This window comes from Bradyrhizobium neotropicale (assembly GCF_001641695.1).
Classification (GTDB): Bacteria; Pseudomonadota; Alphaproteobacteria; order Rhizobiales; family Xanthobacteraceae; genus Bradyrhizobium; species Bradyrhizobium neotropicale.
Window position 1 is genome coordinate 1 of the sequence record NZ_LSEF01000023.1, and the last position, 50,341, is coordinate 50,341.

Annotated in this window: 37 protein-coding genes and 2 riboswitches; of the genes, 16 read left to right on the forward strand and 21 right to left on the reverse strand. The window is 58.4% G+C overall.

Features of this window, described 5'->3' with window-relative positions; translation table 11 throughout:
- Window positions 1-126: 126 nt before the first annotated feature.
- Window positions 127-1,779 (forward strand): IS66 family transposase, encoded by a 1,653-nt coding sequence (gene tnpC / locus AXW67_RS03045; protein WP_063676418.1) that lies wholly within the window; start codon window positions 127-129, stop codon window positions 1,777-1,779.
- Window positions 1,780-2,213: 434 nt separating this feature from the next.
- Here the strand turns inward: tnpC and AXW67_RS41555 are convergent, their stop codons facing one another.
- The 4 genes from AXW67_RS41555 to AXW67_RS03065 all read right to left on the reverse strand — a co-directional run bounded on the left by AXW67_RS41555 (window position 2,214) and on the right by AXW67_RS03065 (window position 6,352).
- A complete protein-coding gene (locus AXW67_RS41555; protein WP_145927383.1) occupies window positions 2,214-2,411 on the reverse strand; it encodes a hypothetical protein in 198 nt (65 codons plus the stop codon).
- Window positions 2,412-2,756: 345 nt separating this feature from the next.
- Window positions 2,757-3,650 carry a S1/P1 nuclease gene (locus tag AXW67_RS03055; RefSeq protein WP_063676534.1) on the reverse strand — a complete coding sequence of 298 codons (894 nt, stop codon included), beginning with the start codon at window positions 3,648-3,650 and terminating at the stop codon, window positions 2,757-2,759.
- 463 nt (window positions 3,651-4,113) lie between these two features.
- The gene (locus AXW67_RS03060) at window positions 4,114-5,997 is read right to left on the reverse strand and encodes a phospholipase D-like domain-containing protein (protein ID WP_063676536.1); all 1,884 of its coding nucleotides are present in this window, start codon (window positions 5,995-5,997) and stop codon (window positions 4,114-4,116) included.
- A gap of 73 nt (window positions 5,998-6,070) precedes the next feature.
- On the reverse strand, window positions 6,071-6,352 hold the full coding sequence (locus tag AXW67_RS03065; protein WP_145927384.1) for a hypothetical protein: 282 nt from the start codon (window positions 6,350-6,352) through the stop codon (window positions 6,071-6,073).
- Between the two features lie 1,072 nt (window positions 6,353-7,424).
- Between AXW67_RS03065 and AXW67_RS03070 the strand changes: the two genes are divergently transcribed.
- Together AXW67_RS03070 and AXW67_RS03075 are read left to right on the forward strand one after the other, a co-directional pair.
- Window positions 7,425-7,856, forward strand: a complete 432-nt coding sequence (locus AXW67_RS03070; protein WP_145927385.1) for a hypothetical protein — start codon at window positions 7,425-7,427, stop codon at window positions 7,854-7,856.
- A 671-nt stretch (window positions 7,857-8,527) separates the two neighbouring features.
- A complete protein-coding gene (locus AXW67_RS03075) occupies window positions 8,528-9,325 on the forward strand; it encodes a hypothetical protein (protein WP_145927386.1) in 798 nt (265 codons plus the stop codon).
- A gap of 69 nt (window positions 9,326-9,394) precedes the next feature.
- Here the strand turns inward: AXW67_RS03075 and AXW67_RS03080 are convergent, their stop codons facing one another.
- Window positions 9,395-10,309, reverse strand: coding sequence for a M48 family metalloprotease (locus tag AXW67_RS03080; protein WP_063676543.1), 915 nt, complete (start codon window positions 10,307-10,309; stop codon window positions 9,395-9,397).
- A 2-nt stretch (window positions 10,310-10,311) separates the two neighbouring features.
- Window positions 10,312-11,667, reverse strand: a complete 1,356-nt coding sequence (locus AXW67_RS03085) for a clostripain-related cysteine peptidase (protein WP_145927387.1) — start codon at window positions 11,665-11,667, stop codon at window positions 10,312-10,314.
- Window positions 11,668-12,413: 746 nt separating this feature from the next.
- Between AXW67_RS03085 and AXW67_RS42605 the strand changes: the two genes are divergently transcribed.
- Window positions 12,414-12,587, forward strand: coding sequence for a hypothetical protein (locus AXW67_RS42605; protein ID WP_161491218.1), 174 nt, complete (start codon window positions 12,414-12,416; stop codon window positions 12,585-12,587).
- An 88-nt stretch (window positions 12,588-12,675) separates the two neighbouring features.
- On the opposite strand, the gene AXW67_RS40120 is transcribed toward AXW67_RS42605, so the two are convergent.
- The 5 genes from AXW67_RS40120 to metE all read right to left on the reverse strand — a co-directional run bounded on the left by AXW67_RS40120 (window position 12,676) and on the right by metE (window position 20,049).
- Entirely contained in the window at window positions 12,676-13,191 is a 516-nt protein-coding gene (locus tag AXW67_RS40120) for a type IV toxin-antitoxin system AbiEi family antitoxin domain-containing protein (RefSeq protein WP_245315393.1), read from the reverse strand.
- 658 nt (window positions 13,192-13,849) lie between these two features.
- On the reverse strand, window positions 13,850-15,073 hold the full coding sequence (locus AXW67_RS03100) for a type II toxin-antitoxin system HipA family toxin (protein ID WP_063676547.1): 1,224 nt from the start codon (window positions 15,071-15,073) through the stop codon (window positions 13,850-13,852).
- A complete protein-coding gene (locus AXW67_RS03105; RefSeq protein WP_430648697.1) occupies window positions 15,066-15,581 on the reverse strand; it encodes a helix-turn-helix domain-containing protein in 516 nt (171 codons plus the stop codon). The genes AXW67_RS03100 and AXW67_RS03105 overlap by 8 nt, the downstream gene beginning before the upstream one ends.
- Before the next feature lie 1,687 nt (window positions 15,582-17,268).
- Window positions 17,269-17,604, reverse strand: coding sequence for a hypothetical protein (locus tag AXW67_RS03110; RefSeq protein ID WP_063676551.1), 336 nt, complete (start codon window positions 17,602-17,604; stop codon window positions 17,269-17,271).
- 117 nt (window positions 17,605-17,721) lie between these two features.
- Entirely contained in the window at window positions 17,722-20,049 is a 2,328-nt protein-coding gene (metE, locus tag AXW67_RS03115) for a 5-methyltetrahydropteroyltriglutamate--homocysteine S-methyltransferase (protein ID WP_063676557.1), read from the reverse strand.
- Between the two features lie 103 nt (window positions 20,050-20,152).
- Window positions 20,153-20,355, reverse strand: a riboswitch (cobalamin riboswitch).
- 235 nt (window positions 20,356-20,590) lie between these two features.
- Here metE and AXW67_RS03120 point away from each other — a divergent pair.
- From AXW67_RS03120 to AXW67_RS03130, 3 genes are all read left to right on the forward strand, one after another.
- Entirely contained in the window at window positions 20,591-21,124 is a 534-nt protein-coding gene (locus tag AXW67_RS03120) for a MerR family transcriptional regulator (protein ID WP_063676558.1), read from the forward strand.
- 18 nt (window positions 21,125-21,142) lie between these two features.
- A riboswitch (cobalamin riboswitch) is annotated at window positions 21,143-21,361 on the forward strand.
- 117 nt (window positions 21,362-21,478) lie between these two features.
- The gene (locus AXW67_RS03125) at window positions 21,479-24,385 is read left to right on the forward strand and encodes a ribonucleoside-diphosphate reductase subunit alpha (RefSeq protein WP_063676560.1); all 2,907 of its coding nucleotides are present in this window, start codon (window positions 21,479-21,481) and stop codon (window positions 24,383-24,385) included.
- 10 nt (window positions 24,386-24,395) lie between these two features.
- Window positions 24,396-25,553 carry a ribonucleotide-diphosphate reductase subunit beta gene (locus AXW67_RS03130; RefSeq protein WP_082907738.1) on the forward strand — a complete coding sequence of 386 codons (1,158 nt, stop codon included), beginning with the start codon at window positions 24,396-24,398 and terminating at the stop codon, window positions 25,551-25,553.
- Between the two features lie 403 nt (window positions 25,554-25,956).
- Here the strand turns inward: AXW67_RS03130 and AXW67_RS03135 are convergent, their stop codons facing one another.
- Window positions 25,957-26,181 carry a hypothetical protein gene (locus AXW67_RS03135; RefSeq protein ID WP_063676562.1) on the reverse strand — a complete coding sequence of 75 codons (225 nt, stop codon included), beginning with the start codon at window positions 26,179-26,181 and terminating at the stop codon, window positions 25,957-25,959.
- Window positions 26,145-26,804, reverse strand: coding sequence for a hypothetical protein (locus AXW67_RS03140; RefSeq protein WP_063676564.1), 660 nt, complete (start codon window positions 26,802-26,804; stop codon window positions 26,145-26,147). The genes AXW67_RS03135 and AXW67_RS03140 overlap by 37 nt, the downstream gene beginning before the upstream one ends.
- Before the next feature lie 544 nt (window positions 26,805-27,348).
- Between AXW67_RS03140 and AXW67_RS03145 the strand changes: the two genes are divergently transcribed.
- On the forward strand, window positions 27,349-27,864 hold the full coding sequence (locus AXW67_RS03145) for a DUF3085 domain-containing protein (protein WP_201723626.1): 516 nt from the start codon (window positions 27,349-27,351) through the stop codon (window positions 27,862-27,864).
- 955 nt (window positions 27,865-28,819) lie between these two features.
- Here AXW67_RS03145 and AXW67_RS03150 read toward each other — a convergent pair.
- On the reverse strand, window positions 28,820-30,442 hold the full coding sequence (locus tag AXW67_RS03150; RefSeq protein ID WP_245315394.1) for an outer membrane beta-barrel protein: 1,623 nt from the start codon (window positions 30,440-30,442) through the stop codon (window positions 28,820-28,822).
- Window positions 30,443-31,280: 838 nt separating this feature from the next.
- On the opposite strand from AXW67_RS03150, the gene AXW67_RS03160 reads away from it, so the two are divergent.
- The 3 genes from AXW67_RS03160 to AXW67_RS40130 all read left to right on the forward strand — a co-directional run bounded on the left by AXW67_RS03160 (window position 31,281) and on the right by AXW67_RS40130 (window position 35,442).
- Entirely contained in the window at window positions 31,281-31,568 is a 288-nt protein-coding gene (locus AXW67_RS03160) for a hypothetical protein (protein WP_063676571.1), read from the forward strand.
- Between the two features lie 1,705 nt (window positions 31,569-33,273).
- Window positions 33,274-34,365, forward strand: coding sequence for a histidinol-phosphate transaminase (hisC, locus tag AXW67_RS03165; RefSeq protein ID WP_063676573.1), 1,092 nt, complete (start codon window positions 33,274-33,276; stop codon window positions 34,363-34,365).
- Between the two features lie 45 nt (window positions 34,366-34,410).
- On the forward strand, window positions 34,411-35,442 hold the full coding sequence (locus tag AXW67_RS40130; protein ID WP_082907739.1) for an LLM class flavin-dependent oxidoreductase: 1,032 nt from the start codon (window positions 34,411-34,413) through the stop codon (window positions 35,440-35,442).
- A 586-nt stretch (window positions 35,443-36,028) separates the two neighbouring features.
- On the opposite strand, the gene cas6e is transcribed toward AXW67_RS40130, so the two are convergent.
- Genes cas6e through casA form a run of 5 tightly spaced genes read right to left on the reverse strand, consistent with a single transcriptional unit; the run spans window position 36,029 to window position 40,895 of the window.
- Entirely contained in the window at window positions 36,029-36,772 is a 744-nt protein-coding gene (gene cas6e / locus AXW67_RS03175) for a type I-E CRISPR-associated protein Cas6/Cse3/CasE (protein ID WP_063676575.1), read from the reverse strand.
- The gene (gene cas5e, locus AXW67_RS03180; protein WP_063676591.1) at window positions 36,769-37,497 is read right to left on the reverse strand and encodes a type I-E CRISPR-associated protein Cas5/CasD; all 729 of its coding nucleotides are present in this window, start codon (window positions 37,495-37,497) and stop codon (window positions 36,769-36,771) included. The genes cas6e and cas5e overlap by 4 nt, the downstream gene beginning before the upstream one ends.
- A 5-nt stretch (window positions 37,498-37,502) precedes the next feature.
- A complete protein-coding gene (gene cas7e, locus AXW67_RS03185; protein ID WP_063676576.1) occupies window positions 37,503-38,639 on the reverse strand; it encodes a type I-E CRISPR-associated protein Cas7/Cse4/CasC in 1,137 nt (378 codons plus the stop codon).
- 32 nt (window positions 38,640-38,671) lie between these two features.
- The gene (locus AXW67_RS03190) at window positions 38,672-39,337 is read right to left on the reverse strand and encodes a type I-E CRISPR-associated protein Cse2/CasB (protein WP_145927388.1); all 666 of its coding nucleotides are present in this window, start codon (window positions 39,335-39,337) and stop codon (window positions 38,672-38,674) included.
- Window positions 39,330-40,895 carry a type I-E CRISPR-associated protein Cse1/CasA gene (casA, locus tag AXW67_RS03195; RefSeq protein ID WP_145927389.1) on the reverse strand — a complete coding sequence of 522 codons (1,566 nt, stop codon included), beginning with the start codon at window positions 40,893-40,895 and terminating at the stop codon, window positions 39,330-39,332. The genes AXW67_RS03190 and casA overlap by 8 nt, the downstream gene beginning before the upstream one ends.
- A 1,684-nt stretch (window positions 40,896-42,579) precedes the next feature.
- Here casA and AXW67_RS03205 point away from each other — a divergent pair.
- Window positions 42,580-44,043, forward strand: coding sequence for an MATE family efflux transporter (locus AXW67_RS03205; RefSeq protein WP_063676582.1), 1,464 nt, complete (start codon window positions 42,580-42,582; stop codon window positions 44,041-44,043).
- A gap of 114 nt (window positions 44,044-44,157) precedes the next feature.
- Here the strand turns inward: AXW67_RS03205 and AXW67_RS03210 are convergent, their stop codons facing one another.
- Window positions 44,158-45,108: a LysR family transcriptional regulator gene (locus AXW67_RS03210; protein ID WP_063676583.1), complete on the reverse strand. Its 951-nt coding sequence runs from the start codon at window positions 45,106-45,108 to the stop codon at window positions 44,158-44,160.
- Window positions 45,109-45,768: 660 nt separating this feature from the next.
- On the opposite strand from AXW67_RS03210, the gene AXW67_RS03215 reads away from it, so the two are divergent.
- The 4 genes from AXW67_RS03215 (at window position 45,769) to AXW67_RS03225 (ending at window position 47,640) form a co-directional block, all read left to right on the forward strand.
- Window positions 45,769-46,134 (forward strand): hypothetical protein, encoded by a 366-nt coding sequence (locus AXW67_RS03215; RefSeq protein ID WP_063676584.1) that lies wholly within the window; start codon window positions 45,769-45,771, stop codon window positions 46,132-46,134.
- Between the two features lie 15 nt (window positions 46,135-46,149).
- Window positions 46,150-46,548: a helix-turn-helix transcriptional regulator gene (locus tag AXW67_RS40140; protein ID WP_082905942.1), complete on the forward strand. Its 399-nt coding sequence runs from the start codon at window positions 46,150-46,152 to the stop codon at window positions 46,546-46,548.
- A 29-nt stretch (window positions 46,549-46,577) separates the two neighbouring features.
- Window positions 46,578-46,880: a hypothetical protein gene (locus AXW67_RS03220; RefSeq protein ID WP_027555258.1), complete on the forward strand. Its 303-nt coding sequence runs from the start codon at window positions 46,578-46,580 to the stop codon at window positions 46,878-46,880.
- Between the two features lie 568 nt (window positions 46,881-47,448).
- Window positions 47,449-47,640, forward strand: coding sequence for a hypothetical protein (locus AXW67_RS03225; protein WP_063676585.1), 192 nt, complete (start codon window positions 47,449-47,451; stop codon window positions 47,638-47,640).
- Window positions 47,641-47,849: 209 nt separating this feature from the next.
- On the opposite strand, the gene AXW67_RS03230 is transcribed toward AXW67_RS03225, so the two are convergent.
- Window positions 47,850-49,712, reverse strand: coding sequence for a reverse transcriptase domain-containing protein (locus AXW67_RS03230; protein WP_063676587.1), 1,863 nt, complete (start codon window positions 49,710-49,712; stop codon window positions 47,850-47,852).
- Between the last annotated feature and the right edge of the window lie 629 nt (window positions 49,713-50,341).

A 50,341-nucleotide genomic window follows, 5' to 3' on the forward strand; every position in this document is an offset into this window, starting at 1 on the left:
CCGGCGCAGTTGAGCTATCTGTTGTCCGGGATCGATTGGCGCAACCCTCAAGAAACCCAGCGTCCGACGCGGGTCGGATAGCGTTTTACAGTTTGAATCTGCTGCTTGATCTGATTCAATGGCTTCATGATATCGAAGCCGGACGATCTTCCATCGGACCTTGTCAGTGCCCTGGCGGCGCTGCAGGCCGAGCGTGAGGCGCGGCTGCAAGCCGAGGCGGTTGCTGCCAGTGCGCGGGCGGAGCTGTCGGACAACGAGGCGCTGATCGCGCATCTGGAGCTGCGGATCGAGAAGCTCAAACGCGAACTGTACGGGCAGCGCTCCGAGCGCACGGCACGGCTGCTCGAGCAGCTGGAGTTGGAGCTCGAAGAACTCGTCACCACGGCGAGCGAGGATGAGCTTGCCGCGCAGGCCGCAGCGGCGAAGACGCAGAACGTCCGCCCCTTCATGCGCAAGCGGCCGGTGCGCAAACCATGGCCGGACGACATCGAACGCGAGCGCGTGGTCATTGAGGCTCCAACGACCTGTGCCTGCTGCGGTGGATCGCGGCTGGCGAAGATCGGTGAGGATGTGACCAAGACGTTGGAGGAGATCCCGCGCCGCTTCAAGCTGATCGAGACGGTACGCGAGAAGTTCACCTGCCGCGATTGCGAGAAGATCAGCCAGCCGCCCGCGCCGTTCCATGCCACGCCGCGCGGCTTCATCGGCCCACAATTGCTGGCGACGATCCTGTTCGACAAGTTCGGCATGCATATCCCGCTCAACCGCCAGAGTGCGCGCTTCAAGTGCGAGGGGATCGACCTGCCGTTGTCGACGCTGGCCGACCAGGTCGGCCACGGGACCTTCGCCGTCATGCCGCTCTTCCACTTGATCGAACGCCATGTGCTCGCTGCCGAGCGCCTTCATGGCGATGACACCACCATCCGTATCCTGGCGAAGGGCAAGTGCACGACCGGGCGGATCTGGACTTATGTGCGAGATGACCGGCCCTTCGCCGGGCCTGCGCCGCCGGCGGCGGTCTATTACGCCTCGAGCGACCGACGAGGCGAGCATCCCCAGAAGCATCTGGCCGCCTTCGCCGGTATCCTGCAAGCCGATTGCTACAGCGGCTTCGAGCCGCTGTTCGACCCGCGGAAGAAGGCGCTGCCGATTACGCCGGCGTTTTGCTTTGCCCATGCGCGGCGGGGCTTCTTCGAGCTGGCTGACATCGAGAAAAATGCTCGAGAAGGTAAGAAGGGCAAACCGGTCTCTCCGATCGCGCTGGAGGCTGTCAGACGACTCGATGCGTTGTTCGAGATCGAGCGCGCCATCAACGGCAGCGGCGCCGACGAGCGGCGCGCCATGCGCCAGGAAAAGAGCAATCCGCTTCTCGAGGACATGCACGCCTGGTTGCTGCGTGAGCGCGAAACCCTCTCGCGCTCCTCCGAGGTCCTGAAGCCGATCAACTACATGCTCCGGCGCTGGGACGACTTCGCCCGCTTCCTCGACGATGGCAGGATCTGCTTGACCAACAATTGTGCCGAGCGCGCATTGAGAGGCATCGCCTTGGGAAGGCGCAACTGGACCTTCGCCGGCAGCCAGCGTGGCGCTGACCGTGCCGCCATCATGCTGACGATGATCACGACCTGTCGCCTCAACGAAGTCGATCCCAAGGCCTGGCTCGCCGACGTCCTCGCCCGTATCGCCGATCTTCCCGCATCGCGTCTGCACGAACTGCTGCCCTGGGAATGGAAGCTCCTGCGCCAAGCCGACAAGCCCGCCGATCAGCAGGCCGCCTGACCTTCACGCAGGGCTATCATAGAGCTCGCCGTGCCCGCGCGCATGCGTCAATCAGGCGGTCTTCGTCGTATGCGTACCCGCCGTCATTGCATGCCGGCGTTGCTATCACTGTCCCGCGTCCCGCCTGCCGGCGGCGCTATGCTGACGCTCCTGCGGCTGCCTCTTTTGATTCTCTCACTCTTGCCGCGTGTTTTCACCTCTGCCGAGAGCTGGCGATCTTTGGTGTCACCAAGGTAGGGAGCATAGGGTATGGCTAGGGACCCGTACGGGTGAACTGATGAGGGCGCGCGAGCCTCTCGGCCCTTAGGCTTCGCATTTGAAGCAGCCAGACCGGCGGCCCCTTTCCCGGAGGGCCAGCGTCATCATCCCCTTGCAGCGCGGACAAATCGGAATTGAGCTCGAACGGAAGATCGACGTACAGATGATCCACCAGACTAGCTGGAGATATCCGAAGGCAGTTCACGCCTGTTTGGCGCACTCGCGTTGCGGGCCAGAGCCGCCGTCTCCTCGGCCAACCGCTCAGCCATTTCGATGACTTTGTTCCGCCCGGCCTGATCACGTATACGCAGAAAGGCGCGGATTAGCCGAAGGCCTTGTGCATTGCGCAGAAGGGATGGGCTGTCGTCGCTCATGCTCGGGGCTCCCTGTCCCCGAATTCTGTATGCATTCTGCTGTCGGTGCAAGGCCGCGCAAGGGTTCCGAGCCTCAAACCAGCCGTACCGCACCCATGGGTGGGCTAATACCTCGAAGGGCTGCTCCCCTGAGGTCATCGCTGCACGGTAACAAAACGGCGCATTGACCAAAATCGCTGTTCGCGGCCAAGACCCTCACAACGCCGAGTTCATTTGCTGGCACCGATACCTAGATCACGCTCGTGCCGTACATCCAGTGTTCGGCATGTCGGAGATAGCGACGAGCGATCGGTCGGACACTGCGCCTATGGGGGCGGGCGCTTGGGGCCCGCCCCCCCCCGCTCTCTATGGCCTTCGTAGCGCCTGATTGAGAATCATCGCGAGCCGCACACCTGCCTTGCTGAGCTGCAACGCGGCATCATTCGTCGCCATTGTGACGTAGTCGTCGCTTAGCCGAAAACTGCCACGCTGGTTGGGCTGAGGAAGCTCGCCATAGGTGTCAGCTTTGGATATCGCAAATGCCTCCTTGGCCCAGTCACCAGGTCCGCCAGACTGCCACTGCGCCTGCTGCGCGCTCGTGATGTGGCCGATCAAATCCGAAGCGATCGTGCGGGCATCCGGTCCGAGCTGGTCGACAAACTCGGTATCCCAAAAATGATGCAAATTGCCCGCGCTGAGGCCCGAAGCCGAGACGCGTTTGTCGTTGCCGCCGCGATCATGATCATCGGAGCTGTGCAACGGTTGGTGTACATCGCCCACGAAGTGAAGCAGGAACTTGAGGGCCACCACACGTTCCTCCGCGTCGGTGGCGGGATCGGTGAGCTCCGCCGCAAATTGCTGGATCTTGTCGACGACACAATCATCCTTTGGTCCCCCAGAGGCCGGCGTTCCGTTCGGCACCACCGGATGATTGAAGCACGCCTGGTCCAGGTTCGGTCCTGTGATCTCGATGTCAACGAAGTGCCACTGCCGCGTTCGCTCGCGCGAGTTGTCGATGTTCGCATCGCGGTATTTGTCGGCCCAGGTCGCCGCGGACGCGATATCGTGAGCAGTCAATGGGTCGGTATCCGCTGCAAGAAATGCATTGACGCGCTTGCGCACATCCGGCTCCAGAAACGACTGGGCTACCAGAGCAACCACTTGATGGCCCTCATCGCCCCACGCGCTCGCGCTGTCGACGTGAGCGCAGTTTAACATCGCGCCGAACGCCAGGACGGCGAGATTGAAAGCTGTTCGCATATATGAGCTCCTTCAGATGAATGATCAAAAAAAGATGGAGTTGAGTTCGCTCGCGCCAAGGAAAGGGCTGGCGCAATGCATTCTGAACTTCGGCAAGCCGTATGAAGATCGGATCGGACCGAAGTGCGCGAACCGCGGAGTGGACCAATTCGACCAGCAGGTTGATAGTCTGCGACAATGCTTTCGGCGCATCAGGCGAAGATGCGATGCTCACAAAATCAAGGCTCCCACATACCCCCGTCTGTCGCAGCTTTGCGAAATCCTCCCTCGTCACGATTGACGGTTCGAAAGCGCGGCGGAGGCAAGTGAACCGCCGCCGACAACAATGATGGCAAGGGGAATGGAAAGAAGCCGTCGCCACATCCTGGTGATCCCAAAAACGACTGATCCTGAAGAGCTTCAGAAAATGAAGCGGCGCCATGCCACCGCTGTGCAGCAAAAGAAGATACGTAACCTTGAACGTCTAACGTCCATTCAGGAAATACTGCGTGACGTCTCCCTTGTTCCCGTTCACGTAGCGGTCAAGCCAGCGATCGTTCAGGTCAATATGCCCCGAGAAGACCGGTTTGCCCTCGAGCTTGTTTTTCGCTTGCCAGGCGCGATAGCGATAGTGGTCGTAAACATCCAGGACATGCACCGCATAGGCTTGCGCCAGCCGCTTATCGCCGCCGATGATCAGCATGTTTTCATCGTTTTCGTAGGAGGCCTTGTAACCGAGATTATGGCTGCCGGTTACAACGGTGCAGTTGTCCGATAGCGGATCGATCACGACGATCTTGTCGTGGACGATGGCCGTGCCCAGCTTGAGAATCTCCGCTTCGAAATCACCAAGCGCCGTTCCGGCTCCGAGGTTGCTTGCCCGCACGATGTGGGTATGGCGCGCATCGTAAACATAGGGTTTGCGGGCTGCGGCCTCTTCGGGTGTTTCGTCGTCCTCCTCCCCATCCTCGGCTTCTTTGGCCTGATAGCCTGGCATCGCGGTGGGATCGCTGATGGCACCGACCACCAGCAGATTGGGCTTGGTCTCACCGGCCTGTCGCGCCGTTTCGATGATGCTGTATAGGCCGCCACGTGCCGGCAGGAAGGCCAGGAAGAATATGGCCTGCTGGGCGTTCTGCATCAGCTTGAAGAGGGCATCGAGATCGGGGGGCGCCTTCTTGATATTCCGCGTCTTGGCCTTGGTGTTCGGCGAAAACCAGAGTTGAGCCGCAGATGAAGTCAGGTTTGCGGGGACAACCTCTTGGTTCTCCTGGCGCAAGTCGGCGCCTTGAACATTCTTGCCGCCCGGCGCCGAGGGAGGGTCGGGATCCTCGATCTCATCGTCGTGCAGGCGCTGCCAATAAGCCCGATAACCTTCGGCAATCCCGGCGTTCTCGATAACGATCGAATTATTGGTCTGTCCGCAGAGCCCAAGCGAGGTCCAATTGGTGCTGCCGGTCATGACAGCCTGGGCGTCTCCATGCCCGTCCAGATAGACCGCAAACTTGTTGTGGCCAATATGCCGGTTGTTGAACAGCCGGTTCTGGACCTCGACCCTGGCAGCCTTGAGCGTGGCGCGTGCCGGCGCGTTGCGCTTGTCCCACTCACCTGTTTCGCGGTCGGCGCTCGAATTGGAGAGGATGATCTTGACGATCGACTTGTTGCGGATGAGCAGATCGATCAATTCAGGATCGTCCAGCTCATAGAGCGCGAGCAGCACTTGGCCGCCCTCGGCAAGCGCGCGATCGATCATGCTCTTGAGAAACAGGATGAGATCACCTGACAGATACTCCCGTATCGCACTATGCTGATCCTGCACTTCGGCGATCAGGACATCCTCGTTGAAAGCCTTGTTCTGCTCCTCGATCGCATGGCGCAGCCACTGGCCGGCGATGATTCCATTATTGAAAGCCGCCTTCACATCCCCATAGTCGGACGTAACGACGATCTCATTGGTCTCGACCGCAGGTCCGAGGTAGCCGAGCGGTATCACTGGGCCATCATAGGTCTTCTTTTGCCGCACCGGCACGGGCTCCAGGCCGCTCTCCATGCGTCCGACCGGCCGGATCTCGTATTTGACCCGCACATTGTCGGGCCGTCGCTCGGCCCGGTCCCTTCGTTTCCGCAAAGTCAGGTCGCGCCAGTTGGTCTTCTGGACGGGCCACACACCCGTATCCTGCTCTTTCCAGCCGTGATTGTGCTGGCCTTCGAACGGCACCCAGGCGGACAGAGCACGGTGCTCACCTGTCTCGGGATAGATCCGGACGATATCGAAACCCAGACAGCCCGGGATCATTTCGTCGACGTCCCAAGCGATAAACGCGACCTCGTTGTTGCAATAGGCGACCGCACGCGTGATCCCACCCATCAGCCCCTCCTGGCAATTCGCGAAGTGATTGTCTCTCTGAAAGATGACAATCGCAAGATGTGAGGATAAAAAATCATCTCGCGGGCGCGAAAGCCGCGACGCCGCCGGCGCTCCCGGAGAAGTTTGGACTTGCCAACACGTCGCCGTAGCCAACAAACGACATCGGCGCCCGCTGGCTTGCACGGATGGCGTTGAGCAGCATCTGCCTATTGCTGGAATCCCAGATCGCTTGATCGTAGGCGTCAGCCTTGTCGACAAGCTCGGCTCGCGTACAGGCGCTGCAGGTCACCAGCACCAGAAACAACAGGCTTAAAATGGGAATGTATGAAGATGCGCGGCAATAAAGCGCTCCCATGAGTGTCCCCTATACATTAAAAAATAGAACGCGCTGAAATTGCAGCCTGAACTATTTCATTTGGCAATTGATCGGTCTAGTCCAGAAAATCGTATTGCCCGCTTTAAGAACGCGTACCGGGCGCGTTGGACGCAGGAATTCGGCCTAGATCACACAGATGCGAGAGTTGGGGCAGTCAAACAGTTCGTTGAGCGAGGCAATGCTCATGGTCTCCCCGTCGTTCGATAATCGGGTGATAGCGCTATCGCCGCGCATGACATTCAGTCTCAAGCGGGCTTTTTGGACGCGGATGCCTCTGAAGCGGCTTTGAAGGGCGTTCAAAAGTCGTTTGAAGATCTATTGGCCCGAGATGTCCGGCGCCACGATCAGATCCATCACATGTCGCTTAAGTGGTTCGCCTGTTCTGCCAGAGCAGCCGTCACTTATCGCAAAAGCGTCTGGGCGCGTCCGCTTCCGCGGAGCAGGCTTTCGTGAACCGGGCCGCGAACGCGTCCCGGCCGGGTCGGCTTCAATCCTTCGCGCAAGGTCCGTGGCAAGCGACGAACCGCTTTCATCCTTTGAGTTGCTAAGGGGGCGCTGCCTCTGGCGCCTGCAAGGGATCGCGCAAGAGTGCGCGGCCCCATAGTTTCCCCGGTCGTCCGCGCTTACGCTTGTGCAGGCGGAGAGATACCGCCTGAGAGGGCGGCATGCGCCTTGGGCGGGTGGTTGTGTCGCCGACGACCATGCGGAGCGGCAGGAGGTCTGGCAGGGTCTAAGTCACTCTGTCGGTTTTGTTGCCGGTTATAGTCGATATATATCAATTGCTTACCTTGAGATAAGGCCATGAAATTGCCGGTTGTTTTGCCGGTTGGCGATGGAAAATTCTAGGCCGGACGCTCCAATCGGTAGCAGACGGTTACACCGGTTGGTTCGTTCATCCAGATATTGGTCCCCGACAACGCCCTTGCGATCCACAACTGTCTCACTTTGCTGCCGATTGGCGCCACCCCCTTTAGTCGAATCAACTATATTCACCGCCTCTCCACAGGTTGTGCACTGCCCGTTGCGTCGCGTCTCCCAGCAAGAGGTGGCGATGAAGCATCTTCCGAAGGAACAGCGCGGCGCTGAGGCGCTTCGCTTGACTATCAAGACATTGCTGGCGGCGTCGTACAGTTGGCGCGGCTATGAAGCCCAGCGCCAATGGCTCGAGAAGTTGTTGCAGCGAGATGCAACGGCCGGCTTTACGCCCGCGGAGCGCGATGGTGTTGCCCGGATCGCTTACATGCGCACCCCCTTTGAAGGATGGGCGGGCTACAGAGTCCAAGAGCTGATCAAAGGTGCGCTTCCGTATGCGTCCGACTTCGACTATGACGAAGAGCTGTTCCTCAAAGAGGTCGACACGGAGAGCCCGACCGCGCTGGTCAGGGATCAAATGAGAATGCTCGTCGGGTTGTGCAGAGCTGCTGGGATGGATCTGCCAAGGTTCGACGCGAGATATGAGGCATATGACGACGAGGCGGCCTGACCTCGTGTGACGTATCAGCGCGACGAAACTAGAGGCCGAACCTCGGCTTTTCACGTTTATCGGGCGTGTCCGCCGATGGCGGATCGGACTTAACTCGCTGCATTCGCCGAGCCATGCGTCTCGGCCTTCGGGTATCAATCCTCGCACAAGACATATTGAGCTCCTCGCCGGCGGTACTTGAGAAAGGGTCCCGCCGTCACGACGCCTATCCTCCGCTCACGATGAATATCGAGGTTGGCCAGGCAACTACGGTGGCCGTTCTACGGCATGGTGGACGAAGACGTGGAGAGTCTTTTCTCGCGCTTGGCGACAAGCTCGGATGACACCGAGCGCGTTCCAGCTCCGTGCCATCGAGCAAGCCTGGTATCAGAGCAAGCAGCTCGAGAATCATCTGGAATCGTCATATTGGCAGCCAGCTCTGCCCTGATTTGCTCAGCTCAGGCAATCGTCACTTCCTCGACGAACGATGTCGGAACACTGTGGGGTGTCGTGATGATTGCATTGGGCCTGTGGCGGCTCGTGACTTCCTTTGAATTCGCCGGTTGATGCGGCCATTCGGGCGTTCGCCAATTCGAGTAATGGTTGCTGGTGAATTGTGAGGCTGCGGGGCGTCCGACTGTTTACCTGCAATAGTTGTAGATGAAATGCATGCTTTTGCTTGGGGACTCGACATGAAGTATTCTGGATTGGGCGTGGCATTTTTACTGTTGTCCGGATGCACGTTACTTCCGCTCGATCAACGGGCTGGCGGAGCAACAATCGAGTTTTTCAAAGATAGCATCGAGTGCGAGATTGCCGCGATAGCCGCCGACCCAAAATATCGAGAGTTCAAGTTGGCATCTTGGGTGGTGAAAACGGGCCTCGATATGACGTTAGTCGACACCGTGAACGCGGATGGCAAGGGGACGGTTCCGCTCACCAATCCGACCTTGCCCACCATTTTCCCGGGCGCTTCGATCAATGGCAAGTTCACCCACAATGGTCACGTAGACTTCGCGACGTCTATCCCGAAGGCGATCGTAAAATGGAGCAAGCTCTGTCAGGGGCCGGATCCATCTGAGTCTCACCTCGGATTGGCGGGTTGGATCGCCGCGACTTTAGACAAGATCGAACCTCAAAATCACGGCGGTTTAAGCTATACCGTCGACGTTGACGTTACTGCCAGTGCAGGCGCCCGGTTCGGTTTTGTCTTCAGCATCATCAATACGGCGGATTCCGGCTTTAACTATTCGCGAGAGGGCGTGCACCACCTCGTGGTGACGATGTCCGAACCTACGCCGCCCCCTCCATCCGTGATCGATGTCCGCGTGGTCGGGCCGGTCAAGATCTCGGAAGAGAAGGACGAGGACCGCAGCCGCTCCAAGGGAGGTCCGAGGGTAACATCCCAACCGGCACCCGCGGGTGGCGGACGGGTTTATCCGTTCCGGAACCCGGCACTCGAAGATCCTAATCTAAATAGGTTGCTGTAGCAGCAAGCTCCAGTGCGGTTGCTTCCTGGTCAAGTAATAAGGTGACAAGAAGTTGCTTGAGCAGTCTCGTCATCGGGCGAAGACCCGACTGAGAGACTGCCACTCGTTCTCGCGCGCTTCGACCTGGAGAAGGTCGATTGCTTGTTTCGCTTCATGAGCTAGCCCGGATCCCTGTGACGTGTCTTTCGCTGCAAGGTAAAGGATGCGCAGGAAACGCGCGACAAACTCTGGGTGGGCGCCTGAAAGACGTATGCGGATCGGTTGAGCATTGCTCTGATAGTCGTAAATAAGTCCCACGCCACGCGGCATTTCGTTGCAAACCTTCGGGTATGTTCGTGGACAGACCGACTTTCTGACGAGCGAGTTCGCGATGTCCAGCACCGCGGAATAAGCGCCGCTTGGACCTCTATCCATATTTCCAACGATCTCGATTGAACGCTCGTCGGCACTCAGTTCCTTAACTTGCGTAGCCGCGTCAAAGACATTCATGCCTCGGATGTCTTCCTTGAAGTCGCTTCGCCCGTGCCCAAGTTCTAGATGGCCCAGCTCGTGGGAGAGCACCCAGAGCAAGAGGTTTCGCCGGTACGACTCGCGAACTGCTTGGCGATTCGTTTTCGTCGCGAAGATTGGAATGAGATAGAAATCATCGATCAAATCGTCGATCATCTTCAGGTCACAATCGATGACCTTCTCCCAGCCCGCTGAGACGCAATTGTTCTTGTAAATGGCATTGCCGACATGCTTGGAGTTGTAGATTTCGAACAGCGCTATCTCTGCTGTGTCGGGAGTCCGTCTGTAGCTAACAGCGATCGGGCGCTTGCTGGTCCAGTAAGGTAGAACAGCCTCAACAACGTCTGAGACCGTGCCGACGACATCGATTGGAGGCTTTTCGATCGATCGTACATCTCTTGCGGTTGCTAGTTGAAAAGAGAAAGGCAGCAAGATCGTGAAGGCCAGGACCAGAGGAACCGGTTGCTTTCTCATCGCTACTGCCAGTAAGAGTGTAGAAAGTCGGCCCAACGCTCCTTGGCGACGAACTCGACCTGATGATCTGTGTTCGTTTTGACGTACCCATCCTTGTAAGGGTCACTGTCGAAGTCGGATCGTTCGGCGGGGAAGTAGATTGCCAGGCCTTTCGAGCCGGTTGCAGTTGTGCTCTTGGTCGATGCGTAATTTGTCAGGACCGTCTGGTTGACCGCGTCCAAGGTCTTTTTCGCCAGCGTTTTCATTCGCTCGTCAGACGTGCTCGCCACGTAGAACTCAAGAAACGACGGCAGGTCAATCGATGTCCGCAGTCCGTCGCCTGCTCCATAAGTTTGAAGCTTCAAGCGCGCACTCTTGATGGAACTGCGCTCGGTCGCCAGCGCGCTCTCCAGTGCTTTGGCAAAATCTGAAACCGAGGTCGATGCGTTTGCCACCTTCGTCAGGTCCACAACCGACAGGGTGGTCAAATGGCGGTTGCCGTAACGCGCCTTGTAAGCATCCACCACGGCGTCCGCGAGCTCGGTCGGTGTCATGGTCGGTTTTGTGGTGATCGACTTCATAACCGCTGCGTAATCCCAACCTGCGCCAGGCTCGAGTTCCTCGCTGGCTACCATCGCATTAGCAGAAGTGCGGAAGCCGTACGCTGTCTCAATCATCGACATCAGGCAGGCGTCATAACCGATCAAATCCAACTTGCGGTTTAGCCGTGTCGCCAGTTGCGCCACACTTTTCTGGACATCGCTGTTGTAGAGGAATCGACCCGTGTCATCATCGAAGGAGACTGCGCGAAATCCTCCTACCTGCGGCGACTCGCTGGGGTTACTCGCGATCTCGCTCATCGCCTGAACCGTAGATGCAGGTAGACGAGCCGCTCCCGTTACGCGCAATGAAGCGTCGCGCGCCATTTGGAAACGCCATCCTTGACCGTGGTTCCAAACGACGAGCATATATCTTTTGGCCGGATATGTTTTCACGGACCAGTCGATGAAGTCGTTCAGCGCAGCCGGAGATCCCATATCGGAGAGATCGGGCTTCTTCCGTAAATCCATTACGGCTGCTGATGGCACCGGTTGTTGGCCCTTCTTCACATAGAAGCGAAGTACGCCGGACCATCCTTCCGCCTCCTCAGTGACGTGAGTTTTGGGGCGGCCAAATTCTACGACGACGTTGACTTTATCCGTGCTTCCGACTGAAGCGATTTCTCTGAAATTCTGGATGGCGTCTGGCTCCAGGTTGTTCTTACCATTCATGAAGACCATCAGGGTCCATTCAGCCGGATTGGTCGCGGCCTTCACGGGGATGGAGTTCAAGAATGTGGCGAGAAAGCAAATCAGAAGAGCGGTGTTGTAACGTTTCACGTAAAGTCTCCGCAATGAATATACGCAATTGGTTCGAAAGCCTGATTAGGAGATCTCGCGCGAGGAGCCCGCGCAGGTGGCCTTCGATGTCACGAAGGCTTGTCCGCAAATATTCCAGCGTATTAAAACTGGTGTAGTGTAGCGCAAGCGCTATTTAAAGTCGAGAGATCATTCCTTTCCGGAGGTGAGGGGGCAAGTCGGACAACTTTTGCTGCAAGTGCACAGGACTTGCATGAGCAACGAGCTCGGACGACCAGCGAACCACCAAATCCGGGCCGTGCGCGATGCAGGGGTACGAGCAAGCTGGATCGCGATGCCTGCGTGCTCCGACAACAGAGTAGTGCCGAGCTTGCTCAAGTCCTGATGGCTATTCGCGGACGATAAGATGATAGATTTTTTGCAGGGGGAATAGTCGACGAAGACCTGCCGCTTCACCGCCCAATGGGCGTCGATCGTGCTTGCCCGTGCGTCGTTGACTGGAGTAACGAAAGCGCTGTCGGTTACGAAGGAAATGTCGTCGAGGATGCAGCGCGCGGCTGCCGAATCCGCGAGGGCGCAGCGCAGAGCGCATAGTATCGATCTCCAAGTTAGCAGCTTATCGAACGGAAACCCACGGCGAGCATTTTGCAGTTTCCGGAATAGATCCGATTGCGGGACAAGACGGCGATGGAGTTCATCGCCACTCGATCGCGCAGGCACGCATGCGCCGAGAGCCGAAAACGACATCCGTCGCCTTCGAAGAGGTCATGGACGCTCTCGACCGCCTCGAAGCGCTTCTGAGCAAGGTCGGCCCGTTCGTCGAACGATTTGGCGAGGATGAGACGAGCGAGCTGCTGCGCTACGAGATTGCCAACGCAAAAGTCGGGCTGCATACGGCTCGCCGCAATGCGATGCTGCTCGAGGGCATCCTGCCAGTCTGATGCTCGCTTTGCTGAAATCAGCGACCCGGTCCCGCTGAAAGCAGCGAGCGCTTGCCAATAGGGCCCCAATCGGCTTTTTGCGTCGTCGTCATACGAAACCCGGCAAATGTCCTGGACAATGCGCTCCGTCTCCTCTGCCGGGCTCGTTCGCATGGCGGGCGATCTCGGCGGGCGATGCCTTGCGTTTGCCCAGTGCTTCGCGCACGCCCGTCAATGACGAGGTTGAGGCCGGGACTCTTCTGAAAACGCTTTCCGGCGCTTCGTCGATAACGGCGACGAGAGTTTTAGCGGGATCGTAGATGTGCGCGCGCACGCTTCGATCATGTGCCTCCTTGATGCCGGAAGTAAGCACCTGCTCGCCGGACCGTACGAATTGGAGAGGAGGAGTTTCGATGCGAGATCGCCGATCATTTGGGCCCATGGCCATCCAGACGCGCGGCGGGATGGTGTCGGTTAGTCCATGGAAGGGAAAAGCCGAGGTCAGGCAGACAACGCCCTTCGGAACGAGCTTGCCAGCTTCGGCCAGGGTGTGGTGCGTCTCGAATGACACCCCGATAGCTGGTACAGCCCCAGCTGAGCTGAAGGACAAGGCCTTTCTCTTCATGCGCGAGATGGTGGTTGCCGTGATACCCGCTTCCTAAAATCCGGAAGGGCGGACCATGCCCCGGCTTCTTAAAAAGAGCAACAGCACGCTGTTGTTGGGATTCTTTTGCTGCTGGCACTGAGGGAGTGGTACGAAATGTCGGATATGCGGCATTATACCCGACGTTTGGTATCAAGCGCTTATTCTTGAATTTGGTGTACCAGGCCTCTGGCGACTTTCTCGCTTTCAGAAGACTATCCCCTGAGCAAAGGAGATATTCATGCATATCCAACACCTCAACTCTGAGGCTCACAGCGTATCAAAAGAGGGATGGTATATTTTCAAGGATGGCCGGCGAATTGGCCCGTCCTCCAGTGAGGAGGAAGCGCGAAAGCACCCGGCAGCAGCCGATGAGGACGAAATCCTGAATGAGCACGAGGAGTGCTCGCCCCCGGGGTTTGGCGATCCATAGGGGACTGCCCCGACGATTGCTGACCAGCCGCCCGCAACCATCGTAAAAACCTGCCTGAAAAGGAACAGGTCCTCCCGGCGCTCGTAAACCCACTTCCGTCAGCTTCAGAAAACGAGGCCTAAAAACGCGCTCCAATTTCCGCGACCCACGAGGTTGCGGACCAGCTCTTAATCGGCGTGCGAAAGGTTCCCGAACCGATAACCCATGCTACAGCCCGCTGTAGATTGGGATGGTTGCGGCATGAGCGTCGACGATATCGACAACCTTTCTAGCCAGCGGAAGAGTTGACTTCTCCTTCGACCATATCTCTTTGAAGTTCGCGACCGTTTCTGATGCGGTGTCCAGGACGAGTTTCTCGGTAAGCCTGGCTTTTGCGGCGAGGTGCTTGAGCTCGTCCGTAGAAAACTCAATCATCTTCTTTGTGCGCGAATAGTTCAGCGCCATTTTATCGTCCGCGATATATGGGATAGTCGAAAGCAAATCGTAGGCGGGGGACAAGATCGGCGTCCGCCGGTCCGGGTAGATGAGAGACCAGTTTTTGAGGTGCATGTCGGTATTGCCAATCAAGGTGCTGAAAACGAGCCTCCGGATGAATTCGGCAACGCCGGCATCGCCCGTTTCGATGCCGAGCACGCGGGCGATATTTCTATAGCTTGCGTGGTCGTACTTCTCGTCGGGCGCCACTGCGAACACTTGCGCGAAATCTTCCATCTGGATCGGACCATCGTCTGTCCGGTCAAACCTTCTCACCGCAAGAGCCTGTCCTTTGAGCTCGCCAATACCGTCAGGCAGGCCTTTGATCGCGTCGACATTGATCAATTGGAGTTCGGGCACGTCCATGCCCATGGCTTTAGCGATCGTCATCATCGAATATTCGTTCTCAGGCACGCCCGGATACTGATGAGAGGGCAGCTTGACGACCCACGAGCCGCCGACGCCTTCGACTGGGATCGTCAGTCCACCGTTCTTTTGATCATCCTTCAGGGCTGAGAATTTCAGCTGCACACCAGCTAGCGAAAAGCGCAGCATGTTGTGCCGTTCGTCGGCAGTGAGATCTTCTTCGACTTGGGGAGGTAATCCCTCCGCTTGGGCCGGATGGACAGAAAGCGCGCCGGGGAGGTCCCGGCCGAGCATCCAGAGCAGGAAGAATTCGTGCGTTTGCTTTACGCCCGCACGCTCTGCCAGATATCGGCGCAATGGTCCTTCTGGCAACAGATTGGAAAAGAAGGGCGGAAGGACAGTTTGATAGGGCCTAAAGGCGGTAAGGAGTTTTCCGAACTGATCCTTGAAAGAAAGGCTTAACGTGGGGCGGTTGTCGTCGTCGACGTAGCTCTGGTTGAAAGCAAGCAGCGTCCGGTCCCCTTGCACGAGCGTCAGGGTCGCGATCGGGCTGCCATACAGGTGAACGTCCAAGACCGATACGTCAGGCATCGTGATCCTCGTCCAATGCGTAGGCTGGACGCGGTGCTTCTGTGGGGTGAGCAATCCGGTTGCGGACCACTTGCAGCAAGCCGGCGATGTTATCGAGCTCGGCTCTTAGTTGGGGATCAGCTCGAATGTGACGCAGAATTTTTATCGAGTCCTCGACGAGAGCGACGTCGTCCTTTGAGAGGCGGACCTGTTTGAGAAAACGGAAGTATTCGGCGATACGGTCGAGCGCGGCTGAACCGCCCTGCAGCTTCTTCAATTTCGCGAGCAGGCGTTCGCCCTTGGCAAAAAGAGCGGACTGCCCTTCTTCTGCAAGGAATTCGGGAGTGGTCGAACGAAGCATGCCCTCTACAGCGGGGAGAAGCTTCTTTGGTACAAGTACGACCTCAAGGTCGAGCGCTCGCGCCATCTGGATGAAGCTCGATAGGCCGGGTTCGAGACGTCCGGTTTCGATTTGGGAGATGTGCGCCTGGGTAAGCCCGGAGCGGACCGCCAGAGCCCGCTGGCTCATTGCGGCCCTGATCCGCTGACCTTGAACCTCTCGAATGAGTTCCTCACTCTGGTAGGACACGATATAATATCCTAATCGCGACGGGAATTTGATAATGAAAATATATCAGCAAAAGGCTCAAAAGTCAAAGTTGATAATTATAGTTATCAAACTTGGCGCCTAGATAAGAATTTTATATCGATCGGGAGGTGGGGATTAGCCGCCGATTTTACCGGCTGGGAGCGCGTAGATCAGGTCGACCTCAGACACAAGCTTCGTTTCGGAATAAAAGCAATCATGGCTGTCGGTCCGGTGGAAATGTTTTCGTCCTGGCCAGGGATACTCCCGGGTGATGCGCACGCTTTATCCGTTCTGTTCTGAGCGCGTTACGCGGCACGCGGATCGCGCGGTAAAAAGGGCGCGCTCGGCTGTGCCGGTCAGGCTCTACGCCGCCCGCTTACGCGGACGTTCCCGAGCCCAAGGTCTCGGCCCTTCGGGTGACGATCCTTCGCGCAAAGAGATAAGGTGCTCCTCGCCGGGGGCACTCGGGAAAGGGGCCCGCCTTCGGCGTCGACTATCACTGCCCCTGTCCCGGGTGCCACAATTGACCGGTCACGTCGCTGCACTCGGTCCCGCGTGCCGGCTGCGCCGTCGCTATGCTCACGCTCCTGCGGGTGCGATTTTGAGTGGCGCGATGCGTCTCTGGCGCACGCCTGCAAGCACTGCATGGAGAGCGAGTCATGCATGTCCGACCGCTCGTCGATCTTCGCCAGATGGCATCGGCCACGCTGCGGTCTACCCCGCGATAGCTCGCGGCCTGATAGCCTCGCTATTGAGAAGCTTCTACGCCATGACGCGATCCTGATGATTGGTATCTGTAGCCAAGAATCGAGAGTTAAAACTGCGCGACCGCGAAGGCGATGTCGATCTTCCGGACGCGCTCGCGATAGAGCTCAAGGGCTGACTTGTCGAACGTCGTTGGCCGGCTAAGCGCAAGAACCCTGAAGTCTGCAAGATCTTGAGCGACCGGGTGGCCGCCGTTCGAGGGCTTTCAGTGGCGCGAGCGCCACGGCCGGCCTGAGCGTGTCTTTCGCATGGTAGAAGCCAGCAGTCGCGAGGCCCGAGACCACCGGCCCGGCAATACGCCAGTCAGGGAAATCCATCATTTCCGGGGCCCAATGCAGACGCAAGATCGGCTGCGGTTGAAGTCACCTTCTGGAACGGGCATTGGGTAAGCTGGATGCTGGCGGACACAGCGCGCGTCCGTCAGCCCTTCGATCGAGTCACCATTCGCTATGATGAGACCGTTTCGCGGGCAGGTCCGGCGAGCTTGCAAAATCACTGAGAGTAGGAAAGCTGATCTTCCGTAACTACTCGCTCAATATTCCCTGTTTTGCTCCTGATGCGATATCTAAGACGACCGTCGGCCTCAATGGGCATACATTGAACGATGGTATAAATCATTGGTTGATTAGTTTCGGCTCGACCTTGTGGCCCTTGGGGCAGGTGCTGAACGTCCTCATTCAGCTTATAGGCATATGACATGTGTCTACCTTTGAAATTTGCGGTCATTCTAGCATAGACCGTGCTGCGATGCATTGCACCCCCTCCCAGTAAAGGCAAGAAGGCGAAACGGGCGCGCTGCTCGTTTGGTGCATGAGTGCCTCAAAACGCAGCAAGTCCGCTCGTCCATAAAGGCCGTGGCTTTTCATGGCCGTAGACGCAGCCAAATTTCGGCACTGGAATAAGTGTGATGCTCGGTCAACATGACGATGTCGACCACCCGCATTGATCGGGGCGGGTCGTAGATGAATTTGAGGTGCGACGGACGGGCGGCGAAGTCCGGCGCAACATCGAAGTCGCCAGACTCCAGCGCCGCAATCATCAGCCTTATTGAATCACGGTTGCTCAAGGGCAGACGCACCAGCGCGTCGATCAGCGCCTCAAGGGTCATCCCGTCTTGCAGCATTAGCCGCGCCGCGGCATCGCCATGCGCCTGTCGCAGCGCATCAACTATCGAGCCAACAGCGTGCGGGTCGTGCATCGTTCCGGTTCGGCGGGGCCTGAGCCTCTGCGGGGAGAATACACCTGGAAGGGCAAGTCCCCGAAGCGATTGTGATGGAGGGGACTGGTCCCGATGATGCCTCGGCACTCCCCGTGTTCAAGGCACAGCACGCAGCTCGCGTGCGGCTGCGACCATGTTAACGAGAGCGGGACGCACCTCCTCCCAGCGTCGCGTCTTCAGGCCACAATCAGGATTGATCCAGAGCTGGGAGTCTGAAATCCGTTCCCTTGCCAGGGTGAGCAGATTTTTCATCTCCAATACGTCCGGCACACGCGGCGAATGGATATCGTAGACACCCGGTCCGATTTCGTTAGGATATTTGTAGATCCTGAACGCATCGAGCAATTCCATTTTCGAGCGGGATGTCTCGATGGAAATGACGTCAGCATCCATGGCGCCGATCGCATCGATGATGTCGTTGAACTCGGAGTAGCACATGTGGGTGTGGATCTGCGTCTCGTCGCGAACGCCCGACGAGCAGATGCGGAAGCTGTCCACGGCCCAATCGAGATAGATCTTCCATTCTGACTTGCGAAGAGGCAGTCCCTCGCGAAGCGCCGCCTCGTCGATCTGGATCATGCCTGCTCCCGCAGCTTCGAGATCGTGAACCTCGTCTCGGATGGCGAGCGCGATTTGGCGGCATGCCTCGCTTCGAGGAATATCGTCGCGGACGAAGGACCAGTTCAGGATGGTCACCGGCCCGGTCAGCATCGCCTTCATGGGCTTTCCCGTGAGCGATTGCGCGTATTGCCACCACTCGACCGTCATTGGCTTGGGTCGCGAGACATCGCCAAACAGGATTGGCGGCCGCACGTAGCGCGAACCATAGGACTGCACCCAGCCGTGGCTGGTGAAGGCGAAACCGGAAAACTGCTCGCCGAAATACTGCACCATGTCGTTGCGCTCGAACTCACCATGCACCAGCACGTCGAGGCCGATGTTCTCCTGCCAGCGGATCGCGCGAGCGGTCTCGTTCTGGAGGAACGTCTTGTAGGCGGCGTTGCTGAGCGTTCCACGGGTGTGTGCCGCGCGCGCATTCCGGACCGCCGTCGTCTGCGGGAACGAGCCAATGGTTGTCGTAGGAAACGCCGGCAAATTGAAACGCTGGTGTTGTGCCTCTGCACGCTTCGCGAACGGGCTGTTGCGGCGACGCTGGGTCGCATCGATTGCGGCGATGCGCTGCGCCACCTTGGCATCACGAATGCGGGATGAACCCATACGTGCGGCGGCGGCAACGTCAGATTCCTTCAGAGCCGCACCGCACGACTGCCGGCCGCCTGAGAGCGCTGCTCCCAGTGTTGCCAATTCCTCGATTTTTTGGACGGCGAAGGCGAGCCAGCTCTTGATCTCGGGATCGAGCTTTTCTTCCAGGCCAAGATCGATCGGCACATGCAGGAGGGAGCAGGATGGCGCGATCTGCACGCGATCCCGCCCTAGCGCGGCGATCACGGGTTCGAGCCGATCGAGAACGCGATTAAGATCCGCACGCCAGATGTTACGCCCGTCGATCACGCCGAGCGAGATCACGTGATTGCGGGGCAGGGCGGCGAGATCTGAAAATTGCTCTGGCGCGCGGACGAGATCGAAGTGCAGGCCCGCGACAGGAAGCCCGAAGGCAGTATCGCGGTTGCTGCCGAGCGCGCCGAAATAGCTCGCTAGCATGATCTTGATCTGCGGCACCGATTTTGCGATCTCGGCGTAGGCGGAGCGGAGCGCGGCCTGAGCAGCAGCGTCGAGATCGAGCACAAGGTAGGGTTCGTCGATCTGGACCCAGTCCGCGCCCCGCTTGGCAAGTTCGCGAAGGACATCGACATAGACCGGGAGCAACCGCTCCAGCAGCGAGAGCGGTTCGAAGTCCGGTTCCTTGCTCTTGGCGAGCTTGAGGAATGTGACGGGTCCGATCAATACCGGCCGCGTCTGATAGCCGAGCGACTTTGCCTCTTCGTATTCCTCAATCGGTTTGCGTGAGGCGAGGCTGAATTGCTGATCGCGGCCCAGCTCCGGGACCATGTAGTGGTAGTTGGTGTCAAACCATTTCGTCATCTCCTGCGCCGCTACGCCATGCCCGTGGTGCGCATGCCCGCATGACGCTTCAGTTGTGTCACCGTCCGCGCCGCGCGCCATGGCAAAATAGGTTGCAAGCGGCACCGGGCCGTTTTTCCAGCCATAGACGTCGGGAATGGCCCCGACCATAACTGACGTGTCGAGCATCTGGTCGTAGAACGAAAAGTCGTTTGAAGGAATCACGGTGACGCCGAGCCTTTTCTGCCGCGCCCAATTCGCAGCGCGCAGCGCCATGCCGGCCTCGATCAGCGAGGGTTCGTCCGATACGCCAGACCAAAAGTCCTCGAGCGCGAATTTCAGCTCGCGTCGTGGACCGATACGCGGTGTGCCGAGAGTTGCAACAGGAAGAGACAGAGACATAGCTTCAACCCCGTAGTAGGGGGCAGAGGCCGTGGCGGACGCATGCAGGGAAAGTCGCGCGAGCGACGGCTGCCTCGCGTACCACCGGGACACCCCGCCCGTGGACGAATATTCCGTCGGGGCAGGTCTCCTGGCTCGCGGGTCAATGTCGCCGTCCGGCCTTCCCGAAGCTGTATGGGCTTCAGTGACTTGAGTTGGACAGCGGCTCGCCGCTTACAGTTGCGGGGGCAGCGCCGGCATCGCACCGGCTTCCCTCTTAGCTCCGGATCAAGCGGGATCCGGAGAACCTCGACGCTTTCGATTATCTGCAAGACGGCCGCGCCGTCAACCTCTCACATGTGCGCGTCTGAACGGCGATCTGGACAGTGGAGACGTCCGACAGTTTGGTGGCGGCGTAACGCTACTCGTCCTCAACTGTGCGATTTCGAAACTCAATCGGCCCAAATTGGTAGGTGTGCAAACGTCCGAACCGTCAGTAACACGATGTTCTCTGTTGGCTATCCTTCGCCGCTGCCGCTTTCCTTTGCGCCATAGGTCGAGTATGAACACGATCACGTCTCAGCATCTTGACTTGTCCTGCGTCGTAACGACGCGAGCGGTCAGATTTTCTCCCGCTAAGAATCTGACGTGCGGCAGCAGGCAAAGGGCCGGCATCGCCATTCGGCTGGTCAAGTCGACTTTCCGCCAGAAACTCAAATGCGTGGTGAGCGAGGTTCCGTGTGGCATCTCGATTATCTTTCCGGAGGCGGCCGAAGTCACGGACGTTTGCGCCATCGCCGAGCAGAGACTGCAGCGGCTCCAACAGGAACCGCTCACGACGAAAATGGTCGAGGAGATTCTATCCGTCACTCCGGCAGAGCTTCGTTGCTGGACCAAGCAGGGCAGGATACCACCGGTGGGGCGCGCCTTTTTCAGCCAGGGCAGGAAGCAAGTTGGCGTGTTCGTGTATGCGCCGGAGGTCATCTGCCAACTCGCCAACCAGTCGGACCAGATTTCCGAATGGCGTCGTTCCGCCGGAAGCGGCGGCGATGCCCTCCCACAGAAAATCGTCGCTCGCGCGCCAATCGGCCGTTGACACTTTCGAGCGAATGTCACTAGATATAGAGGTCACGGTTCCACTGCTTCGCAAGATTTAGTGGCTAAGAGGGAAGCCGGTGAACTGCGTTTCGACGCGGAATTCCGGCGCTGCCCCCGCAACTGTCAGCAGCGAGCTGCTTCCGAACATCGTCACTGAGGTCATAAGGGCCTCGGGAAGGCGGGAAGCATGCGACGACCTGCGAGCCAGGAGACCTGCCGCGACGACCTGAACGTCCACGGGCGGGGTGTCCCGGCGGTCGCTTGCATGCACCGTCCGGCACATGTCTGCCGGCGTTTCTGCGGCGCCCTCCTTTGCCCCGTTCGATCGCAACATGCATCACGGGGACCTTTGATGTCTTTGAACCTCCACGACGCGGAAATCGCTTCCGCTCCAATCATCCAGTTACGTCCGGACTCGCTCGTGGCGACCCCAAGCGAGCCCGCCATGCAGATCATCCGTCGCAACGGCAAGGTAACGCCATTCGATTCCACCAAGATCGCGGTTGCGATGACGAAAGCGTTTCTCGCCGTGGAAGGCAACACAGCAGTCGCCTCGCGCCGCGTGCATGAGAGCGTCGAGCAATTGACGGCTGATGTCGTAGCTGCGCTGACGCGCCGAGCCGGGGAGGGGCGCACGTTTCACATCGAGGATGTGCAGGACCAGGTCGAACTCGCGCTGATGCGCCGCGAGAATCACAAGGTCGCGCGCGCCTACGTGCTCTACCGGGAGGAACGGGCCCGCAAGCGCGCCGAAGCCGAGGCTGCGGCTCCGAAGGCCATCTCGAGCCAGCCTTCGCTCCACATGCTCCGCGACGACGGCAGCAACGTGCCGGTCGATATGGCCCGCCTCACCGCTGTGATCGCGGAGGCCTGCAATGGATTAGACGCGACCGATCCTGCGGCTGTGCTCGTCGAGACCACACGCAACATATATGATGGCATCAGCCGCAACGAGCTTGCGCTTGCACCGATCATGGCGGCACGCTCCCTGGTGGAGCAAGAGCCCAACTACGCCTATGTCAGCGCGCGTCTGCTGCTGGACAAGCTGCGCGGTGAAGTTCTCACCTATGTGCATCGGCAGCCGACGGATGCGAGCCAGGCCGATATGGGCAGTCGCTACGCAGACTACTTCCCGGTCTACATCAAGACCGGCATCGCCGCCGAACTGCTCGATCCCGAGCTGACCCGGTTCGACCTCAACAGAATCTCAGCGGCCCTGAAGCCGGAGCGCGATCTGCAATTCCAGTTCCTGGGCCTGCAGACGCTTTACGACCGTTACCTTCTTCACGTCTCCGGCAACCGTATCGAGCTGCCGCAAGCGTTCTTCATGCGGGTAGCTATGGGGCTTGCGCTCCGCGAGGTCGACCGCGAGACCAAGGCGATCGCGTTTTACGATCTCCTGTCATCTTTCGACTTCATGGCGTCGACGCCGACACTGTTCAATTCAGGCACGCCGCGTCCGCAGCTTTCATCTTGCTTCCTGACAACGGTGACCGACGAGCTCGACGGCATCTTCAAGTCGATCAAGGACAACGCGCTGCTCGCAAAATATTCGGGGGGCCTTGGCAACGACTGGACCCCGGTGCGGGGCCTGGGCGCGCACATCAAGGGTACCAACGGCGAAAGCCAGGGCGTGGTGCCGTTCCTCAAGGTCGCCAACGATACGGCGATCGCAGTCAATCAGGGCGGCAAGCGCAAAGGCGCGGTCTGCGCCTATCTTGAGACATGGCACGTGGACATCGAGGAGTTCCTCGACCTGCGCAAGAACACAGGCGATGATCGCCGCCGCACCCACGATATGAATACCGCGAACTGGGTCCCGGACCTGTTCATGCAGCGGGTCGACGCCGACGGCGAATGGACTCTGTTCTCTCCAGACGAGGCGCCCGACCTGCACGATCTGTACGGAGAAGCGTTCAAGACCATCTATGAAGACTATGAGGCCAAGGCCAAGGCCGGCAAGATGCGGATCTTCAAGACCGTCCGCGCAACCGACCTTTGGCGGCGCATGCTGACGATGCTGTTCGAGACCGGTCATCCCTGGATCACCTTCAAGGATCCCTGCAATCTCCGCTCCCCGCAACGACACGCCGGCGTGATCCACTCTTCAAATCTTTGCACCGAAATCACGCTCAACACCGCAGCGGATGAAGTTGCCGTTTGCAATCTCGGTTCGATCAATCTACTTGCTCATGTGGGACGAGAGGGCATCGATCACGCCAAGCTGAAGCGGACGGTCAGGACCGCGATGCGGATGCTCGACAACGTGATCGACCTCAACTTCTATACCATCCCGGAGGCGCGCCGCTCCAACATGCGGCACCGACCGGTCGGTCTCGGCCTGATGGGCTTCCAGGAGGCATTGCATGTCCAGGGCATCGCGATCGCATCGGAAGCGGCGGTGACCTTCGCCGACGTCAGCATGGAAGCCATCTCCTTCCATGCGATTGAGGCCTCATCCGATCTCGCGACGGAGCGAGGCCGCTATGCCAGCTTCGAAGGCTCGTTATGGTCGCAAGGAATTCTGCCGATCGACTCCATCCAGCTCCTCGCTGACGCCCGCGGCGGGCTCGATCTCGACCGCTCCTCCAGGCTTGACTGGAACGGCCTGCGGCAGAAGGTGGTCGCACGCGGCATGCGCAATTCGAACGTTATGGCGATTGCGCCAACGGCAACGATCTCCAATATCTGTGGCGTGTCGCAGTCGATCGAGCCAAGCTACCAGAACCTGTTCGTCAAATCGAACATGTCCGGCGACTTCACGGTCGTGAATGAATTCCTGGTCCGCGATCTCAAGACGCGCGGGCTGTGGGACGAGGTCATGGTATCCGATCTCAAATATTTCGACGGCAGTCTCGACCAGATCGATCGGGTGCCCGACGATCTCAAGGCGCTCTATGCAACCGCTTTCGAGATTGACAGCGCCTGGTTGATCGAGGCGGCGGCCCGCCGGCAGAAATGGATCGACCAGTCGCAGTCGCTCAACCTCTACATCGCCAGTCCCTCGGGCAAGAAGCTCGACGCGCTCTACCGGCTGGCTTGGCGGCGCGGCCTCAAGACGACCTACTATTTGCGTTCGCGCAGCGCCACGCATGTCGAGAAATCGACGCTCAAGGGCACGGACGGCAAGCTCAACGCCGTGTCGGCAGCGGCAGTGGTTGCCCATGCCCCGATCGACATCCCTTCCGCAACGGCTCCCGAGTTCGACGGCACCAAGGCATGCCGGATCGAGGATCCGGAATGCGAAGCCTGCCAGTAAGGAGGACGACATGCTCGATTGGTCTGATACCGAAACGGCGGCCGCTTCGGTTGCCTCGGCACCCGCCCTTGTCACCGCGCCGCGTCCGGCAACCCGGCTCAAGCTAGAACCGGTTGACCCGACCGGGCTCGGCACCATCGACCGCACCGGCGGCCGGGTCTCGGTCGACGAGAAGCGGATGATCAACTGCCGTGCCGACGTCAACCAGCTTCTCCCGCTCAAATACAAATGGGCCTGGGAGAAATACCTCGCTGCCTGCAACAATCACTGGATGCCGACCGAGGTCTCGATGCAGGCCGACATCGCGCTGTGGAAGTCGCGCGACGGCCTCACGGAGGACGAGCGGCGCGCGATCAAGCGCAATCTCGGCTTCTTCGCCGCCTCGGAATCGCTCGTCGCCAACAACATCGTGCTGGCGATTTACCGGCGCCTCACAAACCCGGAGTGCCGGCAGTATCTGTTGCGTCAAGCTTTCGAGGAGGCCGTCCACACGCATACCTTCCAATACATCGTCGAAAGCCTTGGCCTTGATGAGGGCGAGCTGTTCAACATGTATCGTGAGGTGCCCTCAATCACCGACAAGGCGGCGTGGGCGCTCAGGCACACGCAGCATTTGGACGATCCATCTTTCCAAACGGGAATGCCGGAAGGGGGACAGGCTTTCCTGCGAGATCTCGTCGCGTTCTATGTGGTCTTCGAGGGAATGTGGTTCTACACCGGCTTCGCGCAGATCCTGTCGCTCGGCCGGCGCAACAAGATGGTGGGCATCGCCGAGCAATATCAATACATCCTGCGCGACGAAAGCATTCACCTGAACTTCGGCATCGACGTAATCAACCAGATCAAGATCGAGAATCCGCATTTTTGGACGCCAGCGTTCCAGGAGGAGGTTCGCGGCATGATCCGGGAAGCTGCCGAACTCGAGACCGCCTATGGGCGCGATACCATGCCGCGCGGATTTCTCGGGCTCAACGCCGGTCTGTGCGAACAATATATGCACTTCATCGCCAATCGCCGCTGTGCGCAGATCGGATTGGCAGCCGTCTTCGCAGAAACTGAAAACCCCTTTCCCTGGATGTCGGAGGCGATGGACCTCAAGAAGGAGAAGAACTTCTTCGAGACGCGCGTCATCGAGTATCAAAATGGAGGTGCGCTGGGCTGGGAATAGCGCTTAGCGGCAGGCTGCGCAGTCGTAGGGACGCTACTTCCTGGAAAACAGCGCACTTGCCCGCTGGGGCGCACCTCGCCGGGAATGGATACCGTAAGCTGTTATTTGATGCGACGAAGGCCAGCTCGTTCAGCAAATGGACGGTAGAGCCAGGCGTTGCTGGTGAACGGCTTGACCAAGTGATTCCGGTCGAGGTCTAGATCGGCATCTCTGGGGATTGAGCGGCACGCTCAAGAAGCTTGCCCGGCGGCCTCTATGCCTAAAAACCGGGTTCGGCCCGGCTCCCGCATCCGAAAGGATCTCGTGGGCGGGTTCCTGAATGATGATACGTTTCTGCTCCCTTCGGCGAATGCGTACAACAGCCTGGGTGTGGCAACGACGCAGGGGGGCTAGCCGCGCACAATCAGTAGGACCGCAACGGCGGCGACGTGCCGCGCATTTCGTCTTTGATCTTCTCCCACTTAAAGTCAATGACTTCACGCGCCGCGGCTACCAGATCTCCATCTCTGGCTTGACGCTCGTCTTTCCCCTTTAGATTCAGGATCTCGTCGCTGATTGTCCAAAGCTTCTGCTGAAGAGGTTTCTCCTGGTTTAACAGAAGGTCGAGCTGGGTTCCGAGATAGGACAACCTGCGTTCGTCCGACTCCCATTGTCTTTGAGGGCCTTTCGATCCTCCGGGCTCAGCCCGTCATGAGGATCTTCCGCACTCATTAATATGGAGTGATACTCGGATAAGTTATCCCGCAGCGCCTGAAGCCAGATCAGCCGAACCCTGGCCAATTCGCGACTTCCGGCATTTAGAGCCGTGACATTCGCGGCATCGGCTGAAATCGTCGATGCGCGCGCTTGAAGAGCTGATATGTCGGCTTGCCTCGAACCTATCAAATAAGAGGCTAGCGGACCGCCGACGCCACTGACAAACGCGAAAAGTGCAGCAAGGAGGGCCACCGTCGAAGCTGGCGTATCAAGAAGTTTCTGCAGTGTCTCAAGAGAGTAGCTCTGCCCCAGCACGAAGCCGATCAGCAGAAGGACGATCGCTATCGCGACTATGCCTATGGTCTTCATCACTGCAATGCCATGGAATCCAAACAAAAGTCGCCACAAGTTAGGTCGTTCCAAGTGACGCTCGAGCTTCGTCCGATCGACGGTGCGCCCCGTGACATCCGAGAAAAGCTTCGCCGCACAAGCGTCTCGCGACAAGATCGTCGGTATCACCGGCTCTGCGTGGGCGTGCGCCTTGGCGGCTGTCATCGCGGGGCGGGGTGTCGTCATCGAGAAAGAGCGCAAAATAGTGGCCGTCCGAACCAAGCGAACGCGTGAGGCCAAGGTCCACCAGACTCCCAGTCTGTTGCGCTTTGGAGGGAGCGGCCATCGACGAGGTAACAAGCACCAGAGGTGTCCAAATGATTGCAGACTGGATTGGGCGCCTGCTACAGTCGGGCGAAGACAGTTTTTGCAACACTTGGCAATGAACACTTCCAGTAGAACGGACGTCAAAATATCTACTTAAAATAAGTAGAGGCATAAATCTGCGCGTATCTCCAGAGCCTGCGGCACGAGAAACCTCGCAAGATCTGGAGCCTTCATACATCGGCAGTCGAGCTTCCGCGAGGAGCTGTGCACGAGAGAATTCGCTTCCGATCCCGAGAGGAGAGGGGCATAACCGGCTCAGCAGCGGGGGTGTTGATTTTTGCTGGACCGTATTGCAATGAAGGCTGGGCCAACAAGCTGATGGCTTCCTCGGCCGGAGTAAATGCAATGGCCCATTTGACTCGGTCGCGCATCCCGACAATCCGTGCTTATCTCTGCTGCCTTGCTCGAGATAAGCGACGTCAGCATTATCTTGCCATTGCTGCCGTCGATCGCGGGCTTATGCATCGGCGATCTGAGGCCACACAGCATGCGAAGCTTGATCTTTAACGCCGCCGATGTTCGTCGCGTGGTTGATCATTCCCTGGCCGCAGAAACGCAGGCGCTCAAGACCGTCCGCGATCTCAAGACCGGCTTATTGGTGAAACAGCCGGTGAGCGCCCCCGCTGTCCTGCTTGCGTACGATCACGGGGTCTATTTGATGTCGAATGGACAGCCTCGCGATATTCTTATCGGCGAGCGCTCCTTTGTCGCCTACGCGAAGGGCTGCGACCCGTTTCTGGATCCCGACTGGCGTGCCAGGTCGCGCGAGCTGGCAGGAGACGACGATTTCGGCGTCGTCCTGCCGTGGGCTCATGATCTGAAGGCGTTGATCGATGCTGGCGCACAAACGGTCGTATTGAACTTGCAAGATGGCAGCGTAGAGATTGCAGCGGCGTAGCAAGATCTAAAGGCAGAATAGGGATAGCTCATACGGTTGCCCCGCGACATCCGATCAAGAGCAGAGGGGCCGAATGGAACCATCGGACTTCCGTTTAGCAAGGCTTTGTTGGTCCTCGCGCTTTACCAACCTTCGGAAGCAGAGCCATGGTCAGCATGGCATCGGCCAAAATCGCGGACTACCGTCCCGTATTGCGGCCATCTATGCGCGCCGCGTTGAGTGCAGCCAGCAAGATCGATGAAGCGCAAACCGAGATTTCAGAATCTCGTGCGCGGACACGAGGCTGAATGACATCCCATTGGGGGTGGACGAGGATGGCGTCCCGCGTGGAAGGGGCACGCTTGTGCAGCCAGACAAAAGTGTACGGCCCGTTCTGCGTGGCAGTTCGTGCAAAGATATTCTCGCGGTGGGCCGATCGATGCAGACGTGCTCCAGCAGCTACCGACGAGATCCGACACGCTCGAATGGGTCTTCGAAAAGGAGCGTGAGTTGAAGGCTGCGGCAAATAAAATCGCGGCCCGCCGACGGCAGTTTCCCGAAGCGTGCCGTAGCCGCGACATTCCTGCCGGGACGATTTCGAAAATCCAAGGGGCGATCGCTCCAACCTGACGGTGATCGCGTCGCCTACAGCGGCAGCGCCCGACCGCGACCATTTTTCAAGGTGGAGCAGTTTTTGGATTTTCTGGGCAAGTGAACCGACCGCTCGCCGGGCCGATGAAAAGCAAGAGTCCAATTGGCCGATTCGACCTTCGAATTGACCGTCGCGAGCCAAATTCCGAGAGCCTCGCCAAGCGCGATGCTTGCAGGTGTCCGCTCGCATCAGCATCGTTCTCCAGCGACAGGTCTCAAAGCTTGCAGCTCTGTTTCCAGCGGATCCTCCGGCTCCAACTGGAGGATCCGCTTGGTGTATGGTCGCGGCGTTCCAAGGCTCGGCATTTGGCGCGAGCGAGCAGTCTCAATCAAACCTGTAGGAGCCCTGCAGGAACATACCCCATCTTTCCATCCGATAGTTCGCAGGATAAGGCCCGGAAGTAACAGGAGAGGTGTACTGCTGTTTGGCTTGGGTCGGGAATTGCTCACTGTCTCTCGGACTCCACATTGCCCAATAACGGCCGCCGATGCCGACGCTGAAATTGCGCGTAATGAGGTAGGATAGAGCGCCTTCGATTTGCACCCCACCGCCACCGCTCCCGCGATGATCTATGTAGGTCGTCAAATCGCGCAGCAGATGGTTGTCGCGCCCCTGGAAGTCCGTCCACGGCAAGTAAGCAACATCGGCACTCACGCGCCAGCGATCGAGCAACATCGTCTCAGCACTGAAGCCGATACGCAGCGCATTCCAGTCGGTGTCTTGACTGCCAGTTGTCCTTTCGTCACCCGGCGCCAGACATCGAAGCGAGGCGATGGTAACGCATCCTTTCAAGTCAGACTTCTGGCCGTAATAGGCCCAGCCGATAAATGCTCCGAGCCGGTAGGTGCTTCCCCGCAAGAAGTCGTAGCCGGCATCGGCCGTGTAATACGTGAACTTGCCGTTCACACCCGAACTCGTGTTCGTATAGGCCAGGAAATTGGGCATCAAGCCCCAATATTCGTCATTCTCCTGTCCGCTGTTAAAGCGCCCGAATCCGATATTGCCCTTCAGGAAGATCCCCCAAGGGCTGTCGACGCGCTCGAACAACTCACCGGAAATCCCGTCTAGCTTGTGATAGGTGAGCCTTGACACAAGATAGGGCGGACCATTTTCCCATTGAAATCGTCCTCGGCTCAACCAGAGTCGTGTGCCGCTTTCCAGCGACCAGCCGGCATCGAAGGTAGTCGGGCGCGCCCCAAAGATCGGCCTTGTCGTGGAGAGCGGCGTATCGGACCACCCAGGCGTTCGCGGATCGGCGCCGAAATGGTAGTTCAGACCAATCTTGCCGATGTGATAGCTGCTGGCCAGGCGAGTGGCACTGGGTGGAATCGCAGCCAAGGGTGGATATTGTAGCGTCGGAGGGGTGACCACACGCGGTCCGCCGAACCTCAGATAATCATATTCCAGATTGACCGACCAGGCGGGCGTCAGCGCCTGCTCGATACCCGCCCCGAATACGCTTCCGACACGGCCATAGTCGAAACGGACTCCATTCTGCGGCGCCAATCCATATGGGTAGATCTCGCTACGAAATTCGTTGCCGTTGACGACATCGCCACTATTGTGTTGCCAGGCCGCGCCCCCCTTGAGATAGGCGAGCGTATGCCCCTGCGAGCCAAACGCATAGCCGAGCCGGCCAGTCCCGGTGACGAAGAAGTCCGGGCCTGCCTTGCAGTTTGCGCTCACGACAATGCCGGAGACGGCAAGACAGGTGTTTGTACCGTCCGAGACGGTGTCACTCGCAGCCAATTCAAGGCCAAGAACCCAACGGTCCTTCTGCCAACTAGAGCCGATCTGGCCTCCCGCCAGGAATGCAGGAGTGCCGACGACGTCGCCGTAAATCGATGGACCATAGGGATCACTAAACGATGTCTGGCCATAACCCCCGCCGACATGGCCGCCGACATATCCTCCTGTCCAGCTCCACGGTGCCGGTATCACCTTCACTGCGGGCCCGAGATCGGCTGAGCTAACGGCACCACTTACAACAAGCGCACTTCCTGCAGCTCCACAAAAGAGAAATCCAGATCGCATATCACCTCACGAACACAGCGCGCGCCGTCCCTCAATAGGCACGACGTTGTTGCCGTCTCTTTCACGCCGTCTGTGGTGTGCATGATCCAGGCCAGCGGGTGGGATGCTGATTGGCTTCCACTTTGCGAGCTCTCAATGTCGTCTTCACGACAACATCGGTGCTGTTGAAGCAAGCCGCCTGTCTGATGTCGGACACGAAGCGCGTGTGGAGGTCGTCAATTGTGTCCGATTGAATAGATGATGCGCCTTCCGAGCTGGATCGTCTCTTGCTCCGGTCTCTCGGCAACGTGTCATTAAACTTCCCAAGGCTTGAAAGGTTCGTGGCGAAGAATATTTTCGACTGTCTCAAAGCGCGCAAAAATTGACGCGTTTTCTGTGTCGTGCATCTGACGATTGGGCCCGCATGCTTGAGGATGTGATGCCAAGCGCAAGAGCATACGCGTTCGCAACATCACAGAAGCCTCGGATCTCTCGTCATGAGGTGGACTGTGAAACGATCAAGAGCATTCCGTTTGCGAATAGGGCTAGGACTTGTCCGTCATTCCACGCGAATACGTGAAACTTGATGCCCTCCTTAATCTCGCTCGACACGAGAGTGCCAGCGCAGCCGAACATGAAAACAATGCCTGCGTAGCTTGAGCCCAACACGACATTTCCGAACTCCAAGTCAGTCACGTGACAATGGCCGGCTGGGAATGAGCGAGCGTTAACGGATCTGTACTCCGCCTCGAGATCATCAGGAGCGGGATTGATGACTGCTGCGCTCGGCGGAGCGCTGGCTTGCGCAGGTCTAGGGCCGTTCGGGCCCGCACGCACCAACAGCCAGGCCGAGACCGCGATCGCTATGATGCGCGGGATTGCTCGCCAGTTGATGGCGCAGGCCGTCGCGGCGAATGCGCAAGAGACCTTCGTCGAATGTAAGATGCCGGCAGGATTGACGCGTGGCGGCCGGCAGAGGCGCCCGCCATTCACGCCACAGACTTTACGCGAGATCGAGCTCTTCATTGGCATCAAGAACAATGGCTTCATCTCGTCTTGATCTTGTTGGGAGGTAGCTCAAGGCTGTGACTTGACGCCGCAGTCGACGAACATCCGGTTTCAAATTGTCGCGTTACCGGCCGCAGGATAGACGGGGCGGACTCGATGCCGTTTAGAGCGACGCCGAATCCGCCCCTACATCACCGAGGGGGAGTAGTGATGCTGCCGAGAATAGAGCAAGTCGCGTGCCGGACTGAAAGAGACCGCTTCTGCAGGTGCGTCTAACTGTCTGCCTGAAAGGCTTGAACCGCACGTTGCGTCAAGTTGTAGGGATTGTCTCAGACCTCGGCGCCGCGCGCCGCTCTCACGAGATCAGCTCCTTGGCAACCTGGGTGTCACTTGCGATGTGGTTTTTCTTTTTCCTTTCGCTGTTTTTCTTCGTTTTCGGGGTGGTCTTCGCCGTGAGTGCATGGGTCTCCAACCGGCAGCGTGAGCGTGATGGGCTTTACGCTCGCGCCGTCCGAACACCCAAGCGGCGTGCGTTATGACGCTATCATCGCGAGCGAACCTTGCTACCTTCATTCATGCTGCTGCTGTGTATCGGGCAGCCCAACGTTTAGACGGGTTATTGCTGACGCCCGTTTCCTTTGCGACGTGACATGACCAGGCGTCGGCGCGGTTGCGAACAAAATGTTCGCCTCTCGCTCGACAAATCTCGCTGGGTCGTCCAATCCTCGCCCGCGAGCGTGAGATGAAACAGAACTTCCACATCGTCACCAACCTGTCGCCTCCTCGAATCTGACATGCGACCTTCGGTCACTCTCCGATCCCGACCCGTTCACGCGAGCGACACCTGCGCCCGGTTGGCTTTTGTCGCTGATACAACAATCCTGCCGCAAGGACTTCTATCGTGGCCGTCGGCGAGCACGCTCTTGCGCGGCGCTTTTTGAGTTTTTCTTCAGTCGCGCGATTTTGAAGGCGGCAATCTCACGAATTTTGAAGGTCGCAAGCCCACACTGCCGGACTCTCCTGCGCACTTTCGGTCGGGATGCCGATTCTTGATTCACACCGGATCTCCGCGCTCACCACGCCAGTTTTGCAGGAGCAAGTGAGGCGTAATCTTTCGCGGTGCTCGCCTCTTGAACCGTACCCAAGGTCAAGTTGTACACTACCAAAATTGGGAGGCGTCGAGCCTCAATGACGCCCGAGGATTGTGAATGCCTGCAATGGAAAACATTCGCTTTGCCCCAGTGGCAGACGCTCGATCCTTCGTCAGCTGCGGCAGCGGACATGTGTGTGCCTGCTCAATAACGATACGGCTCACGTTTCACCGGAAGAGACCAGTCCCGCTCGAATGCCGCGCTCGAACATCGCGTGGCTCGATCACGACAGTGCCCCAGATCTGCGCCGATCCTCTCGTGGTAAGGGTCGATGAGACCGTTCAGCCGACAGAGGTCTGCGCTGGAGTTGAACAAATGCTGGTTGGATGTTCTCGCTTGATCTCCGGAGAGTGCACATCGATCGAACCTCCCCGGTTTTGCAAAAGCGTTCAAGAGAGCTGGCACAATCTATGGTTATTTTATGATAGTCATGCAACGGTTAGGAATGGTCTCTACAAGTCAGCTGGGTGAAGTCTCGTGTGCCCCCTCTTTGGGGTACGGCCGGCGCACCAGAGCCGAAAGTCATCCGCCCAATAGACCAAAGTGATCCCCACTGATCGGACCATTACTATGCTCAGAACTCATGCCCTCGGATGGAGAGACCACATGTCGGACGCAAGGATGCTAAGCGTGCTTTCGTCGCTTTCCCATGTGGCAAGACAGTTGGATGTTCCGCATTCCTCCCGACCGTCGGCGAATGGAAATTGCGTCAAACTCGATATGAACGAGAATCCATTCCCTTTACCTGCGATCGTGAAGGAAAGTGCGATGGCGGCCCTTGAGCGGCACCATCTGTATCCGGAGAACGACAACATCACCCTGAGAGAAGCAGCTGCCTGCGCATACGGCTTCTCTCCCGATCAGGTGATTGCCGGCAATGGCTCGTCGGAACTTCTGGGGCTCATCTATAAGGCCTTTCTTGCTCCAGGCGACACAGTCGCGATGTTGTCGCCCGGCTTCTCGTTCAACCGCAAGCTCGCGATGTTGCAGGATGCGCATTTTCTGGAAATTGGCTGGATTGAAAACAATTCGTTGCCGATCAGCCGGCTGCTTTTTGGCCGCGCGGGAATTGCCAAGTTCATCGTGCTAGCCAATCCAAATAACCCGACTGGGACATTCGTTCCGATCGCGGATATCGAAAGACTCGTCGCGCAATCGGACCGACTGATTGTTCTTGATGAAGCCTATGTCGATTTTGCGCCTGATAGTGGGCTGCGTCTTGTCAATCGCTATCCGAATCTTCTGTTGCTGCGGACGTTCTCGAAAAGTTATGGCGTCGCGGGCGTTCGCGTCGGTTTCGGCTTCGGTCATCCCGAGCTTGTTGGCAGGCTTCGCACCATGCAGTCTCTCTTCAGCATGAACGTGATCAGTCAGGCGGTTGGCTTAAGTATTCTTGCTCATCGTGATGCGTATGCTGAGAACCATCGGCATATTGTGCGCGAGAGAGAGCGAGTTGCACGCGCGCTGTCGGCGCATCGATTTGCGGTCCTGCCGTCCGAAGCGAATTTCGTGTTGGCCCGTGTGCCCCCGGGACACGACGGCGCATGGTGGCAAACCGCTTTGCAGGAGCGAAATGTTCTCGTGGCCTTTTTCCCCGAGGAGGGTCTTGAGAACTACATACGCATTTCGATCGGCACAAAGGTGCAGATGGAGGCGTTCTTGTCCGCCGTCAGCGACGTCTCAGTATCCCAAACATGAGACCAAGCCCACTTCTATCCAGCATTAATGAAGGGAGGTAACTGAGTGAGAAGCAGCTCTTATGCAAGGCCGGTAGTCGGCATATTCGATCACCTGGACGAGAACGGTTCGGATGTCGCTCAGCAATACGAGGATCGGCTGCGATTAGCCGAGGCGTGCGATCGGCTTGGCTTTTACGCTTATCATTTGGCGGAGCACCACTGTACTCCGCATGGTAGGAGTCCTTCTCCAAATCTGTTCTTGTCCAGCGTCGCGCAGCGTACCACCAATCTGCGTGTGGGCCCGCTCGTAACGCTCCTTAGTCTTCATCATCCGCTGCGCGCCTTTGAAGATGCCTGCATGCTCGATCATTTGAGCGGCGGTCGCCTGGAGCTCGGCATCGGACGCGGCACTCTCCCAATTGAATTGGGCTATTTCGGAGTGAGCGCCGATATGGTGCCGAGCCGGTACGCGGAAGCCAGCGAAATCCTGGTCGAAGCGATGCGAGGCGGACCGCTCTCCTACCAGGGCCAGCACTACCAGTTGAACGACGTTCCCTTGACGCTGGGACCCCGTCAGCGCCCGCATCCGCCGACATGGATCGCCACGAATCAACCCGAGGGGGCGGCATGGGCCGCTAAGGCCGGCGCAAACATCGCCAGCCTCGGGCCTTCCTCCGCTGTCCGAAAAGTAACTGATGCTTACCGTGCACATCGAGCGAACGGCCGGGCGGATGATCAGGCACCATTTCTTGGTTTGCTCCGCATGGTCGTTGCAGCGCAGTCTGACGCGGATGCTTATTCACTTGGGGCGCGTGCGTACGAAAAGTGGCTCAAGAGCTTTAAGTTCCTTTACGATCGCAACGCCATCTCCACTCCGCCAAACCTTCCGCTGACCTTTGATGCAGCACTCGAAAGTGAACTGTGCGTCGCAGGCACGGCTTCTTCGGTGCGGCAGACGCTTCTCAACCAGCTGGATGCGGCCGGTGCAAACTACCTGCTTTGTCAAATCGCATTTGGAGATCTGCCCCTGGATGCATCATTGAACACAGCAACTCTCCTTCAATCCGAACTCGCGGCTGAATGTCGTCATGCGTGAGGCTCGTCGGCCCCCATGTGGTGAGCTTGGCTTTACGGCCTCGGTTGACACTTCGTGACGCTGAACAGGGGAACGTTCATTGTGCAGCGCCGCTTTCGTTCGCCGAGATGCGTTGCCAAGGCCGAGACGAGCTGTCTGCGGCTCTTCTTTTTCGTGGCTCTAGGACCATGAACCGAGCGGCGTTAGATTGAACCGATGAAAAAGGTGATAGGGTTAGGGAGCCAAGGTGATCCTTCGGGACGATCCCCGCGCGTGCGGGGGAGCTTGCCATTGAGTTGTCCGTTCGCATATGCACCGGGACCATCCCCACCCGTGCGGGGAAACCTCTAGGCGTTGGAGATTTGAAATTGCTCACGATGTTAAACAACGGGATGAATCGAACCGTTCCGGTTCACTAGTTCATGGGATTGTGGGCCGAACCGGGCAGCATCAGTGAGAACGTTTGACTGGGGATGTGTTCTTACGCAGGCCAATGTCAACGCGCCCTCCTCAACCGAAAGGAGTCGACGGTCCACATAGACCGCCACGTCGATCGGCGTCCAGCAGTTTTGCTCCTTCAAGATCCTGACGGCTAAGCAACATAGCGTCATCGCGGCAGCGGTTTCAAGAGGAGCATGCCGAAGCCGAAGGCACGGTGCCGCCCCACGCCCCTAGCGAGTAGCGCATTGAACGCGATCGGATCGGTCACCGTCAACGCGCCTCCAAAGCAGGCATCGGGGCCTCCGCCTTTTTCACCGTGAACCCTGAGTTCGCGCTCGCGGTCGCGGCGCGTGATGGCCGAGCGGCGGAGCCAAATGATGCGCATCGTGTCGAGGGCTGCGCCGCCCTTTGCTAAATGAGCGGCCAACCAATCGGCGTAAACGGCCACACGCGAGGGCTTGTCGGCATCCGGACGTGCACGCGTCTGGTGCAGAAACACGTCGATTTCGCGCTTTCGATTTCTGTCGCCGTCTTTCGTCTGACGAACCACGGGACGCACGCGCAGTTCGAACCCGAGCCGCCGCCCGGCGACGAAGGAGTCAGGCATGACCTTTACAGCGAGCGAAGACACTCCGAGCGCGGAAGCGATGGCGGGGTCACAAAATGCGGCCACATGTCGATGCAATCCTTCTTCTGTCGCATGCGCATAGCCCAAAAGATACGGAGGGCGCTGGCCGTTCGGTTCAATTAAGCGGAACGGCTTCGGTGCGAGATGGCCGAAGGCAGCCACGAGCAGCACGTGCCACAGATAACCATCATCGCCGCCAGGTTTCAGGAGCTTTTCACGCGCTCCCCACTCCATTGCGCGCCCAATATCAGGATCAAGCCGAACCATAGAAAGGGCTCTCATGTGTCGGCTCCATCTGTCGCTTGAGTCGGGAGCGTCAATATCGCCACGGTTTCCTCTCCAGCGTGGATACCGGCGATCCAATCTCTGCGGCCTGTAAGATGGATAATGCTGCTTGCGCTAAGTGCATCGGCCTCACGCCGCGGGATCATGAAACGGCATCGGTCTAAGGCACCTTCGGCTGGGTGCATTGCCTGGAGTGCTGCCACACAAGTGTTCCCTTTGCGAATTCCTATAAGCAACGGAGCAGATGGTAGGCAGGGCTTCCTGCCGATGAATAGTGAGCGTGCGGGATGGTCCAGCGCGATCGCGAGATCATCGAGCGTGGGCGGCTCGTCAGGGGGGACAAGGCGCGCCGCCAGTGTCAACGCCGCGTCGGCGCGATAGTGCCGAAGGCGGATGTGGGGGCTATCGTACGTTCTCTCGCCACCAGTGCGTCCCTCCGGTTTGCCTCGAGTTGTCCAGCTCTGATCTGTTCTTGAGAGCTGGGCGGTCTGAAAATCACGCAAGTCGTGACCGAGCCGATCGATACGCACACCAAAGACGAGCCGGTCCTGCAGCCGCTGATGCTTCGCTGTTTCATAGCGAGAATAGCCCAGCGCGTTGGCGAGAAGGCCAGTGAGCAAAGAAGCATCTGGAAAATCCCGTGTTGGACCGTTCGCGTCAATCGCCTCGCAGCCGAACGACATCAAGGGCGCCTCGAGCCGCAGCATAAGAAATGCCAGCATAAGACTCATGCCTTCACTGGCGTAGCAGCGACTATCTCGCCAGCGAACGCGGCAAGATCGTTCAGCGGCACGAGGGTTGACCCCGACAAATGGGCCTTGTCAATCGAGAGATGCCGCCGGGTCTCGTGTAATCCGTATGTCTGGTCGACGTTTTTGATGTGATCTGAAAGCGCAGCAATCGCCGTCCTCGATTGCGCCGTCACAGGCTTGCGAAAAGCATTTGCCAGTGTGCGCGGTTGTCGATGGCCAGCCTCAAGCAGCATCATCTCAGCGTAACTATATGGTGCTGTGGAGCCCTTTTTGGCGCCGGGCGTAACCTTGGCAATGAGGTGAATTAGATGTTCGACGGCTTTGCCGCCAAGTACAGCGTCATCTCCGAGATTCGAGACTAGTAGAGGGATATCGACAACGACGTAGCCGTAGAACAGCCCCGCCGTCAGCTCTGTATCAAATAGGCCGGCTGTCCCGGCGTCCCCGGCTTCATGCGTCAGATCGTCGACCACCGTGAAATAATCACTCTCGGATGCTTCACTGTGGACGGTAAAAGCGTGGGCAACGTGAATCGCCGCATCTGTGTTAGCTTCGGGGTCGGATGTGACCATGCGGCCGAAGAGGGCCGCCTCAAGCCCTGCTTCAAGAACACTGCGCTCGCGAAGCGCAGCGAGATTGCCCTTTTGTGTTTTGAATAGTTTCTTTACGGCCTCTTCGGCCGCTTTCGATTCGTGAGCAGCTTTGCCAATCTCAATTGCTTTGGCGCAAAGGTATCTAATCTCGGGCTCACCGAGGAGTAGGGCTTGGCGTTTGGACCGCTCACCGGCCTTACTGCCATACAGCTGTTCGGCCATTGCAGTAATTGTTGCGGCGATCACGTCGGCCGTCCCGGCATTGGCCTGCTGCATAGCAGGAAGAATACGTCGCTCCGGCGTTTCCCTTGAACGAACGGCCATATCAGGTCCGATGCGCCGCAACGCCCATTCATCGTCTACTGTCCTCCAATGCCGCTTCAGACACTGCGACGACACGCGTGTGCGCATCGCATCGCCGAAGGGCAGCCGTTTGGCCAAGCCGTTATCGTCCCGGTTGAGCAGTGTTGCCGGATAAGATGTGAGCCAGTGAATTTGCAGGAACCGGGCCTCGAGCATGATAAAGCTTCACCTATCGTCTTCGGAAGTGCCTATTCGCCGGCGTGGCTGCTCAGCTCGTTTGTTGCCTCTCCCTCATTTCTGCGCGGAACTCTTCGAGTGGAGCGCCAAAACTCGCGAGCGATGGCGATCCGCACCGAGTCGGTCTCGTTGACATATTCAGGAAGGCTCTCCATTAGAAGCAGTCGCCCGAGATCGAGATAAGGAAGCGCCTCGGCATCACGAGCGAGGCGGCGAGCGAGACGCCGAGCAAGATCCCTGAATGAAGCCCCCCGCGCGGCGAGAAACATTGACAGGCGCAAATCGCTCACGCCCGTATCGGCCATAGCTCTTCCGAGGCCCCAAGGCCTCAGGCCATCCGGCCGCAGTGCCATGATGGCGGCGACTGCCGCGAAGCGACGAACCATATCCACTTCCGATCCCGGAGCGCTGATCTGCACGCAGCCGCGACCGAGAAATTGATGTGGGACACAGCTCGTCAATAGCCGAAAAAAGGCCGAGTTTTCGAGGCGGTCAGGATCAACCCGCTTGAGCGCCGCAAGCTCACCGCGGGCCTCTCGCTTCACGAGCACGTTAAACTCTTTTCTCAGGGCATGGAGTGGCCCGTCCACCTGATAAGAACGGTCCTCGAATCGAGAACGGCTCGGCGGATCGACATTGTTGCGAGCAGCTTCTGTCGGCCCGAGCGCATCAATCATGCGTCATCTCCATGGAAAAGTGTTTGCGAAAACCGAACTCGATGGCATCCTCCGCAGCGCCTTCGGCCTGGTAGCGGCGGATGCCCGAGCGCGGCGTTGCACCTTTTGCTGCTTCCAACTGTAGAACGGCAAGCTCCTTGAGCGTGTAAATCCATTGGCGGCGCGCTGTTCGCTTCGCTGTGCCATCAGGCGCGGCGAGTTCATCGAATAGGGCGTCGAAGAAGTTGCGGTCCACGCCGCCATCAAAAGCAGCAAGAAAAGGCGCCGCCTTGGTTTCGCATGCCGCGTGCGGGAACTTCAGTTCGTCGGGAGCGCGCTGGAACAAAACATAGAGTGCAGTCAGCAACACTCTCGCCCGGATCGTTGCGGCATCCTGGATGCGTTCCTTGACCAAGCTGGCAAGCGCATGCGCGCGCGTCCCGAGAAATGGCAGAGCAGACGTCGGCACAACAATGCGACGTTCGTGAAAGCCGTCCGTACCGCCTTGTTCACGGGCAGTTGCCGTGAGAACAAGGCTGTGGTCCAGTGTGCCGTCTGCCTGCCGCCATTGCTGGAGGAGGGCAGCTTTGTACTGCTGAGGGTCAAGCAGATCGGCGACACGCTTGTAGTGGAATCCGCCGCCATCAACCGTGAGCACCTTCGCGATAGTTTCCCGCTGGTCGACTGGCGTCCACGGGTCGCCCGTTACGCCATTCGTGTTCTTAGGAAAGGCAATCCGCGCCGCTTGGCTGCGCCCGCGAAGTGCAACAATGCGGGCGTTCTCTCGGATCAGCCTCACTCGCCGGCACACTTCGACATAGAACGGATCTAACTGCTTCGGGGCAATCGCCGAGACGCCATCCCACGGTTCTAGCCACACGAGACCGATTCCGTTTACCGCCGCGAACCCCGAATTCTCGTCGAGAACCTCACGACGCGCCTGTAAGAGGCGATTGATGTCGCGTCGGACCCGCGCGCCCAAGCGGTTACTCGGCGCAAGACCTACAAATGGTCGCGAGGCGTAGCCGCCATTCATGCGGCTGATGCCGTAGTTTCCAGCGCCAAGGTATCCTTGCGTAGTCTGCAACGTCAGCAGTGCGTAAAACCAATGTTCGGGCGTGGCGATCGCCATGCGCTGTGCTTTAACGTCGTGATTTTTTGAAGTGACGAGTATGTCGAGCGAATCGGGCGTTTGTTCGCGCTCTCTTAGGGGCGCGACCGTTCCTTCTGGAATTGGCGGTTGAAGGAACCCAGGCTTGGAGAGATCCTCGACAATGAGGCTCCAAGGCTCATCGTGGGTGAACTTGTAAGTGAGGGCGCGCAACAAATGCGTCCAAACCGAGGCGTCGAGAGAGGGATCAGTAGTCGTCCCTTCCAGGAGCGCGAGTGCACCGACCTGCACGAGGAACGCATGTAACGCCTGCCGCTGATGAGGTCGAACAGCGGGCATGTCCTCGACATCGTCCCTCATTAACGCGGAGTAGAGCGCCGGGAGCGAGAGAGTCGCTTGCCCCGTGCAGATTGTCGTCGTGAAAATCGGTTCTTCGATGCAGTTCAGGGACATGAAGCGAAAGATCAAGAGCACTGCGGGGAGTGGCACGACGTTGCTGTACTACTGACATGCCCCATTTCTTGCTGATCGTGTCCAGTCCGTCTCGGTGCATTCTAGAATCTGACATTACGTACGAGTCAATCCCTTGGACGGCCCCGCATACGAAGAATGCCGGCTTATCGAGGAGCACTCAGCCATAGACGGTAATCGATCTTGGCCAGAAACACCTTTTCAGATGTGCGCCGAGCACCAACCGAAGTGCGAGGTCATTGCGACCACGTTCTTCGGCGGTCCACGCAAGTCACTTTGCGCTAGCCGGACGGGAGGCTCGACGAAGCCCTGCCGCTCTCGCCGGAGATCGCCGTAAGCTAGCGCCAATCTTCGGCATCAACGCGCTGGTTCGGGACAGAGCTGATCGAGCGCTGTCTCGCGCTCTCGAAAGCGCGAAAGTCTGCAGAAACGCGTACCCGACTTCATCCAAAGTGCAGATATCTACCATCACAACAATCGATTTTACCTCTCTCGAGGGACGAGGCATAGCAAGACGCCGGCTTGAAGAAACATGGCCAACTCAGGAGGGTGGTCGATCGGTGTCCTGAGTATCTTGTGGCCATGTTCTTCGGCGGTCTGCAAGTACGTCGCGGTGGCTCGAGGCGAGGAGCTTCGCGGCGTACTTTAGTTGGCCGCCAGCGACAAAGTTTCCGTGGGTCGAGCTTTCGGTCGAATTGCTTCGATTATGTTCGGCGCCATTTCGTTCGGAATAGGTGTCGGCCCTCACGGCCTCAAGTTAACGGCGAATGCCCTCGCCGTAGTCTGATCGTCGGCAGTCCTCCCTCAGCCGACGAAAGCCGGTGCGACGTGTAGCAGCGTCGCTCCTCCCTAGACTGACTTCTGCCCGGCCGCCGCAAGGAGGCCGGGCTTTTTTTTGTGTAGAGTACGAGCCCTAGCTTGAAAGTCCTCTATCCCGCGTGATGAGGAAAGATGAGCAGCGCATGCATCAGGGCTGTCAAAACGGACAAGCGCGACACGCACTACACCTCGGCAACATAGCGAGCGCGGCAACCATCACTGCCAAATGTAGGATTTGCGACCGTTGTCGGATCCGCGACACGCCAGCTTTGATAAAGCGCGTTGGGAATCAAGCTCCCCTAGTTTGGCACGAGTTTTGAAAAACAAAAAAACGGAGTCCTCGTCTGTACAGATCCTAAAGGTAGCCCCGGGTGGCCGCTCACCACATTGTCGCAGTTCAGTTCACCGCAAACCGCGGTGTGCCTTTCGTATCGTTGGCAGCGTGCCACCCAATTCGTGGTCGCGCACGATCTTGCGAGCCTGATCGGCCCCTCGGCGATCGGTCCGCGTCAAAACCGTTGCGCGATGCTGGCGATCGAGCATTTCCGGCATCCCGGCCGCATGCCGTCTCCCCGCTGTGGGCTCGAGGATTTCGCGAGACTGAAGGCCGCGCGGGCAGCGGCAGCCCGGATGCACTGATCAAGCGACCAATTGCCTTCATCGGTGGACCATTGGTCGTAGATACACGCTCAATTCCAGATATAGGCCGCAGACCCGAGGTCGCTCGCCGAGGGCAATCGCGCGAGGCCGCGCGCGAGGCTGCATCCCCGACTCTCGCGAATTCAGTGTGGGAAAGAGAGCCCTTCTCTCGACAAAACAGGCGTCGCTGGTCCGCCGATGCAACCAGGGAAGCATCATTACCATGCACGAGATAGTCCACAAAAAGCCGCTATCGGCTTCGCAGCCTCGCCATGGCCTCGCTGTCGAGCTCGGTCAAACCGCCAAGCTCGCCTGGCCGATGGCGCTGACCCAGCTTGCACAGGTCGCGATGATGGCGACCGATCTTGCCTTTATCGGGCGCATCGGGCCTGAGGCGCTCGCCGCGGCCGCGCTGGGTGTCACGCTCTACATCATCAGTTGCACCTTCGGCGCGGGCTTGCTGGCGCCCATCGGGCCCTTGACCGCACAGGCGATTGGCGCGGCCAACTTCGCTGTCGTACCGCGCGCGCTGCGCATGGGCCTGTGGCTGGCATTGTTTCTATCGGTCCCGATCATCGCGATTGCCGTGCGGGGAGAGCAAATTCTGCTCGCTCTTGGTCAGGGGCCAGACGCGGCGCGGCTCGCCCAACAGTACCTGCTCGGACTTGCCTGGGGCGTGGTGCCGGCGCTCTGGCTTCACGCCATCCGCAACTTCATGGCCGCGGCGGGCAGACCGGAACCGATCCTGTGGATTACGCTTGCGGCTATCCCCGTCAACGCCGTGCTCGTGTATCTCTTGGTCTTCGGCAAATTCGGCTTGCCGCGGCTGGAGCTGTTTGGGGTCGGGCTTGGGAGCACGCTCGTGAATTGCGGGACGTTCCTGGCCGCCGTGTGTGTTGCGACAATGTGCCGCCCTTTCCGGGACTATCGGGTGCTCGCGCATGTGTGGCGCTTCGACCGGCTGTTCATGCGGCAGATGATCGTGATTGGCACCCCGATCTCGATCGCTCTCGTCATGCAATATGGGGTATTCGCGGCCGGCGCACTTCTGGCGGGCCGGATCGGGACCAGCGCGCTTGCTGCTCATCAGATCGCGATGCAAGTCGCAACAATACTGTACACGGTGCCGCTCGGCATCAGCATGGCGGCCGCCGTGCGGGTTGGTCATGCTGTTGGTCGCAAAGACGGTCCCAGCATCAAACGCGCAGGACTGGCCGCGATCGTGCTCGGCTTCTTGATCGCTGCACTGCTGACCATCGGGGTCGTCGCTGCTCGTTTTCAGATCGCAGAGCTGTTTCTGGACAAATCGGCCGCAGATGCCGACGCGACGATCGGACTGGCTACGACGCTTCTTCTGGTGACCGCAGGGTTTTTTGCGGCCGATGCGACGCAAATCATTGCGGCGGGTGGACTGCGCGGATTGAAGGACACGCGGATGCCACTTCTGTTCGCAGTCCTCGCTTACTGGCTGATCGGGTTCTCGTTTAGCTATGCATTTGGATTGATGATGGGCCTTGGTGCGATCGGCATCTGGATCGGCTTATCGGTTGGCTCAGCCACCTACGCGGGGCTGCTTGTCATACGTTTTCAGCTCTTGGCAACGAGGTTTTCCGTTCTTGCGCCGCCTCCGGATCGAGTGAATCACCGCTATTCGACAGGCACCAATTCCCAAACGCGAGCGACCTGAATGTTTAGCCTCCATTTGTATTGGAGCGCGCCGTCTTTTCGTTAGAGAGAGCTGCGGTCAGGTGGTCTTGTGCCGTAACTGAGCCTCATCGCCACGCCCAGATACAGGCCGCGGCTAGGATTTACGAGCGTGAGAGACATCTCGTGGTTTCGCATGGCGCCCCATGCGCGCTGCTTCCTGTAACATGACCTTCCGCATCCAGATGCTTGCCGGATCGTTGTTATGCAAAGCAGGCCATTGAACCGCCTCGGTAAAGGCCGGCAGCGGCAGCGGAAGATCGACGATCCGCAGCCGCATCGTGGTCGCGAAGTGCCTTGCCAGCCGTGATTGCATTGTCGCGATGCGCTCGGTGCCGAGTAACAGCGGCGGGATCAAGCTGAAGCTCGGCACGGTCACCTCGATCTGCCTTTTGTGACCGTGCTCAAGCAGGAGCCATTCCTCGATCGAAGGCTTGTGTGTGCGCCCGAACTTGGCCGCAACGTGCCCCATCGACATGTATCGCTCGAAGGTAAGCTTCCGCGACAGCTGCTTGTTCGTATGACAGCCCACGCACACCAGCGTCTCCTCGAAGAGCTTCGCTCTAGGGTGGTCGTTTGACATATATATTTCCGGAAAGATCAGGAAATCGACCTCGCCGCGCCGAAGCGGCTCGTCCGGCTGGTCGTCAAACTGAATGAGCTCGAACGAGATGCCGGGTGCCTCGCGCGCGACACGCGCGAGGACCGGTCTGATGAATAGCATGACCATGAAATCCGACAGGACGATCCGAAAGCGGCGGTCCGATTTGGCCGGGTCGAACGTGTCACGTGAGGCAATTGAGAGGCGGATGTGCAGCAATGCTTCGCGCGTGGGGACGGCCAGCGCTTCGGCCAGCGGGGTCGGAATGAGCTCACGCCCCCTCATCGTGAACAGATCGTCGCGGAAATAGGCACGCAATCTGGCGACGGCCGCGCTCATGGCGGGCTGGCTCAGATGGATGCCGCGTGCCGCCGCAGTGAGGCTGCGCTCGGTCATCAGCGCATCGAGCGCGACGAGGAGGTTCAGATCGAGACCTTTGAAGCGCATGCCGTATCCACACCGTGAATACTATCGAGAAAATTAAATCCGTTTTACCAATATTCTGTCGATCTGGTCGAGCAGCTTCCAAGAGTGGGGCCCGCTGCAACTGGCAGGCGGCGGGCGATTGGCCGTGGCACTGCTTCAATGGGCGTCTCAAAGCGGAGGTCGACCTCTGGCCATCGCACATCAAGGCCTCAACCCGCGCCGTCGATCAGTCTGGCGATCTGGTGGTTTCGCTGCCGAAAAGCGCCGGTAAGACATGTATTGCCAAGCTATGCATCTGAGCTTGCCTCGCCGACGGCAAGCGGGTGGTTTTCGTCACTCCGCATGCTGGAAACGTCTATTCGTAAATTGCGAAACGTCGACTTTCAGGAAGGGGCGATCAGGTTCCTTGACGCGTGGAGCCGGTCATGACTTCTCCGGGAGGCGCCTAGGGGGAGGCAAAATCTCGAACGCTAAGCTATTGATAAAATTTGTTATTGCTGTTGCCTGGCGCCGGTTTTCCTGATCGACACAACGGCATGGCAAATTCACTGACGGGTATGTCCTGTGCTCGTTGTGGTAGTGTCAATCAACCGATGTACATTATTGGGCTGTTTCCTCAACGTAGCTCCTTATCGAATTTCGATGGTGGGGGAACATTGACAAATACAAGGAATTCCTTATATGCTTGTTTCGTTCGAGGATCCCCAATTGGGAGATGCGGCTGATGAATTGGAACAGCTTGGGCACAATTTTGCTTGCGAGGTCCTGCTCTACTTGCAGAAAGTCCACTGCGGATCGGTGGATAGCAGGGATCTCTCGCCCTTTTATACGTACAGAGGTGTTGAGATGTTCCAGGCTTTGTCAGCGAACAAGTTTGTCATTTTCGCTGTTGAATTCGACGATATTGACGACGTCACCGTGACGCTGATGCTCGCGGGTGAGCATGGTGTGCCCATGTCTGCCGGCGGGTCTTCCTGGAATGGTAACGACTATAGTGTCTTGAAAACCGGAATTTTGAATGCGCGAGCTTCAGTCTGGTTTGTATGAAGAGCGGAGGTTGCAATGGTCAAACTCAAAGTCGAAAAAAGTCAGGAACGTAGACCGCGCGCCGTCGCTGAGGTTAGCAGCAAGACAGGGGGGCGTTCGCTTGCCGATCTTGTCGAAAGGATTGAACGTGCTGATGCAAACCTTGGAGCTGAAAAGAAGCTGTCGAGTGCGGCAATGCGTGCCGGCGAATTCGTTCGCGCGATGCGTAAGGATGCTGGACTTTCACAATCCCAATTGGCGGACAAGTTGTGCGTAAGCCAGGCCCGAATTAGTGAAATTGAATCGGGAGTTGGAATCCAAGGACCAACTTGGGATTTGATGGAGCGAATTTCAGTCGCATGCGGGAAAACGCTCGGTGTTGCAGCGTCGAGTGACGATCTGGAACTCGCGGCTCACATGCCTATGGCTGTGTAGGCCTGATTCGCAGGTGAGGCCTAAAACAGATGGCGTACTCCTGGTGGGACGCACTCAAGGACGTTCTGGGCGCCGCGAGTCCAATACTCATTGCCGTGCCGTGGCTGAGGGATTTCTGGCTGCGTCGTCGGAGATTGAAGGTCGAGCAAGTCGAGGCAACTGGGCGCTTGAGCCAATTGAAAGTGTCTATCGAAGGAGCAATTAAGGAGAAAATCGACTCGCCAAAGGCGGCCGATTTTGTGTGGACTATTCTTGGCCTCGTGCTCATCTTCATAAGCTTCTTGATTGCCTTTATTCGAGGTCTTGCTGATCTTTTTGAAGCATCAACCTGAGTCCCGTGTATCAGGTGTCGAGGCCCGCGTTCGACGTCGAACAAAATAAGCCGTCATTAAGAGTCCGGCCCAGAATGAGACGAAGGCCACCGTCGGATCGAGGCGTCGGTGGGGTCGCCGTCAAGGTGCCGCCATTGAGCGCAGCCGCCTGCGTCGGGCACGGGGACGATGCCATGGCCGACCGGTGGGAGTCGCGTCGATGTCCAGCCAAGCGACCGCCCGCGCTGTACCAACGTTGTGAGGGACACCAACCATCATGATGTCGCGCAGTCGACCACATTAACGGTTTGGGACCCCATATCACTTCAGAAGAGGCGCAACTACGAAGCCGGTGCCTGCGGACATGTCTTTTGGACTTTTGCAGGCGGTGACTCAAAAAAAGACGTTTGGGGACACGTCGAGTATCAATATTATTGCAGCGGGACCTTGCGCTCGGGCCCCATCTATGCGGTCGAGCAATCTGCATTGTGTCCACCGAGACAGTGAGCATGGCGTCTTACGTCCGGGAACAAATGGACTGCCGCTGCGATGCGGGCAGTCTGAGGCCGAGTACTACGTTGCAAAGGCCTTGGCCGCCGGCATGACACCAGACGCGGTGTTCGAGACGATCACGCGGGATTTCGACCGGCAGTCGATTTTCCGGAAGGAGCAATCCACCGTGGCTGCGGCGGCATTGTATCATCTGACAAGTGATGACGCCGTGATGACGCGACTGCGCGGGCTCTTTGACAAGATCCGGGATTACCCGTGCCGCCGCTGAAATCACCCCGAGCGCGCATTGCTGCGCCTGACACTCAAGCACTTGTGCTGTCTATCTATCCGCAGATGCGGCACCCATCTGCTTGCGCGCGTGCGGCTTCCGCCGCATCGGGCTCTCGTGAACCGAGCCGCTTCGCGTCTCGTAGGGTAGGCGCGGGATACCTCGACGAGGATATCCCTACGCCTCCCCCCAAACCGTGCGGGCACTTTTCAATGCACACGGCTTTCCATACGCGCATGCTCTCGACCGGAGACGGTTAAACGGCATGACGGACACAGGACGATGGTCTTGCGCCGCCAACCGGACCGTTTCCAATCCGTCAGCGATCCGCTTCGCAGGTCTCCTACGCGGCGGAGGTGATGCATCTCAAATGGTCCCGTCGTATCGCCGCACGCTTCGCATCTGCGAGCGTTGAGGCGATCGATCAGATCATTTGGGCTTTTGACCCACCACGCCCCTGCCGTGACGTTGTCGACCACAGGACTCGTCCAGTAGGTTTGGGTCAGATGCTTCAGTCTCCACAGCTTGATGCTGCGAAGCTTACCACGGACCACGGAGCTGACCTCGTAGTCCGTACCATTCCACAGACGCGCCATGGTTCTCGCTCTCGTCGTCCGATGTCGCATCGCCAGCGTCTTCACGAGGCTGCGGAACACAACAAGCTCCAACAGTCCCAAGGCGCCCTTGAAGTCATCAGCAAACGAATGGTAGTTCGCAAAACCACGGAACTCTGAGTTATAGGCGAGGACGGTTGCGACATCGCTGGTAACCAAGAACTGCTCGCGAGGACGGCCAGTTTTTCTGGCGAGATCGCCATAGTCGTGTCGCTTGCAGAACGCGGTGACCTCCTTCCGCGGCACGCGCAAACTGACATTGCCGGTGGTCGGCCGGCGTACCACGCGCCATGTCCGTCCATCCGGTCCCGTGCGGTTGGATTTGCGTCCAGCCCCATAGGATGTGTATGTCGAGATGCGATAGCTGAGGAAGGTCACTCCCTTTGAAGCGGCATAGACCCCACTTTTCTCGGGCGACACGGTGAGCTTCAATGTCTCCGTCAGGAATTGTTCGACGCAGACCATGATCTCACACGCTTCCCGCTTGCTCCCGATTATGCCGATGAGGAAGTCATCGGCGTAGCGGCAGTAGCGGAGCCTTTTGAAGTTCGGGTCCATCGGATCGACGGAGGGCACTTTCCGTCTCTCCTTATTAATGGCTTTGATCTCCGCGAGTGCAGCGTCGATCTCGGCCCGATCCGCGCCGCTGGCGCGGAGCCGTTCAATTTTACGGCGGAGACTGAGTACGCGCCGTTCCAGCGCCGCGTAGCGCGGGAATGGACGTCGGTCGCGGCCTTTGTCGAAGCCCGCCTTCATTGTCTGCATGTGCTGGTCCAGCTCGTGCAGATAGATGTTGGCGAGCAGGGGCGAGACAACGCCGCCCTGTGGCGTGCCACTATAGGTGCGTCCGTAGACCCAATCTTCCATGTAACCTGCTTTGAGCATTCCTTCGATCAGAGCGATGAACCTATCGTCATCGATCCGCTTCTTTAGAAGCCCAAGCAAAATGTCATGGTCGATGTTGTCGAAGAACCCACGCACATCCACTTCGACCAGCCACTTACAGCCCGTCCAGGTCTTCTTGATGGACTTGAGTGCGGTATGACAGGATCGTCTCGGGCGGAACCCATGCGACTCGTCGAGGAACACGGGTTCGTAGATCGCTTCGAGAAGAATCCTGACCGCCTCCTGAACGAGCCGGTCTTCCACCGTTGGGATACCCAGCGGTCGTGTTTTGCCGTTGTCCTTTGGGATATAGACCCGCCGGACTGGCCGGAAGCGATAAGTGCCATCTGCTACGCGCCTGGCGATGTCAGCGAGCTTCGCCAGCGACATGCCGTCGAAGGTCTTGCCATCTACACCGGGCGTCAGGGCTCCCTTGTTGCGGGAGACCTTTTCGTAGGCCCACTCGAAGAGATGCGGAGATCTCATCAGGCGGTGAAGGCCATTTACGCGCTTACCCGACCGCGACAAAGTCGGCAGTGATTCAATTCTTCTCTGGATGGTAGCGGCCTGCATCAGCAGAACCTCTCCGTCGAAGAATCTCTTCTACGCATACTGCAAATGCCGTTTTTAGCGGCATCCTCCTTCCCCCGATCGGAGGCGCTTTCGGTCCGGTCACCCGGCCTTATACGCATGATCGTCCACCTCGCGGTGGCTGTCCCGGTCATTACGCCGGGCATTTGGGTACTATGACGGCTCCGTCGCCATACAGGTTCTTGAAAGAGCCTGCTGCAGGCGATCCCGTAGTTGCGTGTGTAGGAAGTTGCGGTGTGTTTAGGTGTCCCATTCGTCTCCTTGACCCACGGATGGTGGTCGTCCCACGCAGACTGGTGGCGGATCGCACTGGCCGGTGCGATCTGCCCCGCGTGGCATAGCGTGTCAGCCGCGTTCGCTACGGCCAGCCCTTTGGCAACTGGAAACTGGGATTCAGGCAATACAGCTTTCACCATGCACACCTTACTTTGTGCTCTCCACTGGGCTGCGGCGCCCGATTTCGAGACGTTTCCCGGCATGCTTTGGTCCCGTTCTCCTTTCGGAGTCTCAGTCGTTTCCGACACCGGTAAGCCGGGCAAGTAAGAGCCATAACCAGCAGGCTCTATTCTTTCGAACACTCCCTTCTTCTCCACGCCTCAACGGCGCACGCC

Bases quoted from the DNA above. Each gene is read 5' to 3' on its own strand.
- tnpC (WP_063676418.1), top strand. From the start codon at position 127: ATGATATCGAAGCCGGACGATCTTCCATCGGACCTTGTCAGTGCCCTG.
- AXW67_RS41555 (WP_145927383.1), bottom strand. From the start codon at position 2,411: ATGAGCGACGACAGCCCATCCCTTCTGCGCAATGCACAAGGCCTTCGG.
- AXW67_RS03055 (WP_063676534.1), bottom strand. From the start codon at position 3,650: ATGCGAACAGCTTTCAATCTCGCCGTCCTGGCGTTCGGCGCGATGTTA.
- AXW67_RS03060 (WP_063676536.1), bottom strand. From the start codon at position 5,997: ATGGGTGGGATCACGCGTGCGGTCGCCTATTGCAACAACGAGGTCGCG.
- AXW67_RS03065 (WP_145927384.1), bottom strand. From the start codon at position 6,352: ATGGGAGCGCTTTATTGCCGCGCATCTTCATACATTCCCATTTTAAGC.
- AXW67_RS03070 (WP_145927385.1), top strand. From the start codon at position 7,425: ATGAAGCATCTTCCGAAGGAACAGCGCGGCGCTGAGGCGCTTCGCTTG.
- AXW67_RS03075 (WP_145927386.1), top strand. From the start codon at position 8,528: ATGAAGTATTCTGGATTGGGCGTGGCATTTTTACTGTTGTCCGGATGC.
- AXW67_RS03080 (WP_063676543.1), bottom strand. From the start codon at position 10,309: ATGAGAAAGCAACCGGTTCCTCTGGTCCTGGCCTTCACGATCTTGCTG.
- AXW67_RS42605 (WP_161491218.1), top strand. From the start codon at position 12,414: ATGGACGCTCTCGACCGCCTCGAAGCGCTTCTGAGCAAGGTCGGCCCG.
- AXW67_RS40120 (WP_245315393.1), bottom strand. From the start codon at position 13,191: ATGAAGAGAAAGGCCTTGTCCTTCAGCTCAGCTGGGGCTGTACCAGCT.
- AXW67_RS03100 (WP_063676547.1), bottom strand. From the start codon at position 15,073: ATGCCTGACGTATCGGTCTTGGACGTTCACCTGTATGGCAGCCCGATC.
- AXW67_RS03105 (WP_430648697.1), bottom strand. From the start codon at position 15,581: ATGAGCCAGCGGGCTCTGGCGGTCCGCTCCGGGCTTACCCAGGCGCAC.
- AXW67_RS03110 (WP_063676551.1), bottom strand. From the start codon at position 17,604: ATGCACGACCCGCACGCTGTTGGCTCGATAGTTGATGCGCTGCGACAG.
- metE (WP_063676557.1), bottom strand. From the start codon at position 20,049: ATGTCTCTGTCTCTTCCTGTTGCAACTCTCGGCACACCGCGTATCGGT.
- AXW67_RS03120 (WP_063676558.1), top strand. From the start codon at position 20,591: ATGAACACGATCACGTCTCAGCATCTTGACTTGTCCTGCGTCGTAACG.
- AXW67_RS03125 (WP_063676560.1), top strand. From the start codon at position 21,479: ATGTCTTTGAACCTCCACGACGCGGAAATCGCTTCCGCTCCAATCATC.
- AXW67_RS03130 (WP_082907738.1), top strand. From the start codon at position 24,396: ATGCTCGATTGGTCTGATACCGAAACGGCGGCCGCTTCGGTTGCCTCG.
- AXW67_RS03140 (WP_063676564.1), bottom strand. From the start codon at position 26,804: ATGACAGCCGCCAAGGCGCACGCCCACGCAGAGCCGGTGATACCGACG.
- AXW67_RS03160 (WP_063676571.1), top strand. From the start codon at position 31,281: ATGACTGCTGCGCTCGGCGGAGCGCTGGCTTGCGCAGGTCTAGGGCCG.
- hisC (WP_063676573.1), top strand. From the start codon at position 33,274: ATGTCGGACGCAAGGATGCTAAGCGTGCTTTCGTCGCTTTCCCATGTG.
- cas6e (WP_063676575.1), bottom strand. From the start codon at position 36,772: ATGAGAGCCCTTTCTATGGTTCGGCTTGATCCTGATATTGGGCGCGCA.
- cas5e (WP_063676591.1), bottom strand. From the start codon at position 37,497: ATGCTGGCATTTCTTATGCTGCGGCTCGAGGCGCCCTTGATGTCGTTC.
- cas7e (WP_063676576.1), bottom strand. From the start codon at position 38,639: ATGCTCGAGGCCCGGTTCCTGCAAATTCACTGGCTCACATCTTATCCG.
- AXW67_RS03190 (WP_145927388.1), bottom strand. From the start codon at position 39,337: ATGATTGATGCGCTCGGGCCGACAGAAGCTGCTCGCAACAATGTCGAT.
- AXW67_RS03205 (WP_063676582.1), top strand. From the start codon at position 42,580: ATGCACGAGATAGTCCACAAAAAGCCGCTATCGGCTTCGCAGCCTCGC.
- AXW67_RS03210 (WP_063676583.1), bottom strand. From the start codon at position 45,108: ATGCGCTTCAAAGGTCTCGATCTGAACCTCCTCGTCGCGCTCGATGCG.
- AXW67_RS03215 (WP_063676584.1), top strand. From the start codon at position 45,769: ATGCTTGTTTCGTTCGAGGATCCCCAATTGGGAGATGCGGCTGATGAA.
- AXW67_RS40140 (WP_082905942.1), top strand. From the start codon at position 46,150: ATGGTCAAACTCAAAGTCGAAAAAAGTCAGGAACGTAGACCGCGCGCC.
- AXW67_RS03220 (WP_027555258.1), top strand. From the start codon at position 46,578: ATGGCGTACTCCTGGTGGGACGCACTCAAGGACGTTCTGGGCGCCGCG.
- AXW67_RS03230 (WP_063676587.1), bottom strand. From the start codon at position 49,712: ATGCAGGCCGCTACCATCCAGAGAAGAATTGAATCACTGCCGACTTTG.